The organism is Clostridium vitabionis (assembly GCF_015351765.1).
In the GTDB taxonomy this organism is placed as follows: domain Bacteria; phylum Bacillota; class Clostridia; order Lachnospirales; family Lachnospiraceae; genus Clostridium_R; species Clostridium_R vitabionis.
Genome location: NZ_JADKQA010000001.1, coordinates 500,065 through 557,735, shown reverse-complemented (window position 1 = coordinate 557,735; position 57,671 = coordinate 500,065). Strand labels below are relative to the sequence as shown.

The window sequence follows — 57,671 nt, the reverse complement described above, 5'->3', positions numbered from 1 at the left end:
CTTTCCAAATTTTTTCCGTACAAGATACTTTACCTGAATTCTTGAGGCGTTCGGGGCAAGACATAGAATATAGAAATCCGTATCTGCCGTGATCCGCCTTTGCACATCGGCAAGCTTTGTATCGGTAACCGTCCCGGCGTTTGCACTGCCGATGAGCCCTCTAAGCGCTGAATCCAATTCCTCCGCGGAATATTGGTCTGACGGCTGATCAAATATGGTTTTACACAAAATATCATTATCTGAATTCCCGTCGGAGGACCAGTACACAATGGTCTGCCCGTCAATATAGCTGTGATTCGACGGGCTGACCAGCAGAAAATTCAAAGCCTTGGTATAACGCTTCATCGCTCTAACCGATATGCAGGCATTTTCCCCCTGCTCATGCCCGTAGGACAGGAACGATTCCGGCTTGAAATTCACAAGGCTCGGGTTAATCCCGGCATTCCTGATGCCGATGCCCCTGCCTGCAATCATGGCATCGTGAACCTCCGCGACCGGAAGTTTTTCCCCGGTGACCGCGCACTGGCAGATCACCTGATCCGCCATGCCGCTGTCCTCCGTTTCCCGCATCTTCCCCCATTTCTGACGGACCTGGTCTTCCTCCTGCAGGCACATTTCCGGATGACCTTCGAGGCAGAAAACAAATTTGCATTTATTTAAATCCGCCTTGATCCCCATAAGATAGGGATTCTTCGTCTCCTGTGCCGGCTGCCATGTCTCGGCAAACCGGACATAGGCCATGGCAATCGGCGATGTCATGTCTCCGAAATCCTGCCGGACTTCCTGACAGAAACTCTGATGCTGTAAGTTCAGTTTTCCCTTCTGCTTTGCCGTTGTCCCATTCGACTCGGTTGAAAGCATATCCTCATCGCCGTTTTTTCCCGGATGATACTCTAATCCGAAAATATACCCGGGCCGTACTTCGACATAGTTGGCACTCACCGTGGTTGAACGCGGTCTCTCCGGAATACTCATCTTCTTCGGGAAAATCCTGGTGACGGATTTCCCCTTGGCATTTTCCACCGTCTCCGAATTCCGGCAATCCTGAAGCCCCACAAGTTTTCCCTCCGGGGACAGGATAATCTGATAACTGATGTCTGTATCGGCATAGCCGGAATCCGTGATCATATTTCTCGCAATGAGGACATTATAGTAATCATTTAACGCGCTGATCAGCATAACAACGCCCCCCTGTACTTGGCGACATCAATGACACCATCCTGCATCACCGGCCGGTAAAACCGGCTCTCCGCCTCATCCGAATAAATATTCCGTTTCCAGTCATCATTGACCGGATGGCCTCCGTCTTTAAAACATACCTTATAGAGCATAAACCCGAGATCCCTTGTCCCCACGTTCTCAGGACTGATTTCCTCCCTGTCGAAATGATCCGTCAGAACAATGTCCGCCGGAAATTCGGCACACCCGAGGCAGGGCTGGCGGAAATACTGCCCCTTTCTGCAGCGCCTGATAAATTCCGCCTCATGTTTTTTCAACGGATCACATTCCCGGCTCTCCCGTTCCCCGCGAATTCCCGTAAGTTCGATGTGAAATTCAACGCCGTATCGGACATTTTTCAAAATCATCGAAGCTCTCTGCGTCCGCTCATCCCCGATATTGGTGTAAATGCGCGGATCGGTGATGATCTCGTTTTGCCCGCCCTCCTTCACTTTCTGTGCTTCGAGCATCTGGGCCTTCATCTTGCTGAACTTCACCTTTGACTTCACTTCATTGCGCCTGACATTCGTAAATACGATCGGATGATAGACAACAATTTTATCAATTTCGTACCGCATGGCCGGTTTCCAATAAACGCTTTTTAACAGTCCTTCCAGCGCTCCTGGCGTCGGAACATCATAGCTCACCCGTTCCGCCTTCATCTCCGGCCGGGTAAAGCACGCCCGCGGCCCGCTCACAATCACTTTAATCGACATAATCATCCACCCCCTCCGTCAGAATTCCTTTTTCCCTGCGGTAATACTCCATATTGGCAAGGCATAGGATACGGTTCCCGCGTCCTTTTCCGCCGGGCGCTGCCGGCCTGATCCGGTCAGCTAGATTTTCCACCACCCCCTGGCGGTAGAGCTCTTCCAGCATATTTCTCGGCACGCTGCAGGTATACTGCTGCAGCTGGCGCATCGTGTTTCGCGATATGCCGCAATAGCGGATCTGTTCAACAAGATTCTGTGCTTCCTCTGTCTCCGGGACGATCACTGACTCGTCCGCGCTGATGATCATTTCCGGCTCGTAGGACGCGAATGGAATGGATCCGATCGGAATGTTTCTTGCATTCACGGGGATCCCGTTTGCCATCATCTGACGAGCCATCGATTTGCCGGTGATTTTGTCCTCGTCAGCAAGATAAACCCGCTGATAATATTCCCGGATACACAGCTCATCGGAAACGTCCGGATATTCCTTGAGGAGCGCACGGGTGACCATGACTTTCGGATCCTTATCCGCCCGTCTTGTGTCCGTTCCATCACGCAGTTCAAAAACATAAACATCCCCGGATTTTCTCTTTCCTTCCCGATTGCATCGGCCGCCCGTCTGCAGGATGCTGTCCAGGCCGGTCAGCTCCCGGTAGGCAGTGCAAAAGTCCAGGTCAACTCCCGCTTCAATCAGAGACGTTGAGATGACGATCACCGGATCGGAATCTTCCCTTACCGCGGCAAGTGCCTGCCGGATCCCGTCAATCGTCAACTGGATATCCCGCTTGGTCATGTATGTGGATAAATGATAAAGTCCTTTTCTGGATTCGCCGCCCAGCTTTTCATAGAAACTGCGCGCAGTTTTTCTGGAATTGACCACAACCAGCGTTGACGGCGAACTGCCAAGCTGCGTCAGAAGCTGTTCTTCCGTTATCCGGCCAAGGTTCTGGAACCTGCACTTGCGGAATACATCAAACCGGCTTTTGTCCGGCACAAGTTCCCGAACCCGAAGTCCCGGCAGGGAATAGCGGTCAAGCAGTTCACGATAATCCGGCATCGTAGCTGTCAAAAAGATCGCTTTGCAGCCAAGCTTTTTCGTCAGCACAGCGATTCCCTCCAGACAGGGCTGCATAAAATCCACCGGAATCAGGTGTGCTTCGTCGAAGATCAAAACGCTGTCCGCCATATTGTGCATTTTCCGGAGCCTGCTCCGCCGATGGGAAAAAAGTGTCTCAAAAAACTGCACTTCCGTTGTTATAATAAAGTCCGCATCCCAGTTCTCAACTGCCTGACCAACCTGCAGCTTATACGCATCATCCGCGTTCTCATCGTCTTCAACCGAATACGTTGACTGATGCCGCAGGATATTGGCCACCCTCGTACCCCCGCCGCCTTCCCCGTTGAAAATCTGCTGAAACTGATCCGCTGTCTGGGAAATAATGCTGTTATACGGGATGACATAGATAATATGTTTCTTCTGTTCCCCGAGTGCTTTCATCAGCGCACACTTCGCGCTGCATAGGGTTTTTCCGCTGCCGGTTGGCATGCTCATCAGATAAACGTCCGCGTCCTCCGCAATATTCTGAAATGCCTGCTCCTGAATATCCGAGCGTGTCTGCTGGAGAAGTGTCCGGTTCGCATTTTTCCTGAACGATTCCATCTGCCTGTCCAGTTTTTCAAGGCACGCCGCGAAATCCGTTCTCAGCGTCGCCCTTTCCGTATCCTTGCAAAAATGCTCTGTATCCAGGGAATCCGCATCAACAAGGCACGAATAGCAATATCGGATGAGATACGAAGTCTCATCGATCAACAGTTCGGCCATTCTCTGCGGATCGGTCTTCTGAAGTTTCCTGGCTTCTTCCAGCAGATAATTTCCCAATCTTCCCTGGTCGACCGGACGAAGCGATACTTCTTTCCTGTACGCATCATAGGATTCAAAATCAGTCTGTTTGAGCCGGCCGGAAAGAGTGGCATGTCCGCCGGAAATCTCTCCGGGCTGATCTTCCTTCCTGCCGCCATCCGGAAGTCCGGCATGATGTCCGGCAATGCAGTATTCCATATAGATCGCTGCCGGCATACCGAGCCTTTTCCCCGCTTCGATCGCGCCGCAGGTGGAATGATCGACGCGGAGATTTTCCCCACGGATTTTCTTCTGAAAGGATGCCTGATATTTCCCGATATCATGGAGAATGCCCATGTCAAATACAACGTTTTTCCATGGATCCGCAGCCATGGCCGCTGCCAATTCCGCGGTCTTCTCCAGATGATCGCATACCGGCTGTTTCCAGCTATCCGGGAGAGAATCCACCGCCTGTTCCGAACCCGCGGCAGCGCCAGCCTCGTTTTCTTTAAGATGTGCGATATATTGAATCATTTTACAACTCCTGCTGAATTCTCACTTCAATTGTCTTACAATGATTATAGATCAAGATAGAGAGATTGCAATATATTATAAATAATTAGAGTTGTTTTTTGTATTGATAAAGAGATGGCCGATCCGCACGAACCGGCCATCCCCTCCCTGCATCAATTCCTGCTGATAAAAAATTAATTTCTACTCACAATCGCCGTCCTTGTACGACAGCGACGATATGGATGCACGCCCGCCATGATTATACAGGACACATTGCAGGAAAAATTTATGGCATAAATCGAGTAGGAGAAAGTCTCCCGTGGAGGCTTTCTCCTACTCGATTGCAATGCCGGCAGTGGGACTCGAACCCACACGATGCTGCCATCAAAGGATTTTGAGTCCTCCTCGTCTGCCATTCCGACATGCCGGCCTGGAACGCATCTGCATCATTTCCGAAATTTCAGGAACAGTTGTCATTGTATCAAAGTTTCCGATACTCCGCAAGGTTTTCCGGAAAGGTTTAGGCGAGTTCTGCCCAGCACCGTCCCCCGCGGGAGAACCCCGCTTTCCCCTGCCATCACCTTTTCCTGAGTTCCCAGAACGCGACCGCGGACGCAGCCGCAACGTTCAGCGAATCTACGCCGTGCCCCATCGGGATAATCACCGGAATATCGCTCATCCGGATGGTCTTCTCTGTGAGCCCGTCCCCCTCCGTGCCGAGAATCAGGGCAAGCTTTTCCTTCTCCCGAAGGCGCGGGTCATCGAGAGGCACCGCGTCGTCGCGGAGCGCCAGGGAGACGAGGAAAAATCCTTCCCGACGAAGAAGCTTGAGGCAGTTTTCCGGCCAGTCCTCCGCTTTCCGGACTGAAGTCCAAGGCACCTGGAAGACTGTGCCCATACTCACCCGGGCGGCGCGGCGGTAAAGGGGATCCGTACACCCCGGCGAAAGAAGCACCGCGTCAACCCCGAGCGCGGCTGCCGAGCGGAACATCGCCCCGAGATTGGTCGGGTTTTCCACGCTCTCGAAGACCGCGATCCGGGAGGCACCGTGCAGGATGTCACTGACAGGGGGAAGCGCACGCCGCCGCATCGCGCAGAGGACGCCTCTCGTCAGCGGAAAGCCGGTCAGCCGGGAAAGCACCTGAAAATCCGCCGTATAGACCGGGAAAATGGCATTTTCCCCGAAAGAGGCCGGCGCGGAACCGAAATCTTTCTCCGCATTTTCCGGAACTCGGCCGGCATTTTCCCCCGCGTGCGCTTCCGCGCAGCGGGCGATCACCTCCGCGGTTTCAGGGTCGGTACACCTTCCCGTCTCCGCGAGGAGGGATACCGGCCGATAGCCGGCATCCAGCGCTCTCCCGATCACCTTCGGGCTCTCCGCGATGAAGAGCCCGGGTCCGGGTTCAAAGGCGTGCAGGAGCTCCGGCTCCCTGAGCCTCGCGTACACCGAGAGCGCAGGGTCATCAAAATCGTGAATCGGAATATAGTCCACCATTGCTCAATTTCCGCCTTTCCCCGCTGCAAATACGAGCACCGATCTCGGTTCCAGAAGGACCTCCCGGCCGCCCGGAAAGAAAGCTTCCGTCCGGCTGCCATTTCCATCCTCCCGGAAGCCCCGGGGAAGCCATCTGCACGAGGTGTCCGCCATAAGCCTCCAGCAAAAGCCCCGGGGAAGCTCCGGGAGGTTCATCGGCTGCTGCTCCCAGTAGACATTGACGAGGAGGGAGACCGCGTCAAGCACCCCCGCGCCTTCCGGCGGCCGGGCCGGTTCCTCCGCCCCGCAACCTCCTGCCTCCCTGACGATGTCTGCATGCTGCGCGCAGCCTGCTGCCCTGTCACTTTCCGCCTCCCGGACGATACCCGCATAGGTCACCCGAAGCGCCTTCGTCCGCCCGTCGGGAAGCCAGGTGGAAATCGACGGAAGTCCCGGCGCTGCCTCCATCTCCCTCCGGATGACCGGATGCTTCGCCCGGAAGTGAATCATAAAGCGCACAAAGTCGTGAAAATCGCGATTTTTTTCCAGATCGTGCCAGTTCAGCCAGGAAATTTCATTATCCTGGCAGTAGGCATTGTTGTTGCCCTGCTGGGAGTTGAGGAATTCATCCCCGGCGAGGAACATCGGCGTTCCCCTGCTCATCAGGAGAACAGCCATCGCATTCCGGCAGAGCCTCTCCCGGAGGCGCAGAATGGCCGGGTCGTCCGTCTCCCCCTCGGCGCCGCAGTTCCAGCTCCTGTTGTCATCTGTGCCATCGGTGTTGTTCCAGCCATTCGCCTCGTTGTGCTTGCGGCTGTAGGCATACAGGTCATAGAGGGTAAACCCGTCGTGGCAGTTGAGAAAGTTCACGGACGCGGCATTTCCCCGGATCTTCGGGTCGTAGAGGTCGGACGAGCCGGTGATCCGGCGGGCCGCCGTCTCCGCCATCCCGTAATCCCCCTTAAGGAAATTCCGCATATCGTCCCGGTAGCGGCCGTTCCACTCCGACCAGCGCCCCCGGGCGGGGAAATTGCCCACCTGGTAGAGCCCGCCGGCATCCCAGGCCTCGGCGATCAGCTTGACATCCCCGAGAAGCGGGTCGCAGGCAAGATTTTCCAGGAGCGGCGGCTTCATCATCGGCGACCCGTCCTCGTTCCGGCCGAGAATGCTGGCGAGATCGAAGCGGAAACCGTCGATATGATAGCTCACGGTCCAGTAGCGCAGGCAGTCGAGAATGAAGTTCCGGACCATGGGATGGTTGCAGTTGAAGGTATTGCCGCAGCCGCTGAAATTGTAGTAATGCCCGTCCGGCGTCAGCATATAGTAAATGTTGTTGTCGAAACCCTTAAAGGAAAAAACCGGCCCGTCCTCATTTCCCTCCGCCGTGTGGTTGAAGACGACGTCCAGCAGGCACTCGATGCCGTTCTGATTGAGATCGCGGACCAGCTCCTTGAGACCGAGCCCCTCTCGGTTGTACTCCTTGTCCGCCGCGTAGCTGGTGTTCGGCGCAAAGAAGGAAACCGGGTTATACCCCCAGTAATCAAGGAGAACCTTCCCATCCACACACCGCTCACCCCTCGTCTCGTCGAACTCAAAGACGGGCATCAGCTCGACCGCGTTCACACCGAGATCCCGGAGATAGGGAATCTTCTCCCGGACGCCCTGGAAGGTCCCGCGGAATTTCACGCCGGAGGACGGATCTCTCGTGAAGCCGCGCACATGCATCTCGTAGATCACGAGATCCTGCATCGGGATCCGGGGATTCTGCTCCTCCCCCCAGTCGAAGGTGCTGCTGACGACCCTTGCCTTATAAAAATGCTGATTCCGGGTTCCCCAGACACTCTGCCCCGTCACGGCGCGGGCGTAGGGATCGAGGAGGACATTTTTCCGATCAAAGAGCAGCCCCTTCTTCGGATCCCAGGGACCGTCGACCGAGTAGGCGTACTCGAATTCCCCGATATCCAGATCGAAGACGATCATCGAGTAGACATTGCCGATCCGGTACTTCTCCGGGAAATGGAGCACGGCGAACGGTTCATATTCCGTCCTGTGGAACAGAAGGAGGTAGACGGCCTTCGCCCCCTTGGACGTAACCGTGAAGTTCACCGCGCCCGGAAGCTCGGTTGCCCCGTTGAGCTGGTAAATACCCGAGCGGACCATAAATCCGCCGATCTCGTCGGTGGGCTGCATGTGGATCGCCCCCATCGGCGTCTCGATCATTTTCCCCCGCATCAAGTCATCCTCCGAGGAATTGACGGATCGCCTTCCCGTCGTTCACGCCCTTGTGGTAGAGATCCACCATGGCGCCGCGGTCCTTCTTCAGGGTGGACATGCCGTCGATGCTGTCCGGCGCGACGATCAGGACTTTGCCCGCTTTCTCATATTTTTTCGCCAGATCGAGCTGGCGGTTGTAGACGCGGCTCCGATAGGCCATCGCCTTCGCCGCGTTCGGGTACTTCTTCCGCATCGCGAAGGCAATCCGGAGATCCATACTGTCCTTCCGGTAAAAATTCTTCGGCCGGGTCAGGACGACAACCACCTTGTCGCAGCCGTCACGGAGAGCGCGCAGGACCGGGATCGGGTCGCTCATCCCGCCGTCAAAATAGGCGGAATCCTTGAAGGGATACGGCTTGTTGAAAAACGGGACGCAGCAGGACGCCTTCACCGCGTCGTAATTGTCCCGGCTGACATCCGACTGGGTAAAATACGCCGGTTTCCCGGTCTCCGCGTCCGTCGCGACGATCGTAAACGGGATCCCCGCCCGAACAACCGCGTCGTAATCCAGCGGATCCTCGCCATCCGAATCGGAGAGCGCGCTGTAGATATAGTCGAGGTCAATATAGGAGCCTTCCCGCAGGAAATTTTTGAAGCTCATGTATTCCGGACGGAAAGCGTAGATCGCATAAAACCGGAAATTTCTCCCCATCTGGCCGGACATGTACTGCATGATATTCGCGCTCCCGGCGGATATCCCATAGACGCGGTCAAACTTCACCCCGTCCGCGAGGCACTGGTCGACGACGCCCGCGCCGTAAATATCGCGCATCCCGCCGCCGACATCGATCAATCCTGTCATCTGTATTCCTCCATTTCTCCCTGCCTGATGCCGGACAGGTAGCTCTGATTATACCCGGCCGGAGGGAGAAATTCCATGCTCCGCGGAAGCAAATTTGCTCAGCGCGAAACAATCAGTGATGGAACAGGCGCATTCCGGTGAAGGCCATAACCATGCCGTACTTGTCCGCCGTCTCGATGACCTGGTCGTCCCGGATCGAGCCGCCCGGCTCCGCGACATACTTCACGCCGCTCTTATGCGCGCGCTCGATATTGTCGCCGAACGGGAAGAAGGCGTCGGAGCCGAGGGTCACGTCGGTGAGCTTGTCCAGCCAGGCTCTCTTCTCCTCGCGGGTGAACACCGGCGGCTTCTTCGTGAAGGTTCTCTCCCAGGCGCCGTCCGCCAAAAGATCCATGTACTCCTCCCCCATGTAGACGTCGATGGCATTGTCCCGGTCGGCGCGGCGGATGCCGTCAACAAACGGCAGGCTGAGCACCTGCGGGGACTGGCGCAGCCACCAGTTGTCCGCCTTCTGGCCGGCGAGGCGCGTGCAGTGGATTCTGGACTGCTGTCCGGCGCCGATGCCGATGGCCTGGCCGTCCTTCACATAGCACACGGAATTGGACTGGGTGTACTTGAGGGTAATCAGGGAAATCATCATGTCCCGGAGCGCATTTTCCGGGATATCCTTGTTCTTCGTCACGATGTTGGTGAAAAGATCCGGACTGATCTTGAAGTTGTTGTGTCCCTGCTCGAAGGTCACGCCGAAGACCTGCTTCCGCTCGATCTCCGCCGGACGGTAGGACGGGTCGATCTGGATCACGTTATAATTGCCGTTCTTCTTGCTCCGCAGGATCGCGAGCGCCTCATCGGTGTATCCCGGAGCGATGACGCCGTCGGAAACCTCCCGCTTGATGAGCTTCGCCGTGTCCACATCGCAGACGTCCGAGAGGGAAATGAAATCGCCAAAGGAGGACATCCGGTCCGCGCCTCTCGCCCTCGCGTAGGCGGAAGCGAGCGGGGAGAGATCCCCCTGGTCGTCCACCCAGTAGATTTTCCGGAGGACGTCGGTGAGCGGAAGCCCTACCGCCGCGCCCGCCGGGGAGACATGCTTGAAGGAAGTGGCTGCCGGAAGGCCGGTTGCCTCCTTGAGCTCACTCACCAGCTGCCAGCCGTTCAGGGCATCCAGGAAATTGATATAGCCGGGACGGCCGTTCAGAACCTCCACCGGCAGGTCACTCCCGTCCGCCATGAAGATGCGGGACGGTTTCTGATTCGGGTTGCATCCGTATTTCAGCGCAATTTCTTTCATAATTGAGTGTCTCCTCCTCCGTCACTGATTCTTGTTCACAATGCGGGATTCATATTTTCCGGTCTCGAGGTCGATGTAGCGGACAAACAGGGAAACCTTGTTCTCCTCGTTGAGGCTCGACCAGAGAAGGTCCGTAAATTCCCCGATGCCGCCCTCGATGCCGATCCGTTTCGGCTCGCCCTCGAAGCTCGGCAGCGGATTGCCGTCGTGAAGGTAAGTGCTGATAAAGTGCCCCTCGCCGGCGATCGGGCTGTTGTAGGCGAAGGTATACCGGAGGCAGCTCTCCGGGCGCCCGCAGTCGCTCTTTAAGATCGAGAGCGCGTAGTTGAAGCCCCCCTTCTCCGCGTGCAGGATGCCGGAAATCCGCGGCGTAAAGTTCGGCCCGTCCGGCTCAAACTCCCGGCTGCGGAGCGACTGCTCGAAGGTGAGCTGCTTGTCCATTCCCTCGTAGATGGTATCTGTCTGGTCGCCGTTCGTGACGATGGTCTTGTTGCCCAGGACGCGGACCGGCGCGTAGATGATCAGGCTCGGATCCTCAAGCTTTGCCGGGTCAAATGCCTGTGTGCGGATGCCCTCGCCGTCCTCGACAAAGACGCGGTTCCGGCTGTTCGCGCTGCGGCCCATGATAAAATACGCCGCAACAGCGCATTTTCCATCTGATGACCTTCCCAGGATGATGCCGCGTCCCGGATAGGAATTGCCCCGAAGCTCCTCTGCGATTGAAATCTTCTCCATCTTCTGTCTCCTGTCTTTCCTCTGCTGGTTCAAATGGAACGGATCACCGTATGCGCCGGTTCCGGGCCTCTTGCTCCCGGCCGGGGCGCACCCGGGCTTCTCCCCATATTATATAATGGATCCGGGAAAAAATGCCTAAATTCCGGTAAAAAGATACACTTTCCCCGCCCATTCATGTATAATAATCTGGGTTTTGGTAAATGTACTTGATTTCGATCAATTCACCATGCATAGAAAGGACAAAAGATGACAAACGTAACGATTCTCGATCATCCGCTTCTGCAGCACAAGATTTCTATTCTCCGGGACAAGAACACCGGCACGAACGAGTTCCGCAAGCTTGTGGAGGAGATTGCCATGCTGATGGGCTACGAGGCGCTCCGCGACCTCGAGCTGGAAGACCGGGAAGTGGAGACGCCGATTGAAACCTGCATGACGCCGATGCTCGCCGGCAAGAAGCTCGCGATAGTTCCGATTCTCCGTGCCGGCCTCGGCATGACGAACGGCATCCTCGCCCTTGTACCCTCGGCGAAGGTCGGCCATATCGGCCTCTACCGCGACCCGGTGACCCATGAGCCGCACGAGTATTACTGCAAGCTGCCGAGCCCGATCGAGCAGAGAACCATCGTGGTGACCGACCCGATGCTGGCGACCGGCGGTTCCGCCTGTGATGCCCTGACGCTGATCAAGCAGCACGGCGGCAGGAAGATCAAATTCATGGCGATCATCGCCGCGCCGGAGGGCGTCCGCAAGGTTCACGCCGAGCATCCTGACGTCCAGCTCTATGTCGGCCACGTGGACCGGTGCCTGAATGACGACGCCTACATCTGCCCGGGTCTCGGCGATGCCGGTGACCGGATCTTCGGGACAAAGTAATCGGAATTTTTCACAATAAGTGGTAACTGCTCAGAACCCCGCATCCCGCGAAGCTTCGCTTCGCGGGATGCGGGGTTCTGAGCGCCGGCGGAGGTGGCTTTTCTCCCCGCCGCGGCTGTTTTTGTGTGGTTTCTCCCGGCCGGAATACGGCTGTGGCATTTATTTCGTGAATTTCTCGGCGATATGGCCGCTCCGGTACGCCTCGAGAAGCTTCTCCAGGTCGGCAATCTTCTCCTGGAGATCCTTCCCGGTGTCCGTGTCCGCCACCCGCTTCCTGCGGGCGACCCGCGCCACCACCATCCGATCGGAGTGGATGTCGCTCTCGTTGACGATGGCCGCCTCCGTTGATTCGAAGGGATCGTGGGCGGCCAGGATCAGGCCGTAGGAGTTGTAGATCAGCGTGTAGCCGGCGATGCCGGTCTCCTTCTGGTACGCCCGGGAAAAGCCGCCGTCGATGACGAGGAGCTTGCCGCCGCACTTGATCGGGCTCTCCCCGTTCTTTGTCTTGACCGGGACGTGCCCGTTGATAATATGCGCCCCCACCGGGTTCAGCCCGAACTCCCGGAGGATGTTGTCCACAACCTCCTCCTTCTCGTAGAGCGTATAGTAGGGCGTCTTCTTCTCCTCGTGGGTCTCCTTCTCGGCCAGATAATAGCGCTCGAAGGTCGCCATCTTGGTCTTGCCGAACAGCGGCGAATCCGGGTTCAACCAGATCCACCACATGATATCGCGGCCCATCTCCCTCTCCTTCTTATCCAGAGAGACAAATCCCTTGCGGATCCAATTTTCCAGAGCGTCGAACAGCGCGCGCCCCTGATAGGTCTCCCCGTAGATACTGACCTTGCGGAAGCTGCCGTCGGGGTTCAGCGGGACGCAGCCGTGATAGAGGAGGTTGTCGTTGTACACCTTATACAGGCTGCCCTTGGCGAGCAGGAATTTCATGTGCTGCTGGAGCTTCTCGCAGCTCATGAACGCATGCTGCAGGCGGTCGATGATCTCCGCCTCCTGGGGGGTGAACGCATACGGATTCTTCGGATCCACCGTCGGGAAATTCATATCCAGCATCTTGTAGGTTTTCCCGTCGAGGTCGATGGTGCCGGTCTCAAAATTCACCCGGTGCAGCAGGTTCCGGTTTTCCATATGAAATTCCGGATGGCGCATGATGATCTGCCCTTCCGCCTTCCACTGCAGGATGGACACCGCCTTGTGAATCTTGAGGTTGATCTCCTTCTCCTTCGGGTCGTTCGTATTGTTCCCCTTGAGGCTGAAGCAGGTGCAGGGGTCGCCGTCATAGGTATTCACCGCGTAGGTCGCGAGCGGGAGCATATTGATGCCGTACCCGTCCTCCAGGATGTCCATGTTCCCGTACCGCGCGCAGATCCGGATGACGTTGCAGATGCAGCCGATCTGGCCGGCTGCGGCGCCCATCCAGACGACATCATGATTGCCCCACTGGATGTCGACCGAATGGTAATTCATCAGCTTGTCCAGAATGAGGTGCGGCCCCGGACCGCGGTCGTAGATGTCCCCGACGATATGCAGATGGTCAATGACGAGGCGCTGGATGAGCTCGCTCAGGGCGACGATGAATTCGCGCGCCCTGCCCACACGGATGATGGTCGCGATGATGGAATCATAGTAGGATTCCTTGTCCTGGTCGTCGCCCCGCTCGATCAGCAGCTCCTCCAGCACATAGGCAAATTCCTTCGGGAGCGCCTTGCGGACCTTGGAGCGCGTGTATTTGCTCGACGCCCGGCGGGCGACCTCGATCAGCCGGTAGAGCGTGATCTTGTACCAGTCCTCCACGTTCTCCTCGTCCTGGAGGATCAGGCGCATTTTTTCCTCGGGATAATAGATCAGCGTGGCAAGGGTCTGTTTATCCTTCCGGCTCAGCGTATTGCCGAAGACATCGTCGATCTTGCGGCGGACAGATCCCGACCCGTTTTTGAGGACATGGTTGAACGCCTCATATTCCCCGTGAATGTCCGTCAGGAAATTCTCCGTCCCTTTCGGAAGGTTCAGGATCGCTTCCAGATTGATCACTTCCGTGGATGCCGCCGCAATCGTCGGGTAAAGCTCGGAAAGTCTCTCCAGATAGCGTTCTTCAAGCGATTTCATGGTAACCCCCTTTACATGGATAAGGCTCAGCGGATTTCCGCCGTCTTCCAGCCAAAGATTCCCTTCCTCTCCATCAGAATTTCGCCCTCTGCCGTGCCGGCGATGACCGGTGTCTCGGGCCGGTCCCCCTTCTCGAGGGCAATGTCATAGTCTGCCCGGTAGCGATAGCCCCGTTCTTCTTCCTCTCCGCCGTCAGTGGGAATGACCTCGATTTTTTTGACCGATATCCGCCGGATTTTGGATTTATCCTCCACTTCATCGGGAAGATTTCGCAGAATCAGCGGTGAAATTCCCACCTCATCAGTTTCCGTCTTCCCCCCGGCAGCATCCCGGCCTTCCGCAGCCACCTCCCGGCTTTTCATGCCTACGGTATCCCCCGTTGAAATCCAGGAATATTCCGCATGCAGCGCCCGGACGGCATTTGCCCGAGGCGATACGGCCATCGCGCCGGAAAAAATAAGCGCGGACACAAAAAAGCAGGCCGCGGCTGCAACCGGAATCTGATACTTTCCCAGTTCTCGTAAACCACTGTGCCTGCTTTGCATGTCCGCACTCCTTCCAAATCTCGTCGTTACTTCTACTATAACAAAGAGTACGGATTATTCAAGAAATGATATTTAATTGTCAGAAACAGCTTCGTCCACAACGACATCCAGTTTCTTCAGATGCCAGATATCGCGGACATACTCCTCGATCGTGCGGTCGGAGGAGAACTTGCCGCTGCACGCGATATTGAGCAGTGCCGCCTTTGCCCACCAGGATTCGTTCCGGTAAGCCGCCTCGACGCGCTTCTGCGCCTCATCATAGGAGCGGAAATCCTTCAGGATGAAGTAGGTGTCCGGCCGTGCGCTGTTTTTCGTGTTGAGCAGCGAGTTGTAGATGTCCCGGAACAGCTCCGGATCCCTCGGCGAGTAGAAGCCGTTGATCAGCTGCATCAGGACCCTGCGGATATCCTGGTCGGTGTTGAAGATCTCGACCGGATTGTACCCGCCGTTGTTCTCGTAATTGATGACCTCCTGGGCGCTGAGGCCGAAGATGAAGGCATAATCCCTGCCCACCTCGTCCACGATCTCGACATTTGCGCCGTCCATCGTGCCAAGCGTCAGCGCGCCGTTCAGCATGAACTTCATGTTGCTGGTGCCGGACGCCTCCTTGCTGGCCGTGGAGATCTGCTCGGACACATCCGCCGCCGAGAAGATCAGCTCCGCATTGGAGACCTTGTAGTCCTCGATGAAGACGACCTTGATGCGGTTGTTGATGCTCCGGTCGTTGTTGATCACATCCGCCACAGCGTTGATGAGCTTGATGGTCTTCTTCGCGATCTGGTATCCCGCCGCGGCCTTCGCGCCGAAAATGTAGGTCCGCGGGTAAATGTCCATGTTCGGGTTGTCCTTCAGCTGGTTATACACATACATCACATGAAGGATGTTGAGCAGCTGGCGCTTATATTCGTGAAGGCGCTTTACCTGCACATCGAAGATGGATCTCGGGTCAACCTCGATGCCGTTGTGCTCGCGGATGTATTTCGCCAGGCGGACCTTGTTCTGGTACTTGATGTTCATGAACTCCCGCTGGCACTTCTCGTCATCCGCGTAGATCGCGAGGTTGTGGATGTGCGGAAGATTCGTGATCCAGTCATCGCCGATCTTGGAGGTAACCCAGTCCGCCAGCAGCGGGTTCGCGTGGAGAAGGAACCTTCTCTGCGTGATGCCGTTGGTCTTGTTGTTGAACTTCTCCGGGAACATCTCGTAGAAGTCCTTAAGCTCCTGCTTCTCCAGGATCTCCGTGTGAAGCTTGGCCACACCGTTGACCGAGAAGCCGGCGACAATCGCGAGGTGGGCCATCTTGACCTGGCCGTCGAAGATGATCGCCATCTTCTTCACCTTCTCGTAATTGTTCGGATAGCGCTTCTGCACCTCCTCAAGGAACCGGCGGTTGATCTCCTCCACAATCTGGTAAATGCGCGGAAGAAGGCGCGAGAACAGCTCGATCGGCCATTTTTCCAGGGCTTCCGCCATGATCGTGTGGTTCGTGTAGGCGCAGCAGTTGTGCGTGATGTCCCACGCGTCTTCCCACTGCAGGCCTTCCTCATCCACAAGGATCCGCATCAGCTCGGCAACCGCCACCGTCGGGTGCGTATCGTTCATCTGGAACACGCACTTCTTCGGCAGGTCGTGGATATCGCTGTTGCTCTGCTTGAACTTCTTGATCGCCGTCTGGAGGCTCGCGGAGATGAAGAAGTACTGCTGCTTTAAGCGGAGCTCCTTGCCGGCGTAGTGGTTGTCGTTCGGGTAGAGGACCTCAACCAGGTTCTTGGCGAGGTTTTCCTGCTCGACCGCCTTCATATAATCTCCGCGGTCGAAGGCGTCAAGGCTGAAGGTATTGATCGGCTCAGCATCCCAGATCCGGAGCGTGTTCACCATGTGGTTCTTGTAGCCGACGATCGGCATATCGTAGGGAACGGCCATGACCGACTGGTAATTCTCCTGCTGGAAGCGGACACGATTCGCCGCGGCGTCCCAGATCGTGCGGACATTGCCGCCGAACTTGACCTCAACGGCGTACTCCGGGCGTTTCAGCTCGAAGGGATACCCGTTCTTCAGCCAGTCGTCCGGCACCTCCACCTGGTAGCCGTCCTGGATCTTCTGCTTGAACATGCCGTAATGATAGCGGATGCCGCAGCCGTAGGCCGGGTAGTTCAGCGTCGCCAGGGAATCCAGGAAGCAGGCGGCAAGGCGGCCGAGGCCGCCGTTGCCCAGCGCCGGATCCGGCTCCTGGTCTTCAATCGCGTTGAGGTCAAAGCCGAGCTCGTCCAGCGCCTCGCGGATCTCCTTCTGGGCGCCCAGGTTGATGATGTTATTGCCCAGAGCGCGGCCCATCAGGAACTCCATCGACATGTAGTAAACCTTCTTCGGGTTCTCCCTGTCCATCGCCTTCTGGGTGGCAATCCAGTCGTCGATCACCATGTCGTTGACGGCGTAGGACACCGCCTGGAAAATCTGCTCCTGCGTCGCCTCCTCGATGGATTTCCGGAACTGGTTCTTGACATTCTCGATCACTGCCTGCTTAAATTCCGCTTTGTTGAATTTTCGCATTCGTCTCCTCCAAAAATACGCGCGCCCTCAGGCTTTTTTCACGCCGAGCGCCGTCTTCTCCCCGTTGATATCCCAGTCCTTCACATAGCCGTCTGTCTCTCCGAAGACGACAGCCTCGGCCAGGACGTCATGGCGGATCGAATCCCCGTATTTTTTCATGATGTCCGCAAGCTTGTCATTTCCCGCCTGATACACGGTGATATGATCCGTCACCTCGAAGCCGGCCTCCTTGCGCATGGTCTGGATCTTGCTGATGAGCTCACGCACGAAGCCCTCCTCCCGGAGCTCCGGGGTCAGCCTCGTATCGAGAACAACGACCGTGCTGCCGTCCTCCTCCGTGACAAAGCCGTCGACCTTCGCCGTCTCAATCAGCAGGTCTTCCTCGCCAAGCTCTACCGTCTGGCCGTCATAGGTAAACGTGAGCTTTCCGTCCCGTTTCAGGTCGTCCATCGCCGCATTGCCGTCCAGCTCCGCAAGGCTCTTCCGGATCTTGCCGAGAAGCTTCCCGTACTTCGGCCCGACCGTCTTCAACTGCGGCTTGAACATGTAGTTGGTATATTTCCTGACATCGTCGGTGAAGACCACCTTCTGCACGTTGAGCTCACTCCGGATGATGCCCTGATAATACTCCGGAAGCTCCGCTGCGGTCTTCACGAACATCGCGGCGAGCGGCTGGCGGTTCTTGATGTTGGCCTCATTTCTGCCCGCGCGGCCGAGGACCACGATGTCCCTCGCCTCATCCATCTTCGCCTCAAGCTCCGGATTGATCCACGCGGCATTGGCCTCCGGATAGTCGCAGAGATGGACGCTCAGCTTCGCGCTGCTGTCGATCGAGCGGACGAGGTTCTGGTAAATGTCCTCCGTGATGAACGGCACCATCGGCGCGGCCGCCTTCGCGACCGTGACGAGCGCCGTGTACAGGGTCATGTAGGCGTTGATCTTGTCCTGCTCCATGCCGGGTGCCCAGAATCTCTGGCGGCAGAGGCGGACATACCAGTTGCTCATCTCATCGACGAACTCGTCCAGGGCGGCTGCGGCCTCGGGGATCTTGTAGGCGGCAAGGTCGGCGTCGGCGTCCTTTACCATCGTGTTCAGCTTGCTGAGGAGCCATTTATCGATCAGCGGCAGCCGGTCATAATCCAGCGTATACTTTGTCGCGTCGAAATTGTCGATATTCGCGTAGAGGACAAAGAACGCATAGGTGTTCCACAGGGTCCCGAGGAAGCGGTTCTGTCCTTCCTTCACGGTCTTATCATAATACCGCTTCGGCAGCCACGGCGCGCTCGCGGTATAGAAATACCAGCGGATCGCGTCCGCGCCGTACGTATTGAGGGCACCCATCGGATCCACGGCGTTGCCCTTGGACTTGGACATCTTGTTGCCGTCCTTATCGAGGACGAGGCCCATCACGATGACGTTCTTGAATGCCGGGCGGTTGAAGAGCAGGGTGGCCTCCGCGTGCAGCGAGTAGAACCAGCCTCTCGTCTGATCCACGGCCTCGGAGATAAAGGACGCCGGGAACTGCTTCTCGAACAGCTCCTTGTTCTCAAACGGATAGTGGAGCTCGGCGTATGGGCAGGCACCGGAATCGAACCAGCAGTCGATAACCTCCGGGACGCGGTGCATCTCCCCGCCGCAGTCAGGGCATTTGATGGTAAACCGGTCGATATACGGGCGGTGCAGCTCGGTCGTGAGCGCCGAGGAATCACCGGAAAGGTCAGCGAGCTCCTGCCTGGAGCCGATGCAGATCTTCTTCCCGCAGTCCGGGCACTCCCATACCGGGAGCGGGGTTCCCCAATAGCGGTTCCGGGAAATCGCCCAGTCCTGGATATTTTCCAGCCAGTTGCCGAAGCGCTTTTCGCCCATGGTCGGCGGAACCCAGTTGATCTCCTTGTTGTTGCGGACAAGGTCGTCGCGCACCGCGGTCATCCGGATGAACCAGGATTCCCGGGCATAGTAGATCAGCGGGGTATCGCAGCGCCAGCAGTGCGGATAATCGTGCTCAACCTTCGGGGCTGCAAAGAGGAGCTTTCTCTCGTCCAGATCCTTCAGTACCTCCGGGTCGCAGCTGACCGCGCCCTCCTCGATCTCCTTCTTGGTGGGCTTGCAGCGCATGCCGGCGAATTTTCCCGTCTCCGGCTTCATGCGGCCGTGATCATCCACCATCTGGACAAACGGCGCATCGTACTTTCTGCCGACGCGGGCATCGTCCTCACCGAAGGCCGGGGCGATATGGACAATGCCGGTACCGTCGGTCATCGTGACATAGGTGTCGCAGTAGACAAAGAAAGCCTTCTTGTGCTGTTTTTTCACGGAATCGGCGGCACACTGGTAGAGGGGCTCATATTCCCTGTACTCCAGCTCGCTGCCCTTCATCGTCTCCAGGATCTCGTAGGCCTTCTCCCCGTCCTTCGCCAGGGGCCCGATTACCTTGTCGAGCAGGGCTTCCGCCATATAGTAAGTATAGCCGTCGCAGGCCTTAACCTTCGCGTAGGTCTCCTCCGGGTTCACGCAGAGCGCGATGTTGGACGGAAGGGTCCAGGGGGTCGTCGTCCAGGCGAGGAAATAGGAATCCTCACCCACAAGCTTAAAGCGGACGATGGCGGTGCGGTCCTTGATCGTCTTGTAGCCCTGGGCAACCTCGTGTGAGGAGAGCGGCGTCCCGCAGCTCGGGCAGTAGGGAACGACCTTGAATCCCTTGTAGAGCAGCCCCTTCTTCCAGATCTCCTTGAGCGCCCACCACTCCGACTCGATATAGTTGTCGTAATACGTGACATAGGGGTTCTTCATATCCGCCCAGAAACCGACGCGGTCGGAGAATTCCTCCCACATGCCCTTGTACTTCCAGACACTCTCCTTGCACTTTTTAATGAAGGGCTCGATGCCGTACTCTTCGATCTGGTCCTTACCCTCGATCCCGATCTCCTTCTCGACCTCAAGCTCCACCGGAAGCCCGTGGGTGTCCCAGCCTGCCTTTCTCGGCACCTGCTGGCCCTTCATGGTATGATATCTCGGGATCATATCCTTGATGCAGCGGGTCTCCACGTGGCCGATGTGCGGCTTGCCGTTCGCCGTCGGCGGCCCGTCATAAAACATGTAGATCGGGTGTCCTTCCCTCTCCTCGACACTCTTCTCGAAGATGTCGTTCTGGTTCCAGAAATCAACGACCTTCTTCTCTTCCTCAACATAATTTCTGTTTGGGGATACCTTCTTGTACATTCGCAGTGTCCACCTTCCTGATAGATTGATTCCTCGGATAACAGAAATGCCCCTGTCCCGCATCAGGACAAGAGCATTTAGACGACCACCTGTAACTGCGCAGGTCCATGCACGCACCCGATTACGGTGAATTTCTCTCTGTCATAGCCTTTCAGGGGAAATTGTAATGGTTTTTCCTGGGAAAGTCAACCGCCTGGCGAGGTTCGCGCATTGAACTTGTGCCATTTCACTGGTATAATAGATCTGTTCAGCACATGCCGGGAATGTTCTCAAAAAAGGCCGCAAGCGGACTATTTTAAGAATATTTCCGGCCATAATTCATGATGCCGGACTGGCGTCCGGACAGACTAAGGAGTAGGAAAATGAATCAGCGGCACATGACTCTGCTCACCGACCTCTATGAGCTCACGATGATGCAGGGTTACTACGAAATCAAGGATGCGAACCGTACCGTCGTCTTCGACGCGTTCTTCCGCACCAATCCCAGCGGAAACGGCTTTTCCATCTGCGCCGGGCTTCAGCAGGTCATCGAATACGTGAAAGACCTCGTCTTCACGGAGGAGGATATCGATTATCTCCGCACCCTGGGCATCTTCCAGGAGAATTTTCTCGAGGGGCTCCGGAACTTCCGGTTCACCGGCGACATCCACGCGATCCCCGAGGGGACAGTCGTATTTCCCCGGGAGCCGCTCGTCAAGGTCATCGCCCCGATCATGCAGGCGCAGCTGATGGAAGCCGCGATCCTGAACTTCGTCAACCACCAGAGCCTCATCGCCACAAAAACCGCGCGGATCGTCCACGCGGCGAAGGGGGACGGCATCATGGAGTTTGGCCTGAGGCGTGCCCAGGGCGCTGACGCCGGCGTCTACGGAGCGCGCGCCGCGATGATCGGCGGCTGCATCGGCACCTCCAACGTGCTGACCGGACAGATGTTCGATGTCCCGGTGAAGGGCACGCACGCCCACAGCTGGATCATGAGCTTTCCCGACGAGCTGACCGCCTTCCGCGCCTACGCGAAGCTCTATCCGTCCGCCTGCATCCTGCTTGTGGACACCTACGACACGCTCGGCTCCGGCGTCCCGAATGCCATCCGGGTATTTCAGGAGATGAGAAGCCGGGGCATTCCCCTGACTTTCTACGGGATCCGCCTCGATTCCGGCGACCTCGCCTACCTCTCCAAAAAGGCGCGGAAGATGCTGGATGAAGCCGGGTTCCCGGACGCGGTGATCTCCGCCTCGAACGACCTTGACGAGCACCTGATCGCCTCCCTGAAGAACCAGGGCGCTGCAATCACCTCCTGGGGCGTCGGCACGAACCTCATCACCTCCAAGGACAACCCGTCCTTCAACGGAGTCTACAAGCTCGCCGCGATCTATGATGAGAAATCCGGCACGTTCATCCCGAAGATCAAGCTCTCGGAGAACACGGAGAAGATCACCCATCCGGGCAACAAGGCTGTTAAGCGGATTTACGACAAGGCGAACGGGAAGATCATTGCCGACCTGATCTGCTTCGCCGATGAAACCTACCGGGAGGACGAGCCGCTGCTCCTCTTTGACCCGGTGGAAACCTGGAAGAAAACGCTGCTCCAGCCGGGAACCTTCACGATCCGCGACCTGATGGTACCGGTCTTCCGGAAGGGAAAATGCGTCTACGATTCCCCGAAGGTCATGGACATCCGCGCCTACTGCCAGCATGAGCAGGAAACCCTGTGGGACGAATCCCGCCGCCTGGTGAATCCGCACGAGGTGCACGTCGACCTGTCCCGGAAGCTCTGGGACTGCCGTCAGGAACTGCTCTCCGAGTACAACAGAACCGACGGGGCAAAATAACGTAATCATCGGGAATCCCGCATCCCGCGAAGCCAGGCTCCGCCCGATGCGTGGTTCCCGAAAGATGTCCGCTGCCCGTAAAAGGAAGAACCGGGACGCCTCCCCTGAAAGGAAGCGCCCCGGTTTTCTTTAATCTTCTTCGCTCTCCGCCGCAGCGTCCCCCGTATCCGCCACCGGATGTTCTTTTCCGGTGATCACCCGGAGGAAGGCGTTCATTGCCGGCGAGAAATAGCTGTTCTTCTTGTAGCTCGCCGTGATCACCCGCCGCGCCGCCGCCGGTGCCAGCCGGTAGAAGCAGACCTTGCTGTAATCGTGGTTGGTGCCGAGGATCAGCGTGTCGCTGATCACCGACGCCCCCATGCCGAGCTCAACATAATTGTACAGGGTTTCCAGACGGTCAAGTTCCAGGAGGACCTCCGGCTTGAACGATTCCTCCTCGAAAATCTCCTCCGTGTGGTTGCGGATATCATTTTCCTTTGTGATCAGGACAAATGGCGTCTCCCGGAACCCGGAGAGCGGCACCGGCGTCACCTCATCCGACGTCAGCTTCCCGTCCGCGATCTCCTGGCGGGAAACCTGGTACTCCCTGTACTCCTCGTTGATCGGGAACTGCGAGGGCACACAGAGGACGAGGTTCTCGTTCCACAGCGGGATGCTGGTGAAAATGTCCCTGTCCATCTCCTGGTTATCGATGATCATGTCGATGGAGCCATTCATCGCGTAATTGGCGAGCGTGCGGGAATCCGCGTCCACAACGGAGAGGTGGATGTTCGGATACTCCCGGCTGAACTCGAAGATATACTTCGGAAGCGCGACCGAGGAGAGCAGCTGGCTGCTGCCGATGTCCAGGGTGCCTCCCTGGAGATTATTTACGCTGCTCAGATAGTTGGTGAAGGATTTTTCGATGGCGAAGATCTGCTCCGAGGCTTTGATATATTCCTTCCCGGCTTTGGTCAGCCGGATCGGCTTCGTGGTCCGGTCAAACAGCGGTACGCCGACCTCGTCCTCGACCCTCTTCACCATAACGCTCAGCGAGGGCTGGGAGACAAATAGCTTCTGTGCCGCCGCCGAAAAACTTTTTTCTTTATATACCGTATAAATCAGATCCTTGCGATTAAACAAGCTGCTCATGATGATCGTCTTTCTCCCTGTTTTTCAAGTCATCTCCCGGATACCCGGTACGTTCCCTAGTCTACCACGTTTTCAGGTTATGCCGCAAGTTATAATTACTATTGATGATTTCGTGTTCTCCGGGATGGCAAATTCTGTTGACACGATTTTCGCCTTGTGGTATATTAAACAGGTCGGATTTCTTAGGGGAATAGTTCAATGGTAGAGCTACGGTCTCCAAAACCGCCGATGGGGGTTCGAATCCCTCTTCCCCTGTTTCATCAGAATGGGCTGTTGAGATTTCATTTTTCATGAAATCACAGCAGCCCATTTTCGTATCTTTTTATCCGGCGCACGCCGGGGAAGAATCCAGCCTTCAGCCTTCTTCCTCCAGATTCCGGATGGTGCAGCTCTCCACCACGGTTTTCCGGTCGATCAGCACTTTCCCGTCCTTCTCAATGCGCAGGATCCTCGCGATCTTCTCCTCCGGGATATCCTCGAAAATCTCCCGGCTGATCTTCTCCGTCCGCCTCCCCTCCGGTGTGTCGTGCGTCACCTGGAAGATCGTTCCGGCAGGCCACTCCTCCAGGACATGGGAAATATTCATCAGATAAATGGCGTCAAAGGCCTCCGCGGTGAACTTTTCCCAGTCTTTTTCGAGCATAGCCCGGTCGCCGAAAACCATTTTCCTCGAGCGGCTGTCGTACAGGCCGATCCGCTGGGGATTGTCCCGGTCCAGGCAGTCCGCCATCCACACCTCATAGATCCCGTAGCTGGTCCTGGTGAACCGGTAAATGTACCGGTCAAGCGCAATCGCATGCCCCGTCTTCAAAAACTCGATGATATTCTTGTCTTCCCTGATGCACGCCTTGAGGTCTTCCACAGCAAGCGATAGAAAATTGCTGTCCCTGGTCATGAGGATCACCTCCCAATCCGCTGAATGGACAGTTTACGGGAAACTACTCCGCCTTGAGAAGCCCGATAGCTTCCCGGACATTCCTTACGCCGACAAGCCGGATCCCGGCGGGCGCCTCGATCTTCCGCAGGTTTGACGCCGGGAGAATGCACCGGTCAAAGCCCAGCTTCAGCGCCTCGCGGACGCGCTGCTCCGCCATGGAGACGGAGCGGACCTCGCCGGAGAGGCCGACCTCGCCAAACACGACGGTCTTCGTGTCGACCGGCACATCCTCGCAGCTGGAGCTGAGCGCCATCACAAGGGCGAGGTCAAGGGCAGGCTCGTTCATCCTGAGCCCGCCGGCAATGTTGACGTAAGCGTCGTACTGCGAGAGCTCCAGGCGGCAACGTTTCTCCAGCACCGCCATGAGGACATTTACCCGATTATAGTCTGTGCCCGCGGCAACCCGGCGCGGCATCCCGAAATTCGTCCGGCTGGTCAGCGCCTGCACCTCCAGCATGATCGGCCGCGTCCCCTCCATCAGGCAGGCGGCAACGCTCCCGGAGGCGTCCTCCGGACGGCCGTCCAGCATGAATTCCGACGGATTCTCGACCTCGTGGAGGCCGTCCTCCCGCATCTCGAACACCCCGATCTCATTCGTGGAGCCGAAGCGGTTTTTGACGCTCCGGATGATCCGGTAGGACGCGAAGCGGTCCCCCTCGAAATAGAGCACCGTGTCCACCATGTGCTCGAGCACGCGGGGACCGGCAACCACGCCCTCCTTGGTCACGTGCCCGACGATGAAGGTGGTGATCCCCTCGCCTTTGGCCACCTGCATGAGCACATTCGTGCATTCCCGGACCTGGGAGACACTGCCCGGTGCCGAGGTTACCTCCTCGATAAACATGGTCTGGATAGAGTCAATGACTACCGCGTCCGGCTTCGTCACCTGGATGACCTCAGCAATCTTCCCGAGATTCGTCTCACAGAGAAATTCCAGCGGCCCCGTGATTTTTCCGATCCGCAGGGCGCGCAGCTTGATCTGCTTGAGTGATTCCTCCCCGGAAATGTAAAGAACCTTTTTCCCCTGGAGGGCGAGATTCCGGCAGACCTGGAGCAGGATCGTGGATTTTCCGATTCCCGGATCGCCGCCGACGAGGACAAGGGACCCGCGGACAATGCCGGAGCCGAGAACCCGGTCAAGTTCCCCGAATCCGGTCGAGGTGCGGTCCTCCTCCTCGATTGAGATCTCATCGATCGTCACCGGACGCTCCGACGGGGCAAGGAAGGCGGAACCTCCCTGCGCGAGAGGCACGCCCTTTCCTCTTGTCCCGGCAATCCTCGCCGGGGCAGAGGGAGCCTCTACCATCGTGTTCCACGCCTTGCAGGCCGGACACTGGCCGGACCACTTCGTCGATTCATAGCCGCACTCTGAACAGAAAAACGTTGTCCTGGACTTCGCCATCACACTGCTCCTCACTCGTAAACAAACGCCGGGTACCCTGGAGGTACCCGGCGCCGTGAAATTTACTCTCTCTCCTCAATCCGGATGGAGATCGGCTGTTCCCTGTCCATCTCAACACTGATGACCAGTTTGCCGCTCAAGTTTGTCCGTTCCGATCCGGTGGAAATATCATTGACAAAAACCTCATATTCCCTGTCCTCTTCCATCTGAATCGTGATCTGGGCGTCCTCGCTGCCTTCCACGTCAAACGTGATCCTGCTGCCGCTGACGGTAAAGTTGTGAACCGCCGTGCCAGGTACTGACTCATAGACAAACATTCCGTTGCGCTCCAGCTTGGTAATCTCCCGGTAAGTTTTTACCTTGTAGAGATCCCCCTTGTACTCAAAATCAGAAAGCTTTGCTTTCTCGGGGAGCTCGTAATTCCCGAAACTGATGCTGCCGTCCTTCTCAACCCTGATCAAGTCCTTAACAACTGGCATTTCCTTTCCTCCGATGACATTGGTTATTCTGGTGCCCTAATAGTAGCACATCGGCAGCGGAAATTCCACCGGATTCCCGAGAATTGTTTCCCGGCAGAAACCCGGGCAGGCCAGCCCGCGGCTGCCGACGGCGGATTCCCGGAACGTCAGCCCGCCGTCGTCACCGGCGCCTTCTCCCCACTTCCGCTCTTTACCGCCTTATGGCCGGCGAAGGTCAGCTTGCCGTCCTTCGCGCTGACGTCGACCTCCATGCCGCTGCCGATCGTTCCCTCGAGCAGCGCCTCGGACAGGCGGTCCTCAACCTCATTCTGGATCGTCCTGCGGAGCGGCCGCGCCCCGTACTTGGGATCAAATCCCTTCTCCGACAGCCAGTCTACCGCCGCGCCGTCGAAATTCAGCTCCATATCCAGCTGCGCCCTCGTCCGGCGGTTGATGGTGCTGAGCATGATCTTGGTGATCTGGCGGATATTTTCCTGGGTCAGCGGGTGGAAGACGATAATCTCGTCGATCCTGTTCAGGAACTCGGGGCGGAACATCTGTTTCACCTCTTCCATCACCCGGCTTTTCATGAACGCATAGTCCGTATTCTCATTCTGCTCCGCGGCAAAGCCCAGATGCTTCGGGGAAATGATATTCTCCGCCCCGGCGTTGCTGGTCATGATGATCACCGTGTTCTTGAAATCGATCTTCCGCCCCTGGGCGTCCGTGACATGGCCGTCGTCCAGGATCTGGAGCAGGATGTTGAACACATCGGGGTGGGCTTTCTCGATCTCATCGAACAGGATCACGGAGTAAGGATGGCGGCGGACCTTCTCGGCAAGCTGGCCGCCCTCCTCGTAGCCGACATAGCCTGGCGGGGAACCGATGATCTTCGCGACGCTCTGTTTTTCCATGTATTCCGACATATCCACACGGATCATCGCGTTCTCCGTGCCGAACATCGCCTCGGCGAGTGCCTTGGAGAGCTCCGTCTTGCCGACACCGGTGGGGCCGAGGAACAGGAAGCTGCCGATCGGGCGCTTCGGGTCTTTGAGGCCGACGCGGCCGCGGCGGATTGCCTTGGCTACGGCGGAAACCGCCTCCTCCTGGCCGACCACGCGCTGGTGGAGGACCTTCTCCAGGTTCAGCAGCCGCTCCGCGTCGCCCTCGCTGAGTTTTCTCACCGGGATTCCGGTCCAGTCGGAAACCACGTCGGCGATCTCATTTTCCCCGACAGAGAGGGTGCGCTCCTTCTTCTTTTCCTGCCAGGATTCCTGGAGCTTCTGGATCTGTTCCTTCTTCTCGGCCTGCTGCTTCTTGAGCAGTCCCGCCTGCTCATACTCCTCGCGGCGGATCGCCTGCTCCTTGTCCGCCTCGAGCTCCTTCACCTCATCATTCAGTTTCCGGATCATGCCAGGTTCGGCGTAGCCGCTGAGGCGGACCTTGGATGCCGCCTCGTCAATCAGGTCAATCGCCTTGTCCGGCAGGAACCGGTCATTGATGTATCTCGCGGACAGGTGGACGGCAGCCTTCACCGCGTCGTCCGTGATCCGGACGTTGTGATGATCCTCGTAGCGGCTCTTGAGCCCCTCGACGATGGCCACACACTCCTCCTCCGACGGCTCCTCCACCATAACCGGCTGGAACCGGCGCTCAAGGGCGGCGTCCTTCTCGATCCGCTTCCGGTATTCATCCACCGTGGTCGCGCCGATCAGCTGGATCTCCCCGCGGGCGAGCTGCGGCTTCAGGATATTGGAGGCATCAATCGCCCCCTCGGCGCCGCCGGCGCCGATGATCGTGTGGATCTCATCGATAAAGAGCAGGATATTTCCCGCATTGTGGACTTCCTCGAGAACCTTCTTGATCCTCTCCTCGAACTCCCCGCGGTATTTGGATCCGGCGATCATGCCGGAAAGGTCAAGGCTCACCACGCGCTTGTTCTCGACGGAATCCGGGACATCGCCCCGGACAATCTGCTCCGCAAGTCCCTCGACAACGGCGGTCTTGCCGACGCCCGGCTCTCCGATCAGGCACGGGTTATTCTTTGTCCGCCGGCTCAGGATCTGGATCACCCGCTCCATCTCCCGGTCGCGGCCGATCACAGGGTCAAGCTTCCCGTCGCGGGCAGCCTGGGTGAGGTCACGGCTGTATTTGTCCAGCGTAGGCGTCTCCTTCTGCTGGGCGCTCTCCTGCGCCCCCTCCGGGCCAGCCGCCTGCGGCGTCTCGCTGCCCATCGCGCTCAGGATATCCACATAGAGTTTTTTCAGGTTGATGTTCATCGTCGTCAGCAGGCGGCTTGCGCTGCAGCTGGAATTTTTCAGGATGGCGATCAGGATATGCTCCGTGCCGATCAGGGACGACTTGAAAAATACCGCCTCCTCATAGCTCTGCTGAATGATGGCCGTCGCGCCGGGCGAGTATTCCACCTGGCCGGCGACCTGGGTCGGCTGGGAGGTGGACATCAGATGCTCCATGAGCTCGAGAACCCTGTCCTCCGTGACCCCGTTGCCGGCAAGAACAACGGCTGCCATGCCGGTGCCCTCGCGGATCAGACCGAGAAGCAGATGTTCCGTGCCCACATAGCCGCCGCCGAACTGCTGCGCCGCTTCGACCGAAAGCTGCAGGGCGTTTTTTGCCTTTTCGGTAAATTTATCAAACATTGGCAGTTTTTCCTCCATTTCTATCAGGGATTATGCGAGATCCGGAAGATTATCCCGGATATAGGAAGCCCGCACTTCCTCCAATTCCTCCTGCCCGAGAGGCTTCTCCGACATCTTCTGGAGATTTGCCGGCTGGATCTCCGTCATCAGCCGGTAAATGCTGACCGGATCTGCCGGCTTCAGCAGCCCGTCCTCAATCCCCGCGCGGACATGGGAGAGGAAGGTCATTGCCTCCTTGATGGCAAGCTTTCTCGCGTATTTCAGGACGCCGTAGGATTTGAATGCCTCATCCTCGCGGCTCAGCCGGTGCTCCTCGAGCGACTGCCTCCGGATCTGCGTTTCCTGCCCGGCCAGCTGGTGGGCAGCATAGGTGACAAGATCCAGAATCTCCCGCTCACTGATCCCGAGCGTCTTCTGATTATAGACCTCGTAGATATCCCCGACATTGTCGGTGCCGCGGCCGTAGAGCCCGCGGAAGCCGACCCCGAAGCGGGAAGCCATATCGGTCAGGAAGTCCTGGAACTTCCTGCTGGCGTTCAGGGACGGCAGGTGGACGAGGACAGACGCCTTGAGCCCGGTTCCCACATTGGTAGGATAGGAAGTCAGGTAGCCGTATTTCGGGCTGAATGCGTAGTAGATCTTCTCGTTCACATAGTCGTCGAGCATGTCCGCCTCCCCGTAGCAGGCATTCAGCTGGAATCCCGGCTTGATGATCTGCATGCGCAGATGATCATCGCCGTTCAGGATGATGCTGGCCTCCTCGTCGTCGGAGAGAAGGATGGCGCCGGGAGACTTTTTCTCCACCAGCGTCTTATTCAAAAGGCGCCGTTCCCGCATCGCGATGCGGTCAATCTCCGGCATATCGCCGAGGGACGTGAACGAAAAATTTCTGCCTGTCCGGGCGCCCAGGTCGCTGAACTTCTCCTCCAGGCGGCTGATCATCGTGTTCGCCTCCCGGTCGCTCAGCTTCGACGGGAACTTATATTCCTCCCAGTTTCTCGCAAGGCGCACCCGGCTGGAAATGATATTGGACGGATCATTCGCCACCTGTTCAAACCATTTGCTCATTGCACCGCGCCTCCTTCCGGACCGGACCCGCCGGTGCCCGGCGCCTCACTGCCTCCGCCGTCACTCTTTCCCGGAAGGCGGCGGGCAGCATCTGCACCGGCGGCAGCTTCCTTTTCTATGGCACGGATCTTGTCCCGGCAGGCTGCCGCCTGCTCATAATCCTCACTCCGGATGGCCTCCTCGACCCGGCGCTTCAGCTGCCGGATTCTCTCCTCCGGGGAAAATTCAAGATCGCCCTGTTTGTCCATCCGGCTCTCCGCCCGGACGCCGGCGCGCATCTTCGGAACCTTGCCCTTGTGGGTATCATTATCCTGCAGTTTCTTGATCTTTTCGCCGATCAGCATGTCAAATACATGGTAGCAGTCGGCGCATCCGAAGCAGCTGTTCTGAACGAATTCCTGGTAGGTGGTCCCGCAGGTCGGGCAGGAAACCTCCGCCAGTTCCTGATCTTCCTCCGAAGAGGAAGGAAGTCCGAGCAGACCGGTGAGAATCTTTCCCAGCGGAAAATCCCCCTCAATCAGCGCGGAAACCGGCCCGAAATTCAATTCACGGGCACACTGGGCGCAAAAGTGGTGTTCCGTCTTCACCCCGTTACGGATCTCCGTGAAAGAGATATTGGCTTCACGGATGCCGCATTTCTCACACAGCATGGTCATTTGCTCCTTTCTTCCCTGTCCTCACTCTTCCTGCACTGGCAGGGAAATGTGTCATAAATCTCGTCCACCATCCGGTGAATCTCTTCCCGGGTGATGTTCTTGCAGGATCCGGCAGCCAGCAGCACACCGAGGTCATGCCGGATCAGGTCCAGCATTCTCTTTTTATCCGGATCCACATCGACCACCGCGCCGCGGCGGCGGTCCAGTTTGATAAAGCCCTCCTGCCGGAGAACGGAGTACGCCTTGTTGACCGTGTGCATATTGATCCCGATCTCATCCGCCATCTGGCGGACCGAGGGAAGGCAGTCGCCTTCCCGGAACTCATCACAGGCAATACCCACGATAATCTGATTTCTCAGCTGGATGTAGATGGCCTCATCGCTGTTAAAATCCACCTCAACGATCATGGTTCACCTCTCCCGTATTGTCCGGCTATGCCGTTTGTTATAGCCATTATATAACAGAAGTTTTGTTTGTCAACCCCGGCATGCGGGGGTTGACAGTAACATTTGCTGAGAAAAAGCGGGGCAGCCCGTTTTTCCTCAGGCTGCCCCGCGATAAATACTTTTATAGGTCAATCGGCCCGTCGTCATCGGACCTCTGTTCTTCGGCTGCCGCCCTGGCCGCGGCTGCTTTCGCTTCCGCCTCCCTGGCCGCCTTCTCGGCCTGTTCTGCCGCCTCCTTCAGCCGCTTTGCCCGCTCTGCCTGCGTCTGGCGGATCGGGATTTCCGGCCCTGCCGGCCTGTCCTTGCCCGGCTTGCCGGAGGAAGATGCCTTCTTTCCGGCAGCCCCCGCCTTCTCCCTGCCGTTCTTTCCGGAAGTCCGGCCGAGATCCGGCATATACTCGTCATCATCAAACCGCCCGTCATCTTCATTGTCCAGGCTGCGGAGATATTCCAGCTCCTCCTTCCGGTCTTTTCTGCGCAGAAGAAGGTTGATGGTTGTGAAAAAGAAAATCAGCGTGAGCACCGCGAGGGCAATCGTCACGATCATCCGGCGGTTTGTCTGGTTCTTGAGGCTGTTGTAGCTGTCAATCATCTGATTGACTTCCTCATCGCTGTATTTTCCACCCTTGTCCGCGAAATACCGCTGGATGGTTTTCTCGGTCAGGTCATAGGAATAGAGGCCCGCCTCGCCGCCCGTGGTCTGCCCGTAGATCAGGCAATATTCCGGATTTTCCTGGTTTGACGGCGTCCAGCCGGTCACCTGGTAATTGCCGTTGAGCTCGATGGTCGTTTCGGTAAACCCGTCCGGAATCTGCACCGTGTCATCCGGTTCCTTCACAATCAGCGTCTTTTTCTCGACATTGATCGTGATAAAGCTGGAAAATGTATCCGCCGATGCGTCATAGATAAAGAAGCTGCCGTTTCCATCGCCGTCCACCAGGTAAAGCAGCGTCATTTCCCCGGCAGTTGCGCACTCCACACTCGCATCCTTATATTCGATGCTGCCCTCGGAAAAACCGTCCGGAAGGGCTTTCTTGTCGAAGGACTGTGCCACTGTGTAGGATGTGCCGTTCACCTCGACCGTCTGCGTGCTCAGGGCTGCGTTCGCGCCGGACGCACCGCCGGATTCCTTCGCCGCGGAGCTGGAATCTGTGGAACCCGTCCCGGAGGTGACGGTTACCGTGGAAGATCCGGTCTTGCTGACCTTGATCTCCTTAGAATCCGTGTCATAAATCTCGCTCGAGGTTACCGTGATCTTCGTGCTCCCCTCGGCGAGTGCCTTGAATTTCAGCGTATAGGTCACCGTCTTCGCGCTGCTGGAATCCGTGCTGGCAGAGAGATGGACAGAACCGGCACCGCCGCTGGCATCCGCTCCTTCGGAAAATTGCAGTGCCTTGTCATCGTACTTGAGCATCAGGTCGGTCTTCCCGATATTGCCGTCAGCGGAGGCGATCTTCACATTGACTGAAAAGCTGTCCCCCGTCTTGACCTGCGGATCGGAAAATGAGATTGCCGCCGATGCGGCCATCGCCTCCATTGTCCACCCGGGCGTTCCCAGCGCGCAGATCAGCGCGAGGAAAAGTCCTGCCAGAATTACTCTCCATTTTTTCATCATTTCTCCCCTTTTTGCTGTTTATTCCCCAAGTTTTGACCCTCCGGGACCGGATACTCTCCAGACATGGTAATTCGAGCTGCTGCCGGCAGAATCTGCCGGAGATATAATTTTAACCGATGTTCCCGCGGATGTCGAGGACGATGTCGTGCTGCCGGAGGATTTTCCCCCGGAAGTCTTCCCGGAGGAAGTTCCCGACGAGGCGGTCACGCGGCCCGGTCCCACAGCCTCCGACGATGATGACCCTGACGAGGTTTTCCCCGGCGTGGAAGCTCCGGATGCCGAATTTGAGAATAGCGGCCCGCCATCGCTCCGGGTGATCGACAGGACATAGCTGCGGACAGCGCCGTTCTGGGCAGTCACCGTGATGGTCACCTTGGTTGTTCCATCCGCAAGGCTGGCGGTTCCGGCTCCCGAAACCTTCGCCTTCTGGTCGATCGCCGAGGCGTCGATATTGACCGAGGTGACACTGCTGTTGACCGACACCGTGTAGTTTTCCGTATCCCGGTCAAAGGACGGGGAAATGGCGAATCCCTCCACGGCAAGCCGGCTGAGCTTGTTATTCGGGCTCCCGTCACCGGCCGGTTTCGCGCAGGCAGTTTCCGGCATCCCGCTGTAAACTGGGATAGTAAAGGTCACCGCGCTGTCCAGGAGCGCGCTGTTCTTGGACAGCACCATCCCCTCCTCGTAGGCTCCCTCGACATTCGTCATATACTGGTGCTGATAGCGGCTTGACGAGGTGACATTATATTTCTTCAGATACAGGGTAGACTGGCCGCGGCTTAAGTAATTCTCGCCGTACCATTCTGCTCCGCCCACGATTGCCCTGCGGACCGTGTTCCACGGCCTTCCGTAGGTTCCTGGCTGGGAAGCCCACCAGAGGCCGCGCTGTACCGCGCTCATGCTGCCGGCGGTATATGCCTCGATATTGAAAAAATTGTAGATCCCGCTGTAACCGCCAACGGTTCCGGAAATGCTGCTCCCGGTGCCCTGGTTGCCCTGCTCCTCGAGAATCATCGCTGCGAGCATGCAGGGATTGACGCCGGACTCCGAGGCCGCGTCCATGAGGATGTCGACGTAGGTTTCTGTCGTCCCGGACGCTGCCGCTGCGTCAGGGCCCTGTGCCGCCGCGCTTTCCGCCGCTGTGGATTCCGCGGCGGCCGCGGTCGTCTCCCGCCCCGGCCCCTGCGGCTCACTTGAGCTTCCGGAGTTCCCCGCCGAGGCCGTACCGCCGGACGGCGTACTTCCCTCAGTGACTGACCCCGCGAGAAAGGTCCCGCTGACCATCCTCGATAACAGCTCCCTGGTCTGCGCGGAGCTGTCATAGCTCTGCTCCATGAACTGGAAAATGCCCCGCTCGGTCAGGAAATTCCGCGGATCCATATAGTACGCGATGATCTCGCTGGACGCCGCCACCCAGGTACTCCCGTCAAGTCCCGGCCAGGTTCCTGACGACCAGTCATAAGCCCCCTCCGCGGTCGACTTCCAGGAGGAGATGCTGTTTCTCTCGACCATGTTCCGGCCGACCTTGCTCTCCTCGCTGATCACGGTATTCCAGTCCAGCCCGGTATTGACTGCCTTGAAGGTCCAATTGGGATGGGCCTTCTGAAGTTTGCCAAGAAGGGACTGATAGCTTGCCGGAAAAGCGCTAAGCCCGGTGCCGGACGAAGGCGCGGAGGACGTGCTCCCGCCGCCGATCTTCACATACTGGGCGGAAATATAGCCCTCGCCGCCGTCAAAGCGGATATGATCCCAGGAGTTACCGTCTGTCCCGGCCACCTGTTCTGTGACCGTAACCCGCGCATTCCTGGAGAGCACCGCAACCTTGCTGTAGGAGGTGCCGGGTCCGCTCCGTACATTAACATTCGTGGCATTCACGCTTCCGGCCTGCTCCGCCGCAAAAACCGTCCCCGCCGGCTCCCGGAACAAAGCCGCGGCTGGGCTGAATGCCGTCATGAGCGCGGCGCCGAGAACCGCCGCAATCTTAATTTTTCCTCTGTTGATCATTGCTGTCTCCTGCCCCGGTGAGGGGAACTCATTCTGGACAAAACCTTTCTTGATTATAGAATTTTTCACAGCATCATGTCAACCGCGGGACATATCTGTAAAGAACGTGCCCTCCTGCGCCGCCGTTTGTAAGAAAATTGTAACTGTTCAGCACACGGGGGAAAAACCGCGCAAAAAATCCCATGCCGGGAATGGGAAATCATTTCCCGCCCCGGCATGGGACCTGCAGTTTTTTGTTGATTATTCACGGCTTTCCGTGAGGGACGCGCAAAAATCCGGATCCCCACGGAAAACAGGGTTATGCAGAAAGACCTCAGACAGGGTAAGCGCCGTTCACCTTGTCGGCTTTTGTCGGATCTACACCGGTCGTCTGAGCCTCACGATACTTGAAGAACTCCTCGGCAACCTGCGGGAACAGGGCGTAGGTAAGAACGTCCTCGTCCTGTCTCTTCCACTGGGCGATCTTGTCCTCGTACTCCTTGAGCGCCGGCTTCAGAAGGTCTGCCGGACGGCAGGTAATCGGCTTCTCGTTGCCGATCGCTTTCTTCTGAACCTCCGGATTGAACGGCTTTACCGTCTTTCCGAATTCGCCCAGGAGGAGCTTCTTGGACTCCTTGGTGAACATCTTGTATCTCTCGCCGGTCAGGACGTTGAGGACAGCCTGGGTGCCGACAATCTGCGAGGACGGGGTGACCAGCGGCGGCTCGCCGAAGTCCTTGCGGACTCTCGGAACTTCCTCCAGGACAGCCTCGTACTTATCCTCAGCGTGCGCCTGCTTGAGCTGGGATACGAGGTTGGACAGCATGCCGCCCGGAACCTGGTAGCGCAGCGTATTGATGTTGACCCCGAGAACCTTGGTGCTCATGAGGCCGCTCTCCAGATCCTGCTCGCGGATCGGGCGGAAATAATCGGCGATCTCGGAGAGAAGCTTCATATCAAGCCCGGTATCATACGGCGTTCCGCGGAAGGTCTCGACCATAACCTCCGTTGCCGGCTGGCTGGTGCCCAGCGCGAACGGGGAAATAGCCGTGTCGATGATGTCGCAGCCGGACTCCACAGCCTTCAGATAGGTCATGGAAGCCACACCGGAGGTGTAGTGGGTGTGCAGGTCGATCGGAAGATTTGTGGACTCCTTGAGGGCGCCAACCAGCTCCTGCGCGCGGTAAGGCGTAAGCAGGCCGGCCATATCCTTGATGCAGATGGAATCCGCACCCATCTCCTCGATCTCCTTGGCGATATTGCACCAGTACTCGAGCGTGTAGGCATCGCCGAGCGTGTAGCTCAGGGCGATCTGTGCCTCTGCCTTCTCCTTCTTCGCCGCGCGGACAGCTGTCTCCAGATTCCGCATATCGTTCAGGCAGTCGAAGATACGGATGATATCGATCCCGTTGGCTACCGACTTCTGGACAAAATACTCGACAACATCATCCGGATAGTGATTGTAACCGAGGATGTTCTGGCCGCGGAAAAGCATCTGCAGCTTCGTCTTCTTGAAGCCGTCTCTCAGCTTTCTGAGCCTTACCCACGGATCCTCGTGCAGGAAGCGCAGGCAGGCGTCGAAGGTCGCCCCGCCCCAGCACTCAACAGCGTGGTAGCCGACCTGATCCAGCTTCGGGACGATCGGGAGCATCTGCTCCGTGGTCATCCGGGTGGCGATCAGCGACTGGTGCGCGTCACGAAGCACGGTCTCGACGATCTTCACCGGCTTCTTCTCCGGCTGCGCCGGCTTCTTATTCAAATCAGACATAGTTCTGCCTCCTGATGTTCAGTGATAGATTCCGGGACGCTAAGGCACCCGGAATCAGATAGATGAGTTTCAGACGCCGAAGATCGCCATGAAGGTACCGGCGGCAACTGCCGTGCCGATAACTCCGGCTACATTCGGTCCCATGGCGTGCATCAGCAGGAAGTTCGTCGGATCGGCCTCCGCGCCAACCTTCTGGGAGACACGGGCTGCCATCGGAACCGCGGACACGCCGGCAGAACCGATCAGCGGGTTCACCTTGCCGTGGGTAGCAATCATCATCAGTTTTCCGAAGAGAACGCCGGCGGCTGTGCCGAGGGCGAATGCCACAAGGCCGAGAATAACGATCTTGATGGTATCCAGGTTCAGGAAGGCCTCCGCGCTGGTGGTCGCGCCGACAGAGGTGCCCAGCAGAATAACCACGATGTACATCAGGGCGTTGCCCGCCGTCTCAGCCAGCTGCTTAACAACACCGGACTCGCGGAACAGGTTGCCCAGCATCAGCATGCCGACAAGCGGTGCCGTCGTCGGCAGGATCAGGCAGACAACGATCGTCACGATCACCGGGAACAGGATCTTCTCCAGCTTGGAAACCGGGCGGAGCTGCCCCATCTTGATCTTTCTCTCCTTCTCGGTCGTCAGCGCCTTCATAATCGGCGGCTGAATGATCGGGACAAGGGACATGTAGGAATACGCCGCAACGGCGATCGGGCCGAGAAGCGCGGTCTGGCCGAGTTTTCCGGCCAGGAAGATCGAGGTCGGGCCGTCAGCGCCGCCGATGATGGAGATCGCGGCTGCTGCCTTGTCGTTAAATCCGAGGAAAATCGCCAGGAAGTATGCGCCGTAGATGCCGAACTGCGCGGCAGCTCCCAGAAGGAAGCTGGCCGGGTTCGCGATCAGCGGCCCGAAATCGGTCAGCGAGCCGACGCCCATGAAGATCAGCGACGGCAGGATACTCCACTCATCCAGCGTGTAGAAATAGTAGAGAAGACCGCCGACACCGTTCGAGGAGTCGTCGATGGACAGCATGATGTCCGGGTAGATATTGACCAGCAGCATGCCGAAGGAAATCGGGAGCAGCAGGAGCGGCTCAAATCCTTTGCCGATGGCAAGATAGAGGAAAATGAGCGCCACGACAATCATGATGACATTTCCCAGTGTCAGGTTAAAGAAGGCGGTCTGCTGAATCAGGTTGGACAGTGTACTTGAAATATATGCCATTATTTATCCCTCCAGGCGGGAATATTTTTCCCGCTTCAGCAAATCTTAATTCAGAGTCGCCAGTGTATCTCCTGCCTCCACCATGCTTCCGGCGGTAACATCGATCGAGGCGATGGTGCCGTCCTGCGGCGCGACAATCTCATTTTCCATCTTCATGGCCTCGAGAATCAGGATCACCTGGCCGGAGGTTACCTGGTCGCCGACATTCGCCTTCACGCTGAGCACCTTACCCGGCATCGGAGCGGAAACCGGAACGCTGCCAGCCGCTGCCGCCGGAGCTGCTGCCGGAGCCGGAGCTGCCGCCGGAGCCGGGGCTGCCGCCGGAGCCGGAGCTGCCGCCGGAGCCGGAGCTGCCGCCTGTACCGGAGCTGCCGCCTGTACCGGAGCTGCTGCCGCTGCGCCGGACTTCTCTTCAACAGTTACATCATAAGTTCTGCCATTAACGGTGATGGTATAGCTCTTCATTATCTTATCCTCCTCAAATGTGGGTTAGCCTCTGTTCCATCTGCGCGGTGTCCTGCGGCGGATCGACCGGATCACAAGCTGGTCGGCCGGAACACCGGATGTAGCGGAAATCGCCGCTGTGATGACGGCAACAAGTTCGAGATCATCCTCCGGAGCAGCTGCCGCTGCCTGTACCGGGGCTGCTGCTGCCTGTACCGGGGCTGCCGGCGCTGCCGGAGCCGGTGCCGCCTTCTTGGCGGGTGCCGCCTTCGGCGCTGCCGCTGCCTTTGCCTCCGCGGCCTTCTTCTTCCGGTTCTCCTCGAATTTATTGATGTACTTAAATCTGCTGATGATGAAGCTGATGAAGATCAGGACGATAAATACGGTGCCCATGCCCATCAGGGTGTTCATCCCGGCTTTTGCCATCTTCTCCCCGGTGGTGTAGGTCGGGAGGATAGAAAGCTCTGTCGGCTCCAGGGTCGCCTGGCTGGATGTGTACTTGGTCTGACAGGTCAGGGCAATCTCGCAGGTCCTCTTCTCAAACTGCAGGACCTCCACCGTCTTGTATGTGTCCTCGCCGACCACGGCCGTCGAGACCTCATTCACGCCCTGGTACTGTCCTAGATCATGCTGGCTGTTCTCCCACGCCTTGATCGCATTTTCCAGGACGCTGTTCTTCTGCTTGACCGCCATGGCCTTGTACTGCTCCATCGACGCGCTGTCGCTCTGGGTGAAAAACTGGACATACTGATCTGCGCTCTGTTCCATATAGGACTTAACCTGGTCGGGAACAGCCGTGTCCAGCGTTTCACTTTTGCCGCAGGCGGGAAGAGCAAAAAAGCAGACTGCCATAGCCAGAACCAGCAGTATTCTCTTTATACTCTGTTTCATATTCTCGTCACCTCATTCAGATCGTGCCATGTTTTCTGGACGGCTGGTCCTCGCTCTTTGTGTACAGCATCTCGAAAGCGGCGATGACCCTCTGTCTGGTCTCCGCAGGCTCGATGATGTCGTCCACATAGCCTCTCCTCGCGGCAGCTTCGGCAGAACCGGTGAGCTTCTTGTACTCTTCCGTCTTCTCGTTCAGGAATTCCGCCTTCTTCTCCGCCTTCTCCAGCTCATCCGCATACATGATCTGAACCGCGGCCTTCGCGTCCATGAGGCCGATCTCAGCCTCAGGCCAGGCAAATGCGATGTCCGTGCCGAGGGATTTGCTGCCCAGGGCAACCGCTGCGCTGCCGAATGCCTTGCCGGTAACCACGGTAACCTTCGGAACATCGGAGGACGCGTAGGCTGCCGTCAGCCGGCCGATCTCCCGGGCAAGAGCCGCCTCAGCCTTTGCCTTTCTCGCAAAGCCGGCAACATCGGCCAGGGTGAGCACCGGAATATCAAAGGCATCGCAGAAATTGATGAAATCCGCGGCCTTTCTCGCCGCCTTCGGGCAGATCACAGCATCCACTCTCTCCCCGGAAACCACGCTGTTGCTGGCAACAGCGCCGACCGTTGTCCCATTCATCCTGATGAAGGCGGTGACAAGGTGACGGCCATAGTTCTTGCCGAGTTCAAGGCAGAAGCCGCCATCGGAAATCTGGGTCAGAAGCTGAGCGCCGTCGCCGAGATACTGCTCAAGGCCGGAGTTCTGGCGATTCGGGTCATCGCCGGTCTCATCAACCGGAGCTCCCTCCTCATTGTTGGACGGAAGGATATTCACCAGGGAACGGATCTTGGCAAAAATCTCCTCCTCCGTGCCGGAAGCGTCAACGATGCCGGACTCGCTCTCCTGATACTCTGCCGTCGTGTTGTCGAGCTCCTGCTCGTTGCTGCCGGCAAGGGCGTTCGGGGAATTCACGAACAGTTTTGCGTCCTTTTCCATGAAGACGAAATCTGCCATCGAAGCAGCTACCGCAAGGCCGCCGCCGCAGTTGCCGAATACGGCGCAGATCTGGGGAACGACGCCGGAAGCGCGGGATTCCGCAAGGTAAATGCTCCCAAAGCCGTCGAGCGCGTCCGTAGCTTCCTGGAGGCGAAGGCCGGCACAGTCGAGAATACCGATCACCGGTGCTCCCATTTTGACTGCCATGTCATACATGCGGACAATTTTCTTCGCGTTCATCTCGCCGATCGAACCGCCCAGGACGGAAGCATCCTGGCTGTAGACATAGCAGAGATAGCCATCGATCGTGCCATAACCGGTAATCACTCCATCTCCTGCTGCCTCATTGGCTTTGATGTTGAAATCGGTGCTTCTCGCTGTGACGCGGGAACCGATCTCCACAAAGCTGTTATCATCGAGCAGCGAGAGAATCCTGCTGCGCGATGATGCTGATGCTGAATTACTCATTTACTTTCCTCCATTCACAAAATTGGCATAGGCCGCAAAACGATATACCTGAACTATTTTATATTGAAGCCAGGGAAATTGCAAGGCGGAATGCCGCGGACTTTTCGGCGCACAGACCCCCACATCTCGCGAAGCAAAGCGTCGCTCGATGTGGGGGTCTTTTCCCATCGATCTGTTGAAATCTCCCTGTCTCTGTACTGCCCGGGAATCGGAGCGGTTTTATCCCTGCGTCCCTGCCGCGCTCTCCTCGGGAGCCGTATAGACAGAGCACGCGCCGTTCTCATCCGCATAGTAGGATACGCCGTCCCGGTCAAGCACTGTCCCGGTGCTCATGGCTCCGCTGTCCTCCAGGTGATAGAGGATGCCGCCGATCTCCTGCCAGCCGGTCTGCATCTTTCCGTCCGTTCCCAGATAGTACCAGAAATTCTGAATCTTCTGCCAGCCAGCCTGCATGCGGCCTTCCTTGTCAAACCAGTACCAGCTGCCGTCAATCTGCCGCCATCCGGTGACTCTCCGCCCCGAACCGCTGAAATAATACTCGCTGCCGCCGATCGAGCGGAAGCCGGTGGCCATTGCCCCGCTATTCTCCAGGTAATAGGTATTTTCCCCGATCGTGGTCCAGCCGGACTGCATGACGCCATCCTTGTCCATATAGTACCATTTGCCGCCGTCATTCCGCCAGCCCTTTGCCATCTCCCCGGAGCCCGGATCGAAGTAGTACCAGGAACCACCGATATTTACCCAGCCTTCCGCCATCGCACCGTCAGCTTTCAGGTAATACTTGGTCCCCTTCACGGTCACAAGACCGGTCTCCATCGCGCCGGAATCCGCGAGATAATACCACTTTCCGCCGACGTTCCGCCAGCCCCTCGCCATGGCGCCGCTGTCGTCCAGATAGTACCAGGAATTGCCGGATTTCTGCCAGCCCGTCACCATCTTGCCGTCGGAATCCATATAATAGTAGTCGTTCTTGTGGAAAATCCACCCGGTCACCCTGAGGCCGTTCTCGTCAGCGTAATACCAGCCTTTGCCGTCGTTAAACCAGGTGTTCTTCTGCATCACATGGTTCACGAAATAATACTTCACGCCGTTGATCGTGCGCCAGAGCGTGCCGTTAATGCTTCTCGTGTAATCCTTATAGAGGTAATCGGTATCCACCCGCCCGGAAATCCCGGAAACGCTGCCGTTGCTGGAATTCTGCCAGATCGTCGCCTTTTTGTAGGTGTAATCCGTATTGTAGCGGGCAACCCACACATCCCAGCCGATCTTCGACATATCGATCTTGTTCGCGATCCAGTCCTCGTTCGCGTAGACCACCGGCGTGTACCCCGCCGCCTTGATCTCGCTGCAGAACGCGTTGATGACCTCGCTGACCCCGCTCTTCGAGAGCGTACCCAGCGTGCCGCTGTCCTCGGCGTCGAAGGCCACCGGGAAGGAAATCGGGTAATCCTTGATCAGGTTGAGGACAAACGCCGCCTCCTCCTTCGCCTCGGCCACCGATGTTGCCATAGAGTAGACATAGGCGCCGATGCGGATGCCCACCTTGGAAGCCCCGACCGCGTTTGAGCGGAAGGTGGCATCTTCGCCCTTGCTGGTCCTCGTCGCCAGAATGGCAAACTGAACATCACTGCCTGCCACCGCGCTCCAGTCGGTTACGCTGTTCCAGCGGGAGAGATCCACGCCCCGGGCAATGGCGCCGATCGAGGTTGTCGATTGGGACGCGGAGGAAAGCCCCTGGGTCACCGCACTCACTCCCTGATAGACAGCGCTCTTCCCGGAAGTCTTGAACGCCGAATTTCCCGGCGTGGAAGAGGTGCTGCTCTCCGGGCTTGTCCCATTTGCGGCTGTAGACACCCGGGTAAATGCGTTCCGGCTCGAGGAAGATGTCCCCGAGGAGCCGGAATTTCCGGAATTGGACGAGCCGGAGCCCGATGAGCTGGAGCTGGAGCCGGAGCCCGATGAGCTGGACGCTCCCGGCCCCGTCGCCGTATTGGAATTGCCGAAGGAGCTGGACGCTCCCGGCCCCGTCGCCGTCCCGCTGGTTCCCCTGACGGTCGCCGCGTAGGATGAAAATGCGGCCGGCGGATTTCCCGCCGTAAGGACAGCGGCGAGAACTCCCGCCGCGAACCGGACCGCAATTTTTTTATTTCGATTCATCATTCATCCTCCTGCTGTTGGTCAAATCTTCTCATGCGCGGCCTCCCGACAGGCGCCGCGCATCGCAAAGGGCAGGAAGCTCAGCCCCCTGCCCGATCAGGCTACTTTATTATCTCAGAAAATTCCCGAAAATGTTTTCCTTTTCTTTTACAATTTCCTTAAATCGCGCGGTTTCGGGTTCTTCCGGAACCGGCGGAGCGGGGAAAACCACAGATAGTAGACCAGGAAGACCATTGAGCCCAGCCCCCAGGTCAGCGGATAGCTGAACATGACGGTCCTCAGCCCCGGATGCACGGGCACCGCAAGGAAGATCCAGACTACCCGGAGCACGCAGATGTCGATGGCTGTCGCCACCATGGGGAAGAGGCTGTCCCCCACGCCGCGCAGGGCGCCGGAGAAAACCTCGATCGCTACATAGAGGATGAACAGCGGGCACATAAAATGAAGCATCTCCATGCCGATGCGGAGGACATCGGGATCCGCGGTGAAAAAGCCGAACACGGTTCTCCCGCAGCACCAGATGCCGGTAGAGAGGGCAACGGCGAAAAATGCCCCGATCACGAGACTCTCCGCCGTCCCCCGGTGAACCCGGTCAAGCTTTCCCGCGCCATAATTCTGGCCGACAAAAGTAGTCACCGAGATCCCGAGGGCATTGATCACCATCCAGAAAAGCTGGTCGATCTTGCCGTAGGCTGCCCAGGCAGCCACCGTATCGGTCCCCAGCGCGTTGATGGCGCTCTGGATCACCAGGTTGGACAGCGAGTAGAGGACCGCCTGGACGCCAGCCGGAAAACCGATCTGCAGGATTCTCCGGAGAAGATAGGGGTCCAGCCTGAGCTTCCCGGGATCCAGCCGGTAGCTGTCCTTCTCGCGCATCAGCGTCCCGACCGCCAGCCCCGCGCTGACCAGCTGGGAGATCACGGTCGCGTAAGCCGCGCCAGCGACACCCATCCGGAGAGCCGCGACAAAGAGAAGGTCCAGCACAATATTGGTGAGGCAGCTCGCAATCAGGAAATACAGCGGCCGCCTGGAATCCCCCACTGCCCGGAGTATGCCTGCCCCCATGTTATAGACAAGGCTTCCCGCAATCCCGAAGAAATAGATTCTGAGGTAGAGCAGGGAGCCGTCCATAATCTCGGACGGCGTGCCCATCCGCGCGAGAATCGGGCGCATGAAAAGGAGGCCGAAGCCCGTCATGACGACACTGCCCGCCAGGGCAAAGATGATGCTGGTGTGCACCGCGCGGCTGACGCTCTTCTCACTCTTTGCGCCGTAAAACTGGGCGATCAGCACGGTGGCGCCGGTGGCGAGGCCGACAAAGAAGCCGACCACCAGGTTCGTCAGGATCGCGGAGCTCCCCCCGACCATGGCGAGCGCCTCCTTGCCGACAAAGTGGCCGACAATCACCGCGTCCGCCGTGTTGTAGAGCTGCTGGAAAAATGTGCCGAACAGGATCGGGAAAAAGTACAGGAGCAGCTGCTTCCAGATTGATCCCTCGGTGATGGCCGTCACTTTCCCCATAAGCCGCTCACTTTCTCACGAGCGCGGAAGTCGCCTCCCTGAGCCAGGATCGGTCCTCCTCCCCGAGCAGCGGGGCGATCTCCCGGTAAACCCGCTCATGATACGCATTGAGCTGGCGGATATCATCATCCGTCAGATAATCCGTATCGATGGGCTCCTTGTCGATCGGAACCAGCGTGAGCGGCGAAAATCCGAGAAACGTCCCGAAATCCGTCTTCTCCCTCTCCTCACAGAGAAGCAGGCTCTCTGTCCGGATCCCGCAGACGCCCTCGATGTAGAGGCCGGGCTCATCCGAGGTGATCATGCCGGGGGCGAGGATACCGTTATTCTGATCCATCAGCTTCTCCTGCACTCTCCATCGGAATGCATTCGGCCGCTCATGGACAGTGCCCAGGTATCCGACGCCGTGGCCGGTGCCGTGATTGAAGTCGAGTCCCATCTTCCAGAGCGGCTCTCTCGCCGCGTAATCCAGAATGAAGCCCCGGGCGCCGGCCGGGCAGACTGCGCTCATCAGATGGAGATGGCTCGCCAGAACCAGCGTGTAATATTTCTTCTCCTCCGCCGTCACCGGCCCAAGGGCAAATGTTCTCGTGATGTCCGTTGTCCCTTCGTAGTACTGGCCGCCGGAATCCACCAGATAAAGACCCCTCGGCATGAGCTTCTTCGCTGTGTGCTCCGCCGCCTGGTAGTGGCACATGGCCGCGTTGTCCGCATAGGCGGAAATCGTCGCGAAGCTCGGACCGAGATTTCCAGGAAGCTCAGCGCGGTAGCCGTCGAGCAGACGTGCGGCCTGGAATTCATCAATCTCCTTCTTCCCCACATTTTCCTTGAGGTAACGGATAAAGCGGATCATGGCGACTGCGTCCTTCCTGTGGCAGGCCGCCATATTTTTGACTTCCGTCGGGTTCTTCACCGCCTTCTGCCGGCTGGTCGGGTTCATGGCGTCAATGATCCGGCATCCCGGATCCACCGAGCGCCAGAGGCGGCTGTTGACACGCCCCTTCTCCATAAGGATGGATGCGCCGAGAATCCCCGGCAGCGTGCGGTAAATTTCATCGTAACCCCTGAGCTCTACGCCGCAGGCGGAAAGATACCCCCGCACATCCACGGGGAATTTCGCCGGATCCGCGAAGAGGATCGCGTCCCTTTGGGTGATCAGGGCATAAGCCAGCACGACAGGGGTGTACAGGATGTCCCCGCCGCGGATATTGAACAGCCAGGCGATATCGTCCAGCGTTGTCAGCACGTGGACGCCTGCGCCCATCTCCGCCATCTCGGCACGGAGATCGGCAAGCTTCTCCGACGCGGATTTTCCGGCATATTTCCCGTCCAGGATCCACACCTTCCCGTCCGGCATCGGCGGGCGGTCCTTCCAGATCTGCCCGACAAGGTCAACATCCGGGTTCATCCGGACGCCGGGCATGTGCTCCTCCAGTTCTTCCACATAGGCCTCTGTCAGCGTTTTCCCGTCGAAGGCCAGCACATCGCCATCCTTAAGCGCCTTGGCGAGAAACTCCGTGACCGTCGGAACCCCGGGCTCCCCCATTTTCATGAGCCGGATCCCGCTCCCCTTGAGCTCTCCCGCCGCCTGGACAAAATATCTTCCGTCAGTCCAGAGGCCGGCGAAATCCCGGGTCACCACGCAGGTGCCGGCGGATCCGGTAAATCCGCTCAGCCACCGCCTGCACATAAAGTGCCGGTCCACATATTCGGAATCGTGAGGATCCGCCGTGGGGATGAGGCATGCCGCCGCTCCTTTCTCCGCCATCACTCTCCGAAGTTCCGCAACTCTCTCCGCACAGGGATTCTTCTTTTCCATCACTCCTGCCCCTCCTTCTGGTCATCCCGCAGCGCGTCCTCCACCGCCTCCGCGATCGCTTCGCTGTAGGTGGGATGTGCGCGCATTGCTGTCGTCAGCTGATAGGCGGTCAGGCCGTTGGCAATCGCCGTCGCCATCTCGCCGATCATATCCGTTGCCCGGGAGCAGACAATCTGCGCCCCGACAAGGGTATTGGTGTATGCCTCAAAAATCACTTTGACAAAACCGATGGTCTTCCCCAGCATGATCGCCTTGCTGTTCTCATCCATGAGCGTCATGCCGATTTTAACCTTCATATTGTAGGTGGCCGCCTCCGCCTCCGTGAAGCCGACCGAGGCGATCTCCGGATCGGTATAGATACAGATCGGCACTACCGGCAGCACGACGTACATGCCGTTGGGCACCACACTGAGCAGCATCCGGTGGCTTTTCTTCGCCATGTGCTCCACCACGAAGGTCGCGTGGGAGGTTGCCACATGGGCGAGGCGCATCCGGGAGACCGTATCCCCGATCGCGTAGCAGCCCGGCTGGGTGGTCAGGAACGACGGAGTGACCTTGGGTTTCCCGAAACTGTCCAGCTTAACCTCCGCGTCCTCCGCGAGCACCTTCGCAAGATCCGGCTTTCTCCCGACCGCGGTCAGCACACGATCAGCGGGAATCGAGCGTGTGACGTTTCCCTTTCGGAAATGCACCAGCACGGGTCCGCTGTCCAGGGCGGGAATCTGCTCGGTGATCTCCGTGACGGTGACCCCGAGCAGCACCCGCACCCCTTTATCCTCCAGGCTCCGCTTAATGTACTCGGAGATTGTCTCGTCCATCGTGCAGAGCAGCCTCGTGCTCCGCTCAAAGAGCGTCACCTCCGAACCCAGCGACGCGAACAGGGTGGCAAGCTCCACACCAACCACGCCGCCGCCGACAATGGAAAGCCGATTAAAATTCCACTGCGTGGATTTCAGGATCTCATGGCTCCGCATCACCTGCGGCAGCATGACACCGGGAATGTCCGGAATAATCGGATCAGAGCCGGTGGCGATGATCACGCGCTCCCCGCTCACATAGCGGATCCCGGCAGCGGTGCGGATCTCGACCGAATTCTCCCGGTGGAGCTTCGCCTCGCCGCAGATCACCTCCACCCTGGCTGCGTCAAGCCGCCGGCTGATGCCGCTCCGCACCTTCGCGACGGTCTCTTCCCTGAACTTCTGCATGGCCTCCATACTGAACGAGACATGGTCAGCAGACAGGCCGAAGTGGGAAGCCCTCTTGATGTCCCGGTAAACCGTGGCAGCCTGAAGCAGCGCCTTTGCCGGGATGCAGCCCAGGTTTACACAGGAGCCGCCGATCTCCCCCATCTCGATGACCGCCGTGCTCATGCCGAGCTTCGCCGCGTGTTCCGCCGCCGTGTATCCGCCGGGGCCGCCGCCGATGATCACCAGGTCATACCGTTCCGACAAAACCTCACCCCCTGAAAACTGTCCATGGGCACATTTTCCCGGGGAAAGTCCGTGACTTCCTCCGGGAAAATAAATAAGCAGCAATCATCAAAGCAGATGAATATGATTCCTCTCCGCCTCCGCGCGGATGCCGTCCGGCCATACCGAGGACTGCACCTCGCCGATATGTGCCTTGCGGAGATAGAACATACAGATTCGGGACTGGCCGATGCCGCCGCCGATCGTGAGCGGGAGCCTGCCCTCAAGCAGATCCTTCTGGAACGCGAGCTTCGCCCGCTCCTCACAGCCCGCCTTCGCCAGCTGCTCACGCAGGGACGCAGGATCCACCCGGACGCCCATGGAGGAAAGCTCCAGAGCGATATCCAGGACCGGATAGTAGACGATGATATCGCCGTTTAACTTCCAGTCATCGTAGTCCGGCGCGCGGCCGTCATGCTTCTCCCCGGATTTCATCTTATCACCGATCTGCTCGACAAAGACCGCGCCGTGAAGCTTGGCTGCCTTATACTCCCTTTCCTTCGGGCTAAGCTCCGGATACTGATCCTCCAGATCCTGCGCCTTGAGAAAAGTGATCTCATTCGGCAGGACACGGCCGATGTACTCATAGGAGTAAGCCATATAATCCTCAGTCACCTTGAGTGCCTTGTAGACGTGGCGCACCGTGTCCTCCAGGTAGCTGATCGTGCGGTCCTCGGCGGTGATCACCTTCTCCCAATCCCACTGGTCGACATAGACGGAGTGGATATTGTCGGTGATCTCATCCCTGCGGATGGCGTTCATGTCTGTGAAAATGCCCTCGCCCGGCTGGAATCCGTACTCGCGGAGCGCGTAGCGCTTCCATTTGGCCAGGGACTGCACCACCTCGGCTGGCCGGTCATTCTGCTCCCCGATTCCAAAGGATACCGGGCGCTCCACCCCGCTCAAGTTATCGTTGAGCCCGGTCTCCGGTAGCACGAAAAGCGGCGCGGAGACGCGGCTCAGGTTGAGCTGGCGGGATAGCTCCCTCTGGAAGAAATCCTTGATCACTTTGATCGCCGCCTGGGTCTCCCGGAGCGAAAGCTCCGCGTGATAACCGGCGGGAACAATCAGATTTTTCATAATGTTTTATCCTCTCTTTTCTCTATTAAAATTGAATATCATCAGCTGATCAGGAGCCCTACGGCAGCGAAGCTTAGTCCGGGAGCAGGTGCCCCTTCTCCACATTGGGACGGAGAAATTCTTCCTTCATATACGCCCAGAGAAGCGCACTGCCCTCTGCGGTCCGCGCATTTCTCGCGAGAACCTGGGAGAGGTGTACGCCGTGCTCCTCCCAGCTTTTTCCATCGGAAGCGTCATTCAGCATGAGCGGCTGGAGATTGTCCATCGTGCGGGCAAACTTTGCCTCCGGCGTCTCCCTGGCTTCAAACTCGTCCCAGAGGGCACGGAACGCGGCCGCCTGGTCGTCCGGAAGCAGCCCGAAGATCCGGTCTGCCGCGCAGACCTCGCGTGCCCGCTGGCTTTTCTTTCCGTCCTCATCATAGGCATAGGTGTCGCCGGCGTCGATCTCCACGAGGTCGTGGACGAGAAGCATCAGGATCGTGTGGAGCACATCGATCTTCTCGTTCGCGTAATCCGCGAGAAGGGCGCACATGAGCGCCATGTGCCAGGCGTGCTCGGCATCATTTTCCTTCCGGGAACCGTCCGCAAGATAGGTCTGCCGGAAAATCTCCTTCTCCCTGTCCACCGCACGGATGAACGCAAACTGTCGGTCAATCCTCGCCTTATCCATAATGCCTCCGCCATTTTTTATACCCTGTCAACACCACAGTTATACCAAAATTCGTTTCTCTCTGCAAGACAGGGCTTGACCTTTTGCCCGGGATTGCCTATAATGATTAAGTCCGTCGGGGCGTGGCGTAGTTTGGTAGCGCGCTCGGCTGGGGGCCGAGAGGTCGCAAGTTCAAATCTTGTCGCCCCGATCGCAGAATAAAAGGCTGCTGCCGGTTCACAAAATCGTGAACCGGCAGCAGCCTTCCTTTTGTGCAGTTCACTTAACCGGTGCGCCGTCTTGCATGAATGGCGCAGTTGAATTATGATAGAAGCTGTTCCCCCGGTTCCCGGGAGGGAGTGCGGCCACGCTTTGCGCTGCCGTACAGCCGGTGTCCGGTCTCACACACTTTTTACCCCGAGAACACGCGGCTGCCGGAGGACATTCTGAGAAAGCATGCGTTTCTAACCAATTACGCCAATCTGACCGCGAGGTGAATCATGATCTGCTTTGATGTCGATATGACGCTCCTAGACCACAAGGACTACACGATTCCGGAGAGCGCCATGCGCGCGATGGAGCTTCTCAAAAAGTCCGGCCGAAAGGTCGTCATCGCCACCGGCAGGGACATGGACAATTACTACAGCCGGAAATACCGGGACATCATCCAGCCGGACGCCATCATCCATCAGAACGGCACCCGGATCACGGTCGGCGGAAAACAGATCTTTGAGCACCACTTTGACCGGAAACTGCTGAGAGACATCCTCTCCTGGTGTGACCGGGAAGGTTTTGCCATCGGCATGACCGCCGGGGACAGTGATTACTACGTGCACCCCGAGATTGTCCGTGAGATGGATCTCCGCCTCTGGGGCGAATCCGGCCGGCGCTTTCACGACCCGGGGGAGCTGCTGCACATGCCGGTTCGGACACTCGCCGCGCTCGGCACCCCGGAGGATATCGCGAAAATTGCCGCCCATTATCCGCAGCTGAATTTTCCGATCTTCTCGACCCGCACCGGTGCCGATGTGATGGAGAAAGAATTTTCCAAGGCAAATGGCCTGGTCCGCCTTGCCCGCTATTACGGTGAGCCGGAAGATCTCTCCGGAACAGTGGCGTTCGGGGACAGCATGAATGATATCGAGGTCATCCGTGCGGCAGGCACCGGCGTCGCGATGGGCAACGCCATCCCTGAGCTCAAGGCCGTCGCGGATCTCGTGACGGACAACGTGGGGGACAACGGCATCTGGAACGCCTGTGTCCGCCTCGGCCTCATTCCGGGAAAACCGCTTCCGGGGACACCCGGGATCTCCTGATTCCGGCAGGCGGCACCCGCACCGCAGGTGAAAAACCGCCGGGCGACGGATGCGCAGACGCCGAAACCCCCGCATCAAGCAAAGCCGTGCTCTGCTTGATGCGGGGTTCCGCACAGTCATCTCATTTCAAATTCATCTCTGCTTCTTTTCTGATGGCGAATAGAGATTTCCCCACAACGCTTATCTCTTCCATGCGCCGCTGTCATCGACAATGTAGCCGTCGGGTGTCTTCTCGTTCCGGTACATAGCACCGAGCGGGCGCGTCTTCCCCTCGTTCAGATAGTACCAGCGGCCGCCAGCCTCAAGCCATCCGGTTCTCATCGCGCCGTCTCCCGGATTCAGGTAATACCAGTGAGCGTCGTTCGGATCAAGAACCCAGCCGGTCTTCATCGCGCCGAGCGTCCCGTCCGAAACCTCGCCGAGGTAGTACCACTTTCCATTGGAAAGGTGCCAACCGGTCTTCATGTAGCCGGCTTCATCAAAGAAGTACCATGCGCTGGTGCCGTCCCAGGTCAGGAGCTTCCACTCATTCTTCGGATAACTGCCGCTGTGGTGGTACCACCAGCCAACGGAATCCTTCCTCCAGGTTCCGGTGTACTGATTTCTCGTGCCGGAAACCTTGCGGTAGCTGCCACCGGAGCTGCTGCCTCCGCCACTGCTGGAGCTGCCGCCACCACTACTGGAGCTGCCGCCGCCACTGCTGGAGCTGCCGCCGGAACCGCTTTCCCCTTCGCTGTTCTTCGTCCACTTGGCAAAGAGGGTGATGCTACCCGTGATCGGGGTGGTAAAGTCAAAAGCATTGGTGCAGCCCGCATCCGTATACCATCCCCCGAAGATCCAGCCGCTCTCGGTGAGGCTGGAAGGCATCGTCGCCATCCCACCGTCCTCGACGGTCTCTGTCGCAGGAGCCGTACCATGCCCTTTCGCGTCAAAGGTGACGGTATATTCGGTAACAGGGACATCCTCAGCCTCCGCTTCGAAGATGGCATACAGGTAGGAATCTCTGTTCAGGTTGAATGAATAAGGATTCTCTTTAGAAACCACATTCCCGTCTTTATTCTGCCATTCCTTGAAATGGTAGCCATCATCCGGATATGCGTTTGCGGTTAGTTTTTCCCCTGCAGGGAACCATCCTCCCATTTCTTCTGATTCCTCCAGGAAAAGATCGTCTAATTTAATCTTGCCGTAAGGACTTCTATTCGTATATAGGCCGCACCAGTAGAAGTAAGATGCCCTCACGCTGACCGCGCCGGCAGGCATGGTGAAGGTGGTGTTTTCGCTGTTTGCGTCCGCAAGAGTGACGTTTCCGCTTTCCACTTCCCAATGATCAAACACCTGGCCGTCAGGAGCCGCATCTGCGGTCAGGGTAACCTCTGCACCCTCCGCCGCTTTGCTGATTCCATCAGTGTCTCCGCTTACCGCCTTACCGTCGGTTACGGTGATGGCATATTCGGTAACAGGGACATCCTCAGCCTTCGCTTCGAAGATGGCATACAGCCAGGATTCTCTGTTCAGGTTGAATGAATAAGGATTCTTTTTAGAAACCACTTTCCCGTATTCATTCTGCCATTCCTTGAACTGGTAGCCATCATCCGGATATGCTTTTGCGGTTAGTTCTTTCCCTGCAGGGAACGATCCTCCCATTGTACTTGATTCCTCCCGGGAAAGATCGTCGAATTTAATCTTGCCGTGAGGACTTCTCCCCGTATCTAGGAAGCACCAGTAGTAGGACGGTGCTTCCTTGTAAGATGCCTCCACGCTGACCGCGCCGGCAGGCATGGTAAAGGTGGTGGTTTCGCTGGTTGCGTCCGCAAGAGTGACGCTTCCGCTTTCCACTTCCCAATGATCAAACACCTGGCCGTCAGGAGCCACAACTGCGATCAGGGTAACCTTTGTACCTTCTTCCGCTTCGGTGATTTCAGTGCCATCACCTGCTGTCGCTTTACCGTTTGTCACTGTGATGGCGTACTCTGTCGATTCCGCAGGAACTGTAAACGTGACTTTCCTGCGACCCTTTGTATCATGAGAATAGCCGTTTGCTATTGTATCGTTTATTGTAAATGCTGTATTATCATCAAAAGAATAACCTTCGTTTTCTGTAAATGTCACTAGCACGGAATAACTTTTTCTCGCCTCAAACACATCAGTTGAAGTTAAATAATAAGGGGATTCGCCTTCAAGCAGAACCCAGTGATCGACCACAACAGAGTATTTGCTGCTATCAAACGCAACAGCTGTGAAGTCAGGTGTTTCACCGGCAGCAGGAGCAGTAATCATGCAGTTTGCGGTTTTGATAACTGTCGGATCTTCCTCCCAGATTGCGTAGAGCGTTATATCGGCTGTTACATCAATCGTTGTACCGGAAATAACCTCGCCGTCCGCACTGGTTGCCCAGCCCTTGAACTGCTTGCCCGCAGGGGCAGTAAAGCTATTTGCGGGGAGTGCGTAGCTGCCGGAAACACCTGGCACAGCAGTCATAGTACCCGTACCGCCGTTGGCGTCGAAGGTTACAGTGTAGGTCGTTTTACTATAGGTCGCTTTCACGCTGACAAAGCCCTTGGGCATTGTAAATGTGGTTGTCGTATTGTTTGCGTTAGCAAAATGAACACTGCCTTTTTCTACAACCCACTTGTCAAATATATAACCGGAAGGCGCCGCATTTGCGGTCAGGGTAACCTCTGTACCTTCTTCCGCTTGGGTGATTGCAGTGCCTGCGTCGTCAGTCGCCTTACCGCCTGTCACGCTGATGGGGTATTTATGCACACCCTCTAATGTAAAGGGAAGCCAAATCGCCATAGAGCCTGCCAATTCGCCTGCACTATCAGGAAGTATTGCAAAGCAATTATCCCTATCCCTCTTGGCTTCACCATAAAATAGCTCGCTACCATTGTAACGTACTTCAATATCATCATCATCTGCAAATGCATAGCCGTCTTTCGGTTTAGCCAATATCAAAAGTGCGTATTTTGAGCCTCCCTCAAAAGGCACTGTAAGATCAACCTCGTCCGTATAATCTTCGGATTTGTCGTCATACATACACCAAGTACTTTTTATTTCTATATTTTCTCCAAGTGAAATACCGTCAGTGGTCGGAAAAGAACCTGCTTTCGGTTCGGTAACGCCTCGCACTTTGACACTGCTAATCTTAGTAGTTTCTGCCAATGCCGTCATGCTCATGGCCGGGAGCAGCCCCACCACCATCACAAGGGCGAGGAGCAGGCTCAACAGCTTATGCAGTTTCATTTTTGCTTTCATAAGCAATTCCTCCTTGTTTCTTTCCGGCATTTTGCCGGGTGATCTGACCGTGTGGTTCGTATAATCGGCTCTCTCGCACGGCAGAGAGAGCTTCTTCCCTTCTCCACCCATGCGGAAGATAGAGATTCATTCAATACTTTCACACCCTTTCATCACCGCCTTCCTCCTTACAAAGCATCGATGACCGCCGAAAGATACGTGGAAGAAACAGAGCCGTAGATGAAATTGTCAACAAGGCCGTCCTTCTTCACCTGACGCACCTTGTCCGCCAGCTTCTTTTCGGTGTTCTCGTCCACAACCAGTACAATTTTGCAGCCCGGATTCTGTGCTTTCACTTCACCCCGAATTTTCATGCGTTCCTCCAGCTTCCAAGGCGTGTAGGCCGTGACTTCCATGATCAGGATGTCCGCTTCTGTCAAGGCGCACAGATCCGTGGTTTTGCCAGGGCTTTCACTTTGAAAGACCTCAAAATCCGAATCAAAATTCCGCAGAGCAGTTGCCACGGCGTCGGCAAATAAGGCATTTTGCATATCAACAACAACTCTCCGCATGAAACCACCTCCGATTCAGAAGAAAGAGCATCAACGCAGATTCATCCCAGCTTCATTATCACAGATTGACCGCAGTTGCGCCCTGCCCACAAGTACAGGTTGGCGCACATTTTTCAAAAAAAATTGCACCTGTCCAGAACCGCACATCGAGCGAAGCTTTGCTCCCCGTCCTGTGCTGAACAGATGCAAATATCCCGGCTCCAAAGGCAGCCGGGATACACAGATAAGTTTTCGGTCATTTGGTTTTGGAAAATTCCTTTTCCTCAGGGAGGTTCGGAACGATAAATTTCTTATTGGTCGCAGCGATGGCCAGCCGGGTTCTGTTGGCATATCCGGTTTTGGATAAAATGTTGGAAACATGATACTTGACGGCGCTCCTTGAGACACACAGCTGATCGGCGATTTCATCATATTCCAGTCCGTCGCAGACAAGCCGCAGGACCTCAATCTCCTTCGGCGTCAGCTCCGTGCTTTCGGCCAGCCCCAATTTCACCTTCGGTGTTTCGTTCGGAAAAAGATGTTCGCCCGCCATGGTCCGGTCGATCACGTCAATCAGCGCTTCCGGACTGATATCCTTATACCAGAAGCTGTCAACCCCTGCCGCCCTGGCGCGTTCGAGGTAACCCACCTCAACCATGGAGGTGACGATGATAATCTTGATGTTCGGAAATTTTGCCTTGATTTCCGCGGCAGCTTCAATGCCGTCCTTATTCCCGGAAGTGCAGACATCCATTAAAATCAGGTCAATGTGCTGCTGGCAGCATTTCACCAAGGCAATATCCGCTCCGTTGAGGCTGGCGGCCAGCTCGTACCTGCCGCTGTCGGAAAGCATCCGTTCCATGTGCTCGCGGGGCATCCGCTGATCCTCGACAATAAGAACCCGTTTCATTCAGACCCCTCCTTGATCACCGGGAGAACCACGGTTAACATAAATCTGGGCTTCGACTGAATTTCCATCGTACCGCCGCAATCCAGGATATGATGGTACAGGTTGCGAAGCCCGCCCTTGGGAACCACCTCGTTTTCGGGAGGCCTCCCGTTGTTTGTGATCCTCACGGAAATGCTTCCTCCCTTTTTCTCCATCGCGATATCGATTGCTGTCGCTCCGGCATGGCGCACGCTGTTTGTCAGACATTCCCGCATCGCAAGAATCAAGACGCGCCGGAGCTCCCCCTGCCCCGGGAATTCTCCGAATAAATTGACGTTTACACCGATTGCCCCGGCATCATGCAGGAACTTATCCAGCTCACTGCGCCCTTGCGGATCTGCGTTATCATATTTGATGGCGCGGACCGCCTGGCGGAACAAATCCACGGCATTTGCCGCTTCCTCCATCCGGCTGTGGCGAAGAATGTGCCGTATGGCAATCAGTCCCGCGCCCATATTGTCATGCAGCTTCGTCTTGGCAGACAGCACCTCCTTTTCTTTCGCAAGAATCAGGGCATTGTCGGAGAGCCATTTTAATTCGCGGGAGATGGCTTTCAGCCGCTGGATCTGTGCTTTCAGCTCAAGATTTTTCTCGTACAGCTCCGTGATATCCGAGAATATGGCTTCCGTATACCAGACGCCGTCCGAAGCTTTCACCTCGTCCTGCCGGTACCGCCACGCTTTGCCGTCCGGAAAAAGATAGGTCTGTCTCTCCCGGGAGAGGCATGTCACTCCGCTTCCCGGATCGCAGTCGGCCAGCGCATCCTGCAATTCCGCAAGCGTTTGGAGATCCCTATGGGAAATCGTGCGGAATAACGTGTCCATTTGCCGATTGCACAGCTTAACGCTCCCGGACGGGGTGAAATAGCAGACACCGCTTGGCAGCATATCCAGAGCCTGTTTGACGGAATCGCGGGTGAGCGCCTGCTTTCCTCGTCTCCACAGCCCTGCAAGATCCCAGATCATCAGGACATCTGCCACTAAGGTGATGCCCCAAAGCAGCCCCATCGGGAGAGGCAGCCATATCTTGTACTCCCGTCCTTCGCTGATCCGGGAAAAAGCCTCCGCCAGCACGGACAACACGGCCAGGAAGAACAGAAATAAAGACAGATGCAGACAGCTTTTCCATCGGCAACGCGCCCGGCCGTAAGCGGCAAGCAGCAGGAAAAGCGATAAAATCAGGGTAAGGAACAAGGCCAGCAGCAGGATCGATTGTGCCGGGGCAGAAGAAAAATAAAAATTCTTCATTCCTGTTCACCCGCCTTTCCGATGCGCAGCGTAAAGCACCATACCCCTTTCTCATAAGCGCAGGTGTCGGCCAGGCCGGAGAGCGCTGACAATTCGGTTCGGCATTCTGCCTGCAGAGAAAAGATGACGGTATCTTCAAGACTGCGGGCCTTCAGCCAGATAAAACGAAGGTCATCCATCGCGGCTTCCGTCACTGCTTCAAAAAAGTCATATACACGGATCGCATCCCGGATGAAAATGCTGTTTTTGCCCGGAATGTCTACGGCGCACTCCACGCCCATCAGCTCTAAATTGGCAAAGGATTCGTCAAGGCAGGCGGACAGTTCGGCAGTATCCGTCACCTTGGATTTTTCCCGGATAAACATCAAATTTCCCCGGCGTTTTACGTATGCGCCGATCACCGCCGCTTTTGCGAGCAGGCCGCGGCGGGTCTCCGGATCGGGCTCCGCTTCATATTGTGCCAGCAGCCGGTCGAGCAGCTCGATCTGATGCGCGGTTTTTGCCTGCAGCCGGTCATACAGCCTGTTCTTCTCCCGGATTTTGCTGATCTTTACCTTGGTCTGATAATTTTCCTGCTCCACATCATTACTTTCCGCGATCGTCTTCCTGTTCTCCTCCAGCTTTTCCAGAACAGCGGTAAGGTCGGAAATATCTTCCTGCCATAAAACATAGCCGCCGCTGATCCTGCTGCTCCGGAGCAGCGTGTTGTGATCCAGCATGGCCGTGCCCCTCTCCGCCAGGCGCATCTGATCTGCCGTCAGCTGTGGTGCGTTTGCGGAGGCATAGCGGATATGATCATCCATATCGACGATCTGCGCTCCTATGGAACCGGCTTCAAACAGGGCCTGATACCCGGTGTTCGTCTGGATCAGCCCGCACTGGATACAGCATTCCAATATTCCGGTAAACATCAGGCACTGCGCCGCCGTGACGTCTCCGCCGATCAGCTGCATCCACTCCGCGCCGCTGGCATAGACCAGGGCATAGCCGATGGAACAGCTTAACAGCAAAAACGGCAGATATTTTTTCCTCTGCGAGTGCCGGCACTTATTAAACATAAGAAAAAATGCCGCCAGGGCGCAGATAATCCCCCATCCGAATACCAAATAGTATCCGAATTCATATCCCTGGTTATCATCCGCCCATACCGCTCCCTCCGGGAAGAAAAAAATCAACTGATGGAAATCATTGGTCAGCACCAGCAGCAGACAAAGCGCCGTAGGAAGATAAAGCAGCCGCGTCGATTTCGGCAATCTTGAGTTTGCGGGCTTGCCCAGCGAGATGGCGACAAACACAGAAAACAGCGGGATAAACAGCATGGGCAGATAATAACAGTACCACAGCTGCCGGCCTATTGCTGCATCTTCTATAAAATAATACTTCGTCGAACGGATAACAAACCAGAAAACCATCAATCCGGAAATCGCAAGCAGATAATGGCGCACCTGTACCTGGATAATCCGCTTGCTGACGGAGATTCCCCATCCGATATAGAGCGCGATATAAATCAGCGAGCGGACGATTCCCACCGGAACACTCCATACGCCAGCCT

General features: G+C 57.2%; 41 protein-coding genes and 3 tRNA genes (2 of these 44 only partly in view). 5 read left to right on the top strand and 39 right to left on the bottom strand.

The genetic code is table 11. From position 1 onward, the window contains the following. The 9 genes from cas8c to ISF27_RS02300 all read right to left on the bottom strand — a co-directional run. Positions 1 to 1,179, bottom strand: partial view of a type I-C CRISPR-associated protein Cas8c/Csd1 gene (gene cas8c / locus ISF27_RS02340; protein ID WP_194608760.1) — the 5' portion only. Its footprint begins 747 nt before the window's first position; 1,179 of the gene's 1,926 nt are visible here — the first part of the coding sequence; it begins with the start codon at positions 1,177 to 1,179; the stop codon falls past the left edge of the window. Then, positions 1,173 to 1,940, bottom strand: coding sequence for a type I-C CRISPR-associated protein Cas5c (gene cas5c / locus ISF27_RS02335; protein WP_194608759.1), 768 nt, complete (start codon positions 1,938 to 1,940; stop codon positions 1,173 to 1,175). Before cas5c ends, cas8c begins: the two co-directional genes overlap by 7 nt. Continuing rightward, on the bottom strand, positions 1,924 to 4,305 hold the full coding sequence (cas3, locus tag ISF27_RS02330) for a CRISPR-associated helicase Cas3' (protein ID WP_194608734.1): 2,382 nt from the start codon (positions 4,303 to 4,305) through the stop codon (positions 1,924 to 1,926). Before cas3 ends, cas5c begins: the two co-directional genes overlap by 17 nt. A 326-nt stretch (positions 4,306 to 4,631) precedes the next feature. Then, positions 4,632 to 4,714 (bottom strand) — tRNA-Leu (locus ISF27_RS02325). Between the two features lie 147 nt (positions 4,715 to 4,861). Further along, positions 4,862 to 5,779 (bottom strand): TrmH family RNA methyltransferase, encoded by a 918-nt coding sequence (locus ISF27_RS02320; protein WP_194608732.1) that lies wholly within the window; start codon positions 5,777 to 5,779, stop codon positions 4,862 to 4,864. 3 nt (positions 5,780 to 5,782) lie between these two features. Next, positions 5,783 to 7,990, bottom strand: a complete 2,208-nt coding sequence (gene glgX, locus ISF27_RS02315) for a glycogen debranching protein GlgX (protein WP_194608729.1) — start codon at positions 7,988 to 7,990, stop codon at positions 5,783 to 5,785. A gap of 4 nt (positions 7,991 to 7,994) precedes the next feature. Continuing rightward, the gene (locus ISF27_RS02310; protein WP_194608727.1) at positions 7,995 to 8,834 is read right to left on the bottom strand and encodes a patatin-like phospholipase family protein; all 840 of its coding nucleotides are present in this window, start codon (positions 8,832 to 8,834) and stop codon (positions 7,995 to 7,997) included. Between the two features lie 112 nt (positions 8,835 to 8,946). Continuing rightward, positions 8,947 to 10,125, bottom strand: coding sequence for a phosphoribosylaminoimidazolecarboxamide formyltransferase (locus ISF27_RS02305; protein WP_194608725.1), 1,179 nt, complete (start codon positions 10,123 to 10,125; stop codon positions 8,947 to 8,949). Positions 10,126 to 10,146: 21 nt separating this feature from the next. Continuing rightward, entirely contained in the window at positions 10,147 to 10,860 is a 714-nt protein-coding gene (locus ISF27_RS02300; RefSeq protein WP_194608723.1) for an IMP cyclohydrolase, read from the bottom strand. A 246-nt stretch (positions 10,861 to 11,106) separates the two neighbouring features. On the opposite strand from ISF27_RS02300, the gene upp reads away from it, so the two are divergent. Next, positions 11,107 to 11,736 carry a uracil phosphoribosyltransferase gene (gene upp, locus ISF27_RS02295; protein WP_194608721.1) on the top strand — a complete coding sequence of 210 codons (630 nt, stop codon included), beginning with the start codon at positions 11,107 to 11,109 and terminating at the stop codon, positions 11,734 to 11,736. Positions 11,737 to 11,895: 159 nt separating this feature from the next. Here the strand turns inward: upp and ISF27_RS02290 are convergent, their stop codons facing one another. From ISF27_RS02290 to ileS, 4 genes are all read right to left on the bottom strand, one after another. Continuing rightward, complete coding sequence (locus ISF27_RS02290) at positions 11,896 to 13,854, bottom strand: fructose-1,6-bisphosphatase (protein WP_194608719.1); 1,959 nt, start codon at positions 13,852 to 13,854, stop codon at positions 11,896 to 11,898. Between the two features lie 26 nt (positions 13,855 to 13,880). Continuing rightward, a complete protein-coding gene (locus ISF27_RS02285) occupies positions 13,881 to 14,297 on the bottom strand; it encodes a hypothetical protein (RefSeq protein WP_194608717.1) in 417 nt (138 codons plus the stop codon). A gap of 174 nt (positions 14,298 to 14,471) precedes the next feature. Continuing rightward, positions 14,472 to 16,949, bottom strand: a complete 2,478-nt coding sequence (locus ISF27_RS02280) for a glycogen/starch/alpha-glucan phosphorylase (RefSeq protein ID WP_194608715.1) — start codon at positions 16,947 to 16,949, stop codon at positions 14,472 to 14,474. A gap of 27 nt (positions 16,950 to 16,976) precedes the next feature. Beyond that, positions 16,977 to 20,168, bottom strand: coding sequence for an isoleucine--tRNA ligase (gene ileS, locus ISF27_RS02275; RefSeq protein ID WP_194608713.1), 3,192 nt, complete (start codon positions 20,166 to 20,168; stop codon positions 16,977 to 16,979). A gap of 362 nt (positions 20,169 to 20,530) precedes the next feature. On the opposite strand from ileS, the gene ISF27_RS02270 reads away from it, so the two are divergent. Next, positions 20,531 to 22,000: a nicotinate phosphoribosyltransferase gene (locus tag ISF27_RS02270; protein WP_194608711.1), complete on the top strand. Its 1,470-nt coding sequence runs from the start codon at positions 20,531 to 20,533 to the stop codon at positions 21,998 to 22,000. A 129-nt stretch (positions 22,001 to 22,129) separates the two neighbouring features. Here the strand turns inward: ISF27_RS02270 and ISF27_RS02265 are convergent, their stop codons facing one another. Then, entirely contained in the window at positions 22,130 to 23,131 is a 1,002-nt protein-coding gene (locus ISF27_RS02265; RefSeq protein WP_194608709.1) for a LysR family transcriptional regulator, read from the bottom strand. Between the two features lie 184 nt (positions 23,132 to 23,315). Here ISF27_RS02265 and ISF27_RS02260 point away from each other — a divergent pair. After that, positions 23,316 to 23,386, top strand: a tRNA-Trp gene (locus ISF27_RS02260). 100 nt (positions 23,387 to 23,486) lie between these two features. On the opposite strand, the gene ISF27_RS02255 is transcribed toward ISF27_RS02260, so the two are convergent. The 20 genes from ISF27_RS02255 to ISF27_RS02160 all read right to left on the bottom strand — a co-directional run bounded on the left by ISF27_RS02255 (position 23,487) and on the right by ISF27_RS02160 (position 48,843). Next, positions 23,487 to 24,026, bottom strand: a complete 540-nt coding sequence (locus tag ISF27_RS02255; RefSeq protein WP_194608707.1) for a hypothetical protein — start codon at positions 24,024 to 24,026, stop codon at positions 23,487 to 23,489. A gap of 43 nt (positions 24,027 to 24,069) precedes the next feature. Then, positions 24,070 to 25,470 (bottom strand): DNA repair protein RadA, encoded by a 1,401-nt coding sequence (gene radA, locus ISF27_RS02250; protein ID WP_194608705.1) that lies wholly within the window; start codon positions 25,468 to 25,470, stop codon positions 24,070 to 24,072. Positions 25,471 to 25,532: 62 nt separating this feature from the next. Then, positions 25,533 to 25,949 (bottom strand): endosialidase, encoded by a 417-nt coding sequence (locus tag ISF27_RS02245; protein WP_194608703.1) that lies wholly within the window; start codon positions 25,947 to 25,949, stop codon positions 25,533 to 25,535. A 146-nt stretch (positions 25,950 to 26,095) separates the two neighbouring features. Beyond that, positions 26,096 to 28,588: an ATP-dependent Clp protease ATP-binding subunit gene (locus tag ISF27_RS02240; protein ID WP_194608700.1), complete on the bottom strand. Its 2,493-nt coding sequence runs from the start codon at positions 28,586 to 28,588 to the stop codon at positions 26,096 to 26,098. 30 nt (positions 28,589 to 28,618) lie between these two features. Next, entirely contained in the window at positions 28,619 to 29,656 is a 1,038-nt protein-coding gene (locus tag ISF27_RS02235) for an ATP--guanido phosphotransferase (protein WP_194608698.1), read from the bottom strand. Continuing rightward, positions 29,653 to 30,312 (bottom strand): UvrB/UvrC motif-containing protein, encoded by a 660-nt coding sequence (locus tag ISF27_RS02230; protein WP_407926037.1) that lies wholly within the window; start codon positions 30,310 to 30,312, stop codon positions 29,653 to 29,655. Before ISF27_RS02230 ends, ISF27_RS02235 begins: the two co-directional genes overlap by 4 nt. Further along, positions 30,309 to 30,719: a GntR family transcriptional regulator gene (locus ISF27_RS02225; protein ID WP_194608695.1), complete on the bottom strand. Its 411-nt coding sequence runs from the start codon at positions 30,717 to 30,719 to the stop codon at positions 30,309 to 30,311. The genes ISF27_RS02230 and ISF27_RS02225 overlap by 4 nt, the downstream gene beginning before the upstream one ends. A gap of 160 nt (positions 30,720 to 30,879) precedes the next feature. After that, positions 30,880 to 32,370: a cohesin domain-containing protein gene (locus tag ISF27_RS02220; protein WP_194608693.1), complete on the bottom strand. Its 1,491-nt coding sequence runs from the start codon at positions 32,368 to 32,370 to the stop codon at positions 30,880 to 30,882. 21 nt (positions 32,371 to 32,391) lie between these two features. After that, a complete protein-coding gene (locus tag ISF27_RS02215) occupies positions 32,392 to 34,377 on the bottom strand; it encodes an SH3 domain-containing protein (RefSeq protein WP_194608691.1) in 1,986 nt (661 codons plus the stop codon). A 313-nt stretch (positions 34,378 to 34,690) separates the two neighbouring features. Continuing rightward, entirely contained in the window at positions 34,691 to 36,124 is a 1,434-nt protein-coding gene (locus ISF27_RS02210; RefSeq protein WP_194608689.1) for an oxaloacetate decarboxylase subunit alpha, read from the bottom strand. Between the two features lie 69 nt (positions 36,125 to 36,193). After that, positions 36,194 to 37,342 carry a sodium ion-translocating decarboxylase subunit beta gene (locus tag ISF27_RS02205; RefSeq protein WP_194608687.1) on the bottom strand — a complete coding sequence of 383 codons (1,149 nt, stop codon included), beginning with the start codon at positions 37,340 to 37,342 and terminating at the stop codon, positions 36,194 to 36,196. Positions 37,343 to 37,387: 45 nt separating this feature from the next. Continuing rightward, positions 37,388 to 37,807 (bottom strand): acetyl-CoA carboxylase biotin carboxyl carrier protein subunit, encoded by a 420-nt coding sequence (locus ISF27_RS02200; protein ID WP_194608685.1) that lies wholly within the window; start codon positions 37,805 to 37,807, stop codon positions 37,388 to 37,390. Positions 37,808 to 37,831: 24 nt separating this feature from the next. Further along, the gene (locus ISF27_RS02195; RefSeq protein ID WP_235985988.1) at positions 37,832 to 38,677 is read right to left on the bottom strand and encodes an OadG family protein; all 846 of its coding nucleotides are present in this window, start codon (positions 38,675 to 38,677) and stop codon (positions 37,832 to 37,834) included. A 16-nt stretch (positions 38,678 to 38,693) separates the two neighbouring features. Further along, a complete protein-coding gene (locus tag ISF27_RS02190) occupies positions 38,694 to 40,127 on the bottom strand; it encodes an acyl-CoA carboxylase subunit beta (protein WP_194608683.1) in 1,434 nt (477 codons plus the stop codon). A 219-nt stretch (positions 40,128 to 40,346) separates the two neighbouring features. Beyond that, positions 40,347 to 42,284 (bottom strand): GH25 family lysozyme, encoded by a 1,938-nt coding sequence (locus ISF27_RS02185; protein ID WP_194608681.1) that lies wholly within the window; start codon positions 42,282 to 42,284, stop codon positions 40,347 to 40,349. Positions 42,285 to 42,431: 147 nt separating this feature from the next. Further along, positions 42,432 to 43,805: an MATE family efflux transporter gene (locus tag ISF27_RS02180; protein WP_194608679.1), complete on the bottom strand. Its 1,374-nt coding sequence runs from the start codon at positions 43,803 to 43,805 to the stop codon at positions 42,432 to 42,434. A 7-nt stretch (positions 43,806 to 43,812) separates the two neighbouring features. After that, entirely contained in the window at positions 43,813 to 45,624 is a 1,812-nt protein-coding gene (locus tag ISF27_RS02175; RefSeq protein ID WP_194608677.1) for an aminopeptidase P family N-terminal domain-containing protein, read from the bottom strand. Next, entirely contained in the window at positions 45,624 to 47,075 is a 1,452-nt protein-coding gene (gene lpdA, locus ISF27_RS02170) for a dihydrolipoyl dehydrogenase (protein WP_194608675.1), read from the bottom strand. Before lpdA ends, ISF27_RS02175 begins: the two co-directional genes overlap by 1 nt. 87 nt (positions 47,076 to 47,162) lie before the next feature. Then, positions 47,163 to 48,173, bottom strand: a complete 1,011-nt coding sequence (gene asnA / locus ISF27_RS02165) for an aspartate--ammonia ligase (protein ID WP_194608672.1) — start codon at positions 48,171 to 48,173, stop codon at positions 47,163 to 47,165. Positions 48,174 to 48,246: 73 nt separating this feature from the next. Further along, positions 48,247 to 48,843, bottom strand: coding sequence for an HD domain-containing protein (locus ISF27_RS02160; RefSeq protein ID WP_194608670.1), 597 nt, complete (start codon positions 48,841 to 48,843; stop codon positions 48,247 to 48,249). A gap of 116 nt (positions 48,844 to 48,959) precedes the next feature. Here ISF27_RS02160 and ISF27_RS02155 point away from each other — a divergent pair. After that, a tRNA-Pro gene (locus ISF27_RS02155) sits at positions 48,960 to 49,033 on the top strand. A 289-nt stretch (positions 49,034 to 49,322) separates the two neighbouring features. After that, positions 49,323 to 50,138, top strand: a complete 816-nt coding sequence (locus tag ISF27_RS02150; protein ID WP_194608668.1) for an HAD family hydrolase — start codon at positions 49,323 to 49,325, stop codon at positions 50,136 to 50,138. 180 nt (positions 50,139 to 50,318) lie between these two features. Here the strand turns inward: ISF27_RS02150 and ISF27_RS02145 are convergent, their stop codons facing one another. The 5 genes from ISF27_RS02145 to ISF27_RS02125 all read right to left on the bottom strand — a co-directional run. Continuing rightward, positions 50,319 to 53,393 (bottom strand): InlB B-repeat-containing protein, encoded by a 3,075-nt coding sequence (locus ISF27_RS02145; RefSeq protein WP_194608666.1) that lies wholly within the window; start codon positions 53,391 to 53,393, stop codon positions 50,319 to 50,321. 167 nt (positions 53,394 to 53,560) lie between these two features. After that, a complete protein-coding gene (locus tag ISF27_RS02140) occupies positions 53,561 to 53,944 on the bottom strand; it encodes a hypothetical protein (RefSeq protein WP_194608664.1) in 384 nt (127 codons plus the stop codon). Positions 53,945 to 54,179: 235 nt separating this feature from the next. Continuing rightward, on the bottom strand, positions 54,180 to 54,833 hold the full coding sequence (locus ISF27_RS02135; RefSeq protein WP_194608662.1) for a response regulator transcription factor: 654 nt from the start codon (positions 54,831 to 54,833) through the stop codon (positions 54,180 to 54,182). Further along, on the bottom strand, positions 54,830 to 55,954 hold the full coding sequence (locus ISF27_RS02130) for a sensor histidine kinase (protein WP_207727364.1): 1,125 nt from the start codon (positions 55,952 to 55,954) through the stop codon (positions 54,830 to 54,832). The genes ISF27_RS02135 and ISF27_RS02130 overlap by 4 nt, the downstream gene beginning before the upstream one ends. A 161-nt stretch (positions 55,955 to 56,115) precedes the next feature. After that, positions 56,116 to 57,671 carry the 3' portion of a histidine kinase N-terminal 7TM domain-containing protein gene (locus tag ISF27_RS02125; RefSeq protein WP_207727363.1) on the bottom strand. It continues 79 nt past the right edge of the window, so the window shows 1,556 of its 1,635 coding nt (coding positions 80–1,635); the start codon falls outside the window, past its right edge; it ends in the stop codon at positions 56,116 to 56,118.

What these genes read in the sequence shown, in the direction of transcription:
- ISF27_RS02235 (WP_194608698.1), bottom strand. Translation starts at nt 29,656, where the DNA reads ATGAGCAAATGGTTTGAACAGGTGGCGAATGATCCGTCCAATATCATT.
- ISF27_RS02320 (WP_194608732.1), bottom strand. Translation starts at nt 5,779, where the DNA reads ATGGTGGACTATATTCCGATTCACGATTTTGATGACCCTGCGCTCTCG.
- asnA (WP_194608672.1), bottom strand. Translation starts at nt 48,173, where the DNA reads ATGAAAAATCTGATTGTTCCCGCCGGTTATCACGCGGAGCTTTCGCTC.
- ISF27_RS02195 (WP_235985988.1), bottom strand. Translation starts at nt 38,677, where the DNA reads ATGAAACAGAGTATAAAGAGAATACTGCTGGTTCTGGCTATGGCAGTC.
- ISF27_RS02240 (WP_194608700.1), bottom strand. Translation starts at nt 28,588, where the DNA reads ATGTTTGATAAATTTACCGAAAAGGCAAAAAACGCCCTGCAGCTTTCG.
- ISF27_RS02205 (WP_194608687.1), bottom strand. Translation starts at nt 37,342, where the DNA reads ATGGCATATATTTCAAGTACACTGTCCAACCTGATTCAGCAGACCGCC.
- ISF27_RS02215 (WP_194608691.1), bottom strand. Translation starts at nt 34,377, where the DNA reads ATGATCAACAGAGGAAAAATTAAGATTGCGGCGGTTCTCGGCGCCGCG.
- ISF27_RS02190 (WP_194608683.1), bottom strand. Translation starts at nt 40,127, where the DNA reads ATGAGTAATTCAGCATCAGCATCATCGCGCAGCAGGATTCTCTCGCTG.
- ISF27_RS02180 (WP_194608679.1), bottom strand. Translation starts at nt 43,805, where the DNA reads ATGGGGAAAGTGACGGCCATCACCGAGGGATCAATCTGGAAGCAGCTG.
- upp (WP_194608721.1), top strand. Translation starts at nt 11,107, where the DNA reads ATGACAAACGTAACGATTCTCGATCATCCGCTTCTGCAGCACAAGATT.
- ISF27_RS02185 (WP_194608681.1), bottom strand. Translation starts at nt 42,284, where the DNA reads ATGAATCGAAATAAAAAAATTGCGGTCCGGTTCGCGGCGGGAGTTCTC.
- ISF27_RS02135 (WP_194608662.1), bottom strand. Translation starts at nt 54,833, where the DNA reads ATGAAACGGGTTCTTATTGTCGAGGATCAGCGGATGCCCCGCGAGCAC.
- ISF27_RS02255 (WP_194608707.1), bottom strand. Translation starts at nt 24,026, where the DNA reads ATGACCAGGGACAGCAATTTTCTATCGCTTGCTGTGGAAGACCTCAAG.
- cas3 (WP_194608734.1), bottom strand. Translation starts at nt 4,305, where the DNA reads ATGATTCAATATATCGCACATCTTAAAGAAAACGAGGCTGGCGCTGCC.
- ISF27_RS02265 (WP_194608709.1), bottom strand. Translation starts at nt 23,131, where the DNA reads ATGAGCAGCTTGTTTAATCGCAAGGATCTGATTTATACGGTATATAAA.
- ISF27_RS02245 (WP_194608703.1), bottom strand. Translation starts at nt 25,949, where the DNA reads ATGCCAGTTGTTAAGGACTTGATCAGGGTTGAGAAGGACGGCAGCATC.
- ISF27_RS02290 (WP_194608719.1), bottom strand. Translation starts at nt 13,854, where the DNA reads ATGAAATCGCTTGAAGAACGCTATCTGGAGAGACTTTCCGAGCTTTAC.
- ISF27_RS02150 (WP_194608668.1), top strand. Translation starts at nt 49,323, where the DNA reads ATGATCTGCTTTGATGTCGATATGACGCTCCTAGACCACAAGGACTAC.
- ISF27_RS02140 (WP_194608664.1), bottom strand. Translation starts at nt 53,944, where the DNA reads ATGCGGAGAGTTGTTGTTGATATGCAAAATGCCTTATTTGCCGACGCC.
- ISF27_RS02285 (WP_194608717.1), bottom strand. Translation starts at nt 14,297, where the DNA reads ATGGCCGTATCGCCTCGGGCAAATGCCGTCCGGGCGCTGCATGCGGAA.
- ISF27_RS02270 (WP_194608711.1), top strand. Translation starts at nt 20,531, where the DNA reads ATGAATCAGCGGCACATGACTCTGCTCACCGACCTCTATGAGCTCACG.
- glgX (WP_194608729.1), bottom strand. Translation starts at nt 7,990, where the DNA reads ATGCGGGGGAAAATGATCGAGACGCCGATGGGGGCGATCCACATGCAG.
- cas5c (WP_194608759.1), bottom strand. Translation starts at nt 1,940, where the DNA reads ATGATTATGTCGATTAAAGTGATTGTGAGCGGGCCGCGGGCGTGCTTT.
- ISF27_RS02200 (WP_194608685.1), bottom strand. Translation starts at nt 37,807, where the DNA reads ATGAAGAGCTATACCATCACCGTTAATGGCAGAACTTATGATGTAACT.
- ISF27_RS02280 (WP_194608715.1), bottom strand. Translation starts at nt 16,949, where the DNA reads ATGCGAAAATTCAACAAAGCGGAATTTAAGCAGGCAGTGATCGAGAAT.
- ISF27_RS02300 (WP_194608723.1), bottom strand. Translation starts at nt 10,860, where the DNA reads ATGGAGAAGATTTCAATCGCAGAGGAGCTTCGGGGCAATTCCTATCCG.
- ISF27_RS02230 (WP_407926037.1), bottom strand. Translation starts at nt 30,312, where the DNA reads ATGACCATGCTGTGTGAGAAATGCGGCATCCGTGAAGCCAATATCTCT.
- ISF27_RS02145 (WP_194608666.1), bottom strand. Translation starts at nt 53,393, where the DNA reads ATGAAAGCAAAAATGAAACTGCATAAGCTGTTGAGCCTGCTCCTCGCC.
- radA (WP_194608705.1), bottom strand. Translation starts at nt 25,470, where the DNA reads ATGGCGAAGTCCAGGACAACGTTTTTCTGTTCAGAGTGCGGCTATGAA.
- ISF27_RS02310 (WP_194608727.1), bottom strand. Translation starts at nt 8,834, where the DNA reads ATGACAGGATTGATCGATGTCGGCGGCGGGATGCGCGATATTTACGGC.
- ISF27_RS02225 (WP_194608695.1), bottom strand. Translation starts at nt 30,719, where the DNA reads ATGATCGTTGAGGTGGATTTTAACAGCGATGAGGCCATCTACATCCAG.
- ISF27_RS02305 (WP_194608725.1), bottom strand. Translation starts at nt 10,125, where the DNA reads ATGAAAGAAATTGCGCTGAAATACGGATGCAACCCGAATCAGAAACCG.
- ISF27_RS02220 (WP_194608693.1), bottom strand. Translation starts at nt 32,370, where the DNA reads ATGAAAAAATGGAGAGTAATTCTGGCAGGACTTTTCCTCGCGCTGATC.
- ISF27_RS02175 (WP_194608677.1), bottom strand. Translation starts at nt 45,624, where the DNA reads ATGGAAAAGAAGAATCCCTGTGCGGAGAGAGTTGCGGAACTTCGGAGA.
- ISF27_RS02160 (WP_194608670.1), bottom strand. Translation starts at nt 48,843, where the DNA reads ATGGATAAGGCGAGGATTGACCGACAGTTTGCGTTCATCCGTGCGGTG.
- ileS (WP_194608713.1), bottom strand. Translation starts at nt 20,168, where the DNA reads ATGTACAAGAAGGTATCCCCAAACAGAAATTATGTTGAGGAAGAGAAG.
- ISF27_RS02210 (WP_194608689.1), bottom strand. Translation starts at nt 36,124, where the DNA reads ATGTCTGATTTGAATAAGAAGCCGGCGCAGCCGGAGAAGAAGCCGGTG.